The sequence below is a fragment of the Streptomyces sp. NBC_00083 genome, assembly GCF_026343295.1.
Lineage (GTDB): Bacteria > Actinomycetota > Actinomycetes > Streptomycetales > Streptomycetaceae > Streptomyces.
This window is the reverse complement of the sequence record NZ_JAPELY010000005.1, coordinates 171,131-228,208: the sequence shown is the minus strand read 5'-3', so window position 1 is coordinate 228,208 and position 57,078 is coordinate 171,131. Positions and strand designations below refer to the sequence as shown.

Below are 57,078 nucleotides of genomic sequence, written 5' to 3'. Positions count from 1 at the left end.
TTCACTCGCGTGGCGGAACCCCTGGGCCTCACTTAGCGTGAGGGAGGGGCGCTCGCGAACGGGAGATCACCGAGGGACCGAGGGAGACGCGCACATGGGCCGTCACACCAAGGACGCCGCCGAGGAGGGCCGCGCCGCGCGCATCGCGGCCGCGACCGAACACCTTTCCGCAGCCGGAGCGCCACCCCGCGCGCCGACGGGTGCCACGCTCGATTCCGCGGCCGGGCAGCGGCCGGCCGGGGAGTCGATCGAGGAATCGTCGTCCGGGCCCTCGTCCGGGCCGCCGTCGTCCGGGCGGTTCGCCCCGCCCCCGTCGGCCGCGTACGCCGGTGACGGCGCGGCACCGCCGCGGGCGCCGCACACCGGGGCCCGGCACGAACACCGCTGGCTGGTGCTCGGCGTCATCGCGCTGGCCCAGCTCATGGTCGTGCTCGACGCGACCATCGTGAACATCGCGCTGCCCTCCGCGCAGCGCGATCTCGGCTTCACCGACGGAAACCGCCAGTGGATCGTGACGGCGTACGCCCTCGCCTTCGGCTCGCTGCTGCTGCTCGGCGGCCGCATCGCCGACCTCGTAGGACGCAAGGTCGTCTTCCTGACCGGCCTCGTCGGCTTCGCCCTCGCCTCCGCGATCGGCGGCGCCGCGCCCAACTTCGAGGTCCTGGTCACCGCCCGCGCCCTCCAGGGCGTGTTCGGCGCACTGCTCGCACCGGCGGCCCTCTCGCTGCTGACCACGACCTTCACCGACCCGAAGGAACGCGCGAAGGCGTTCGGCATCTACGGTGCGGTCGCCGGTACCGGCGGCGCGGTCGGACTGCTGCTCGGCGGCGTCCTCACCGAGTACCTCGACTGGCGGTGGTGCCTGTACGTCAACCTCCTGTTCGCCGCGCTCGCCTTCTTCGGGGCCCTGCGGCTGCTGCACCCGGGCGCGCCGACCGACCGGCCCAAGCTCGACATCCCCGGCACGGTCCTGGTCTCGGCGGGCCTGTTCTGCATCGTGTACGGGTTCTCCAACGCCGAGACGCACGCCTGGAGTTCGGTGCAGACGTGGGGCTTCCTCGCCGTCGGCGGCATCCTCCTGCTGGCGTTCGCCGGGTGGCAGACACGGGCGAAGCATCCGCTGCTGCCGCTGCGCGTCGTCCTGGACCGCGACCGGGGCGCGTCCTACCTCGCCATGTTCGTCTCCGGCGCGGGCATGTTCGGCGTGTTCCTCTTCCTGACGTACTACCTCCAGCAGATCCTGCGGTACTCCCCGGTCAGCACCGGGCTCGCGTTCCTGCCGATGGTCTTCGCGATGATCGTCAGCTCGGTCGTCGCGCAGAACAAGCTGGTGCCGAGGCTCGGCGCGAAGCCGATCGTGCCGCTGGGCATGGGGCTCGGCGCGGCCGGCCTCGCCTGGATGACGGCCCTGGACGCGACCAGCGGATACGCGGGCCACGTGCTGCCGCCGCTGCTCGTGCTGGGCGTCGGCATGGGCCTGATCTTCGCCCCGGCGATGAGCATGGCCACGGCGGGGGTCGCCGCGCACGACGCGGGTGTCGCGTCGGCGATGGTCAACACCAGCCAGCAGGTGGGCGGTTCGATCGGCACGGCCCTGTTGAACACCCTCGCCACGAGCGCGGCCACCAGCTATCTGGTGGGCCGCCGCCCCACCCCCGCGACCCAGGTCCAGGCCCAGCTGCACAGCTACTCGACGGCGTACTGGTGGTCGGCGGCCTTCTTCGCGCTGGGCCTGCTGGTATCGGTCGTCCTGTACCGCAAGGGCCCGCCGCGGCCGGCGGTGGGGCCGTCGGAGGGACCGGTCCATATGTGAGGCGGCCGTATGTGAGGCGGCCATATGTGAGCCGGGGCCATATGTGAGGCGGGTCCATAGGTGGGGTGGCGCCGGGTGCGGGACCCTCACTCCCCGCGGAACCAGCCTTCCAGCACGGCCTCGCGCTCGCGTGAGCGCAGCACCTGACCTGGCCGGATCTCGTCCCACCACTGGGAGAGGACCGAGGGCGACAACTCGCCCCGTACGAAGCGGGCGAGCAGCCCGAGCGAGAGGTCGACCTCGCGCTGGGAGTAGGCGACCGCGGCGCCGGAGAGCACGGGGGCGGTGGCCCGCTCCCCCTCCTTGGTGGTGAGCGCGACGGTCATCTGCCCAGGCCCGTCCGGAGCCCACATGTCGAAGGCGGCGGCGGCCACGGTCAACGCGTGGGTGGCCCACCGCACGGACGTGGAGCGGACCGGCACGTCGTCCACCTGGACGTCGAGCAACTCGGCCCACCGCCACCCGCGCGGCTCGTCGCCGACGACACGCACCCCTACCGGGGAGAGCAGTACGCCCGGGGCGGTGTCGCCGGGCGGCGTGCCCACGTACACCCTTCCCCCGGTGACCCAGAAGAGGCCGACCATGCACCCGTCCCCGGGGTTCGCGGCGGGGGAGGACGAGGACGACGCGGGCACAGGCCAACTCCTTGTGTTCGAGGGGGTGGGGAGCGGTGTGCGGCCCCCGCCCGAAGAACCGAACATAAGGGCGCACGGACCCCGCGCCGACACATTCACGCCAGCATCCGTCGTGCGCGGGGCCGATGACATTTGTCCTGGGGGAGTGGGGACGGTTCGTTCTGTCGTGGGGGTGGGGTGGGGCGGGAGTATCGGTGGTGTCGGCGAGGGCCGGCGGACGCTGGGACAACGTGAGGGGAACGCCATGAGTGCCACGGTCGCGATGGGGATGCCGGTTCAGGTGGAAGCTCGGGCGGACGTGGCGGGGAAGGTGGCCGGGGATGTGGCGGAGGCCGTGACGCTGAAGGGTCTGCCGAACTGGTACTTCCCGTTGGTGGGTCTGTTTGCGGGGATCTTCGATATCGCTCGGGCGTATCCGGTGTTGTATGCGTTGGTTCCGGTGGTGGCGGTGGTGCAGATCGTGTTGGCGTTCACGGTGTTGAGGGCGCGGATCCGGTACATGAAGTCGCTGTGGAAGAACAAGCGGACGCGGTTTCTGGCGTTGGGTCTGCTGGTGGTGCGGTTCGTGATCCGGTGGGGTCTGGGTGTGGCGGGTCTGGCGTTGGGTGCGGTGGCGGGTCAGCTGACGCTGGGCATCGTGATGGCGGTCATCGGCACGGCGATGGCGTGGGGCGACCAGTGGCTGATCCTGCGCACCCTCAAGCACGCCCAGGCAGCGCAGCCCGCTGCCGCAGCCTGACCACGGCGCCGGCGGGCGCTCGCCGCCCCCTGCCTCCGACCTCTGCGAGAAGGGTCCTCCCCGGAGCCCTCGCCACAGTGCACCGAGCGAGATATCATCGATATCACTCTTGATATCTGGGGAGGTACCGCTGATGAGCCGCACCGTGATCGATCTCGACGACGAGCTCTTGGCCGAGGTGACCAAGGCGCTTGGCACCAGCACCAAGAAGGACACCGTCAACACCGCCCTGCGCGAGGTTCTGGAGAACCGACGCCGCGCACTCGCGCTCACGCGCCTGCGTGCCGCGGCCGGCGAGGGCGCGTTCGACCTGGAGATCTTCGAGGACAAGGCGAAATACCGCCGGTGAACGGGGCCCAATTCCTGATCGACACCAGCGCCCTCGCCCGGTTCCTGCACGCTGAAGCCGAGCAGTACGGGTGGGACCAGGCCGCTGCCGCCGGACTGATCGCCACGTGCCCGATCACCGAGCTGGAGTTCTTCTACAGCGCCCGTTCCGCCGACGACCGGGCGCGCGGCGTGGAGAACCTGCGGACGATCTTCAGCTGGGTCCCCGTCGACGACCGCGCCTACACGCGCGCCTGGCAGGTCCAGGAGATCCTCACCCAACGGGGACAGCACCGCAGCGCGGGAGCCGTCGACCTGGTCGTGGCCGCGACGGCCGAGCTCCAGGGACTCACCCTGCTCCACCGCGACCGGGACTTCGCCTGCATCGCCGCGGTCACCGGCCAGCCCGTCCAGTGGTACGGCCCCGGCTGAGCGTAGGGGCCAAGTGATGGGCGCAGCGCATCAGTCGAGCCAAGCCAGCGGGTCGGTTGCATCCTCTCCGTCGGCGCGGAGCACCGTGCATCTCACCGGAAGCGCCATGACCGCTAGATCGTGCTGGGCGGCAGGAGAGAGAATCAGAGTGTCACCTGTGTCTGCGACGCGAACCAACAAGAGCGTCGTTTTCGATGTGCCCGTCCGCCATGTCGACCATGGCTAGATTGATACTGGAGAGCCCGTCCTTGATGACTCTGGCCGACTTGTCGATCCGAGCTATGAGCGGCCCATACAGGTCATGAAACGCCTTGCCCGGATTGTCGTCTCCCCACGCCGCTCCCGCCGTTGCCAATGAAGTCGCCAGCGCGCTCAGCGCGAGTTCCACCGCCACGCTTTGCTCATGGAACGTCGGTGCGGTCGCTTTCAAGTCAGCGGTTTTGATATCGAGGATCTCCCCGTCACTGCCCACTGGACATCCTTCCCCAAGGTCTTCGCGAATGTATGGCCGCGGCGCTAGGGCCTCAGCCGAGGGCCGATGACCCACGGGTCGACAGAACGGAGCACGTCCGCGGGTCTGGCGCCAGGGGCGCCGGGTCAGTTGATGTGATGGCGTCATTGGTATGGCGATGGTGTGGGGCGGATCAGTGGCCGATCCCTGCGCACCCCCGAAGCACGCCCAGGCCGCGTAGGCCATGGCCGCCTGATCCCAGGGCTACTTGCCGCGGCGCAGGATGCCCCGGTCCGTCAGGAAGGTGAGGACGTGGCCGCAGTTGACACAAGCCACGGATGCCAGCGCACTCTTACTGGCGAACGCCTTGCCCGGCCGGTAGAACTTGGCTGAGACGTAGCCGCCGTTCAGGCCCGTACCTGCGACGTGGAGAGTCATGGACTCAAGTTCTCCGCTGCACAGGGGACATGACTGCGGGTACACCGGGGGGAGGGGGGCGGGTAGGGCCATGAGCCGGATCCTATGCGGGGCCTGCGGGCCCGAACGGTTCGGGTCGGCCATGCCCCTGTCGCGCCGCCGGTCGTGGCATGAGGGACGAGCCGGAACCGCCAGTGATGTTAGGCGTGTTGAGGCGTGAAGCGCGCACGTGATCCATGCTGGATCTGGACGCGGGGGGTGGCCGCCGGTACGTTCGGGCGATGCTGCTTTCCGGGGGGTTCACAGCCGTACGTGACGTGCGGAGATCTCATCGGCCGCGCGCGGGACGCGGGGCATCGCGGGTCGCGGGGCGGACGGTCGTGGTGCTGCTCGCGGGCGGGCTCGCCGCCGCGTGTGGCAGCGGCGGGCCGACCGTCGGCGACAGTGACGCCTCGTGTGCCATCTCCGCGCAGCCGACGGTGACGGGCGTCACCACGGCGTACCAGGTGACGTTGAGCGCCGCGACCAACGAGGTGGGGTACTTCGAGAAGAAGGCCTCGGTGACGGTGAGTGGGGGGTTGAGCGCCACGTCGACGACCAGCGAGGCCCTGGGCACTCCGATCTCGGTGCCGTCGGCTCCGGGTACGTACTTCGTGCAGGCGTCGGTGCCGCTGGCGTCTGGCGCGCCGAGCAACTACCGGGGCGTCCAGTGCCGCCTGACCCTCACGGTCAACCCGGGCTGACCCCACCCCGTGGAGCTCCGCTCCGGGCCCGGGTGCGCTGCGGGGATGGCTCGGTGCCGGGTGCCCTACGTCTTTAGGGGCGCGGGGAACTGCGCGGGTGCCCCAGCACGGTCTGCAGACGAAGGGCGGGTTGCTGGGGCTCCGCCCCAGGCCCCGGGGGATGCCCCACCCCACCCCTTCCCGAAACCCTCCGGGGGTTGTGGACGGCTGAGGTTCAGGATCCTGGGGCTCCGCCCCAGACCCCGTTCGCGCCTGAAGGGCGCTCGTCCTCAAACGCCGGACGGGCTGAAGATGCCGATGTCAGGCACCCTGCCAAGGGGGAGGGATGCCAGCGCCAAGCACCCTGCCAAGGGCAACCCACCCAGGGGCGCGGGGAACTGCGCGACCGGCCACGCTCTGTCCGCACGCGACAGTGGGGCGGGCGGCGCCCCGACCCGAGAGGCCGGGGACTTGCGTGCCGCCCGGCACCGCGTAGCCGAAGCCCGCCCGCCCCGCAGGGCCACGCCCCGCAGGGCCACGCCCCGCAGGGTCAGCCGCGGCGCCGGCGCAGCAGGAGGAAGCCGCCGCCCAGCACGCTCGCCGTGGAGACCGCCGCCAGCGCCTGGGGCGCCTTCGAGTCGGACGGGGCCGCGGTGGCGGCCGGGACCGCGGGCGGGGTCGCCGGGTCGCCGCCGTGGCCGTGGTGGCTCACCGTCGACCGCGCCGCACCCGCCAGGATCTTCTGCTCCGTCGGCGCCGCGGCCGACTTCGCCGCCGCGCCCGCGGCTCCGTACACCACGTCCGAGCAGCTGTAGAACGCCTCCGGGCTGTCGTTGCGCTGCCAGACCTTGTAGATGATGTGGCGCCCGGTGCGGGCCGGCAGGGTGCCGGTGAAGTTGTAGTAGCCGTCCGTCGCCGTCCTCGGCGTCTGGTACGTCGCGACGGGCGTCGCGTCCAGGTCGGACCACTTCAGCGGCTTCGTCGGGTCGAAGCCCTCCTTCGTGATGTACACCGTCATCGTGCCCGAATGGGCCGCCGTCACCCGGAACTTGAACGGGAACTGGCCCGCCGAGACGCTCGTGGACGGCCAGTCGGTACGGGCCCAGTCCAGCGCCCGGTACTTGTCCCGGTTGGCCGAGCACAGCTTGCCGTCGGGGATGAGCTGGCGGGACTGGCCGTTGGCGTTGGCGATGTTCACCTCGTTCCAGTCGTACAGCGGCTGGGTGCCGGAGTCGGCCACGAGGTCCTTGCACACCTGCGATACCGGGTGCTCCGGCCCCTCGGCGTAGCAGGCGGCGACGCGGCTGACCGGGTTGAACATGGTTCCGTGCGCGGAAGCGGGGGCGGGGGCCAGGGCGAGGAACGTCAGGGAGGTCGCCCCGAGGACCCCCAGGGAGGCTGCGGTACGCCGAGCGGACATGCGAGTGCTCCTTGATCGTGGGGTGGTGGTGAGCAGGTGGGGGCGGTCGGATCCCGAGCACGCATAGCGGACGCGCCAACTCGCCCTCCGGTGACGGCACTTGAGAGACTGGCATTGGTCTGGACCAGGAGGCAAGAGGTCGGCGCCACCAACCTGTCCGGCCGGTCCCGGCCTACGTCCCCCTCCGTGCGGCCGATGCCCCGCTCCGCCCGGCCCGACCTCTCGGGGAGGTCCCGTCCCGCGCGCCCCGACCGTCCGGCGAGGTCCCACCCCGCCCGCGTACCCCCGCCCCCACACCCGCCACACCCCGCCCCGCGGCACCCCGTCCCCCACACCCGCCACACCCCGCCCACCAGGGCGGACAGTAGAGTGCGGCCGTCCCCTCCCGGCCCGTCCTCCGGGCCGCGTCCCGGCCCCGCGCCCACCCGAGGTGTCCCACCGTGAACCCCGCAGCCACGACGCCGCCACCGTCGCCGCCCCGCCCCGACGTCACCGTCGTCGGTATCGGGGCCGACGGCTGGGGCGGGCTCGTGGACGGGGCGCGCGGGGTGCTCGCCGGGGCCGAGGTGATCGTCGGCGGGGCCCGGCAGCTCGCGTTGCTGCCCGCGGAGTGCGGCGGCGAGCGGGTCGCCTGGCCGACCCCGCTGCGTCCCGCGGTGCCGGGGCTCATCGACGCCCACCGCGGCCGCCGCATCGCCGTGCTGGCCAGCGGCGACCCCATGTTCTACGGGATCGGGCGCACCCTCACCGAGGTGCTGGGCGCCCCGCCCCGCGTCCTGCCGCACCCCTCCTCGCTCTCGTACGCCTGCGCCCGGCTCGGCTGGCCCGTCGAGGAGACCGAGGTCGTCACGCTCGTCGGCCGGCCGGCCGCCCGGCTCGCGTCCGTGCTGCACGACGGGCGCCGGATCCTGGTGCTGAGCGCCGACGCCCGCACCCCGGGCGAGATCGCGGCCCTGCTGTGCGACCGCGGGTTCGGGCCCAGCCGGATGCGGGTGCTCGAACAGCTCGGCTCTGAGCGCGAGACCGTTGTCGAGGGGAGCGCCGAGGGGTGGGACGCGGCTCCCGGTGACGCGCTCAACGTCGTCGCCGTCGAGTGCCGCCGCGCCCCCGGCGCCCTCCGGCTCGGCGCGGTGCCGGGGCTGCCCGACGCCGCGTACGAGCACGACGGCCAGCTCACCAAGCGGCACGTACGCGCCGCCACGCTCGGCGCGCTCGCGCCCGCGCCCGGCGAGACGCTCTGGGACGTCGGCGGCGGCTCCGGCTCGATCGCGGTGGAGTGGATGCGTACGCACCCGTCCTGCCGGGCCTTCAGCGTCGAGCGGGACCCGGTACGGGCCGCGCGGATCGGCCGCAACGCGGCGCGGCTCGGCGTACCGGGGCTGACCGTCGTCACCGGCGCCGCCCCGGCCGCGCTCGGCCAACTACCCTCCCCCGACGCCGTGTTCATCGGTGGCGGGCTCACCGTGCCGGGGCTGCTCGACGCGTGCTGGGCGGCGCTCCCGCCCGGCGGACGCCTCGTCGCCAACACCGTCACGCTCGAATCCGAGGCGCTGCTCGCCGAGTGGTACCGGCGGCACGGCGGCGACCTCGTGCGGCTCGCCGTCGCGCAGGCCGTGCCGGTCGGCGGCTTCACGGGCTGGCGTCAGGCCATGCCGGTCACCCAGTGGGCCGTCGTCAGGCAGGACCCGTCCGCGTCCCCATCGGCAACGCCCCCGCCGTCGTCCTCATCGTCACCCTCATCCTCGTCCTCGTCGTCGTCCGCAACCGTCAACACCCCTTCAGGAGCAGCCACATGACCGTGTACTTCATCGGCGCGGGGCCCGGCGCCGCCGACCTGATCACGGTGCGCGGTGCCCGTACGCTCGCCTCCTGCCAGGTGTGTCTGTACGCGGGCAGCCTCGTGCCGCGCGAACTCCTCGCGGAGTGCCCCGAGGGCGCCCGCCTCGTGGACACCGCGCGGCTCAACCTGGATGAGATCACCGGGGAGTTGGTGCGGGCGCACGAGGCAGGGCTCGACGTGGCCCGGCTGCACTCCGGCGACCCGTCGGTGTTCAGCGCCGTCGCCGAGCAGATGCGGCGGCTCGACGCGGCGGGGGTGCCGTACGAGATGGTGCCGGGGGTGCCGGCGTTCGCGGCGGCGGCAGCCGCGCTCAAGCGGGAGCTGACGGTGCCCACGGTCGGCCAGACCGTCATCCTGACCCGCGTCGCGCAGCGCGCCACGGCGATGCCGGAGGGCGAGGACCTCGCGACGCTGGGGCGCAGCGGGGCGCTCCTGGTCCTGCACCTGGCGGCGGGCTACGTCGACCGGGTCGTGGCGGAGCTGGTGCCGCACTACGGCGCGGAGTGCCCCGCGGCGGTGGTGGCCTTCGCGTCCCGGCCGGAGGAGCTGGTGCTGCGCGGGACGCTCGCGGACATCGCGGAGCAGGTGAAGGCGGCGGGTGTGGTGCGGACGGCGGTGATTCTGGTGGGGCGGGTGCTGGGGGCGTCCGGGTTCCGCGACAGCCACCTGTACTCGACGACCCGCTGCCGCGACTGACGACCCCGGGGGGTACGAGCCGCCCCCGGGTGCCCCCCGACCCTGCGTGGCTGCGCAGTTCCCCGCGCCCCTGGGTGGGCTGCCCTTGGCGGGGTGCTTGGCGCTGGCATCCCTCTCCCTTGGCAGGGCGCCAAGTCTCGGCTCCTCTGGGTGGGCTGCCCTTGGCAGGGTGCCCATCCGGACCTCCTCAGCCTGTCCGGCGTTTGAGGACGAGCGCCTTTCGGGCGCGAACGGGGTCTGGGGCGGAGCCCCAGTTCCTGAACCCCAGCCCCCCTTTCCCGCCCCCGGAGGGTTTAGGGAAGGGGCGGGGTGGGGCATCCTCCCGGCCCCCGGACCTCGGGTGCGGACCGTGCTGGGTCACCCGCGCAGTTCCCCGCGCCCCTGTAGGTGACCCGGAGTCGACAGGTCGCGCGCACCGCAGCGGAGCCGCGCCAAAGACGCAGCCCCGCGCCCCTGTAGGGCACCCGGAGTCGCGCCAAAGACGCAGCCCCGCGCCCCCCCGGGCTACTGGGTGCCGAGCGCTCTCGGAGGGGCAGGGCCCCGTGGGGATCAGGGGGCGGGGGCGCTGCGGCCCACTACGCGGCCCGCTCGGTCGATGCACAGGACGTCGACCCGCACCGGCGCCCCCCGCAGCACCGCGAGCGCCTCGTCGCGGGCGCGGGACGCGACCAGGTCGCCGAGCGGGACGGCCGCCGCCTCGCACAACTGGAGCGCGGCGAGACCCGTGTTGGCCGCCGCCACCTCCGCCGCCAGCGCGGCGCTCGCGCCGCCCTCGCGGGCCAGGTCCGCGAGGAAGGCCTTGTCCACCTGGGAGCGGGCCGAGTGGAGGTCGAGGTGGCCCGCGGCCAGCTTGGACAGTTTGGCGAAGCCCCCGCAGATCGTGAGGCGGTCCACGGGATGACGGCGTACGTACTTGAGGACCGCGCCCGCGAAGTCCCCCATGTCGAGCAGCGCGTCCTCCGGCAGCCCGTGCTCCGCGACGACCGTCCGCTCCGACGTCGAGCCCGTGCAGCCCGCCACGTGCGTACGGCCCGCCGCCCGCGCCACGTCCACCCCGCGCCGGATGGAGTCGATCCACGCCGAGCACGAGTACGGCACCACGATGCCCGTAGTGCCCAGGATGGACAGGCCGCCCAGGATGCCGAGGCGCGGGTTCCACGTGGAGCGGGCGATCTCCGCGCCGTGGTCCACGGAGATGGTGATCTCCACGTCGGCCGTGGCGCCGTGCCGCCCCGCCACCAGCGTCACGTGATCCGTCATCATCCGGCGCGGCACCGGGTTGATCGCCGGTTCGCCCACCGGCAGCGGAAGGCCGGGCCGGGTGATCGTGCCCACGCCGTCGCCCGCCCGGAACACCACGCCCGATCCTGCCGGGAGCAGCCGTACCGTCGAGCGGATCAGCGCGCCGTGCGTCACGTCGGGGTCGTCGCCCGCGTCCTTCACCACCGCCGCCGTCGCGTGCCCGGGGGCCAGTTCCTCGGCGGCGAGCGCGAACGCGGGCGTCTGGCCGCGCGGCAGCGTGATCGTCACCGGGTCGGGGAAGTCGCCGGTCAGGAGCGCGGTGTACGCGGCCGTCGTGGCCGCCGTCGCACAGGCACCGGTCGTCCAGCCGGGGCGCAGACCGGTGTGCTTGAGTTGAGCGCCGCGCCCGCCCTCGGGCTCGCGCCCGCCCGTCGCCTCCTCACGCCCGCCGCGCGCCTCACTCATGGTCTTCGGCCTCACTCACGAACGGAACCGGATCCTGTGCACATCTTGATTCTGGGGGGTACGGGCGAGGCCCGTCGGCTGGCGGGGCTGCTCCACGACGACGGCCCCGCCGGGGTGCGCGTGACCAGTTCGCTCGCGGGGCGGGTCGCCGCGCCCCGGCTGCCGCCCGGCGAGGTCCGGATCGGCGGGTTCGGCGGCGCGGACGGGCTCGCCGCGTGGCTGCGTACGCACGCGGTGGACGTGCTCATCGACGCCACGCACCCCTTCGCCGGGACGATCAGTTTCAACGCGGCGGCGGCCGCCGCCGAGGCCCATGTTCCCCTGCTCGCGCTGCGCCGGCCCGGCTGGGTCCCCGGCGACGGCGACCGCTGGCACCCGGCCGGCTCCCTCGACGAGGCAGCGGCGCTGCTGCCGGGGCTCGGCCGCCGCGTCTTCCTCACCACCGGACGCATGGGCCTCGCCGCCTTCGCCCACCTCGACGACCTGTGGTTCCTCATGCGCTCCGTGGACGCGCCCGAGCCGCCGTGCCCCGCCCGCATGGAGGTGCTCCTGGACCGCGGGCCGTTCACGCTGGACGGGGAGCGCGAGGTGCTGCGCACGCACCGCGTCGACGTGCTCGTCACCAAGGACAGCGGAGGCGCGGCGACCGCGCCCAAGCTGGCCGCCGCCCGCGAGGCCGGCATCCCCGTCGTCGTGGTGCGGCGCCCGCCCGTGCCGCACGGGGTGGCCGTGGCGGCCACCCCCGAGGAGGCGGCCGCCCGGGTGCGTCAGCTCTCCGGGTAGCGGCGCGGCGTCCAGACGATCTCCTCGCCGTCACCGCGCCGTACCGTACGGGTCTGCGAGGAACCGATCAGCAGGATCGTGCGCATGTCGACCTCGGCCGGGTCCAGGTCGGTCAGGCGCACGATGCGGACGCGCTCGGCGGGACCGCCCACGTCCCGGGCGACCACGACCGGGGTGTCCGGCGCCCGGTGTTCCAGGAGCAGCTCGCGCGCCTTCGCCACCTGCCAGGTCCGGCTCGCGGAACCGGGGTTGTAGAGCGCGAGGACGAGATCGGCCGAGGCCGCGGCGTGCAGCCGCTCGGCGATGACCTCCCACGGCTTGAGCCGGTCGGAGAGCGAGATCGTCGCGTAGTCGTGGCCGAGCGGGGCGCCCGCGCGTGCGGCGGCCGCGTTGGCGGCGGTCACCCCCGGCAGGACCCGCACGGGCACGTCCGCGTATGCGGGCTGCGACGCCACTTCGAGGACGGCGGTCGCCATCGCGAAGATGCCCGGGTCGCCGCCCGACACCACGGCGACCCGCCTGCCCCGCAGGGCCAGTTGGAGGGCGAACTCGGCGCGCTCCGACTCCACCTTGTTGTCCGAACCGTGCCGCAGCTGCCCGGGGCGCTCGGGCACCCGGTCCACGTACGTGGTGTAGCCGACGATGTCGTCGGCGGCGGCGAGCGCGCCCCGCGACTCGGGGGTCAGCCACAGCGGCCCCGCCGGTCCGGTGCCGACGACCACGACCTCGCCGCGCGCACGCTCCGGCGCGGCGGCGTCGATCCGGCTGGGCAGCACCGCGACGGAGAAGTACGGCACCGAATCGGCCTCGATGTCGGCGAGCCGGCCGGTGCGCTCGCCCGCCATCGTGGCCCGCTCCACATAGCGCGCCTCGTCGAGCCGCCCCGAACGCTCCAGCGCCCGGCGCACCTTGGTGAACGTGCGCCCCAGCTTCATCACGACCGCCGAGTCGGTGGCGGCCAGACGCGCGGTCAGCTCCTCCTCCGGCAGCGTGCCGGGCAGGATGGTGAGCACCTCCTCGGCCTCCACGAGCGGCTCACCGAGCCGGGCGGCCGCCGCGCTCACCGACGTCACCCCGGGGATCACCTCGGTGGGGTAGCGGTGCGCGAGCCGCTTGTGCATGTGCTGGTACGAGCCGTAGAACAGCGGGTCGCCCTCGGCGAGCACGGCGACCGTGCGGCCCGCGTCGAGGTGCGCGGCGAGCCGGGCCGACGCCTCCTCGTAGAAGTCGTTGAGCGCGCCCCGGTAACCGCCGGGGTGGTCGGTGGTCTCCACGGTCAGCGGATAGACCAGCTTCTCCTCGATGTGGTCGGCGCGGATGTGCTGCGCCGCGATCGAGCGCGCTATGGAACGGCCGTGCCGCGCCGAGTGGTACGCCACGACGTCCGCCCCGGCGATCGCCTCCACCGCGCGCACCGTCATCAGGGACGGGTCGCCGGGGCCGAGCCCGACCCCGTAGAGGCGGCCGGTGGTGCTGCTGTTCTCGTTCATTCCGCCTCGCTCGCGATCGCGTTGAGTGCGGCGGCGGCGATCGCGCTGCCGCCGCGCCGGCCCCGTACCACCAGGTGCTCCAGGCCCGAGGGGTGCGCGGCGAGCGCGTCCTTCGACTCGGCGGCGCCGATGAACCCGACGGGTACGCCGATGACGGCCGCCGGGCGCGGGGTGCCCTCCTCGACCATTTCGAGCAGCCGGAACAGGGCGGTGGGCGCGTTGCCGACGGCCACCACCGCGCCGTCGAGCCGGTCGCGCCACAGTTCGAGAGCGGCGGCGCTGCGCGTGGTGCCGAGCTTCGCGGCGAGATCGGGCACGGACGGGTCGTTCAGGGTGCAGATGACCTCGTTGTCGGCGGGCAGCCGCTTGCGGGTGACCCCGCTCGCGACCATCCGCGCGTCGCACAGGATCGGCGCGCCGGCGCGCAGCGCCTCGCGGGCGCGGGCCACGACGCCCGGCGTGAAACCGAGGTCGCGGGTCAGGTCCGTCATGCCACAGGCGTGGATCATGCGGACCGCGACCTGGCTCACGTCGGCGGGCAGCCCGGCGAGGTCCGCCTCGGCGCGGATCGTGGCAAAGGACTGGCGGTATATCTCCGCGCCGTCCTTCTCGTAGTCGAACACTGTGCTCTCGCTCATCTCGTGGTTGTCCCTGTCCCTGTCCCGTACGCTCCCGGCCGGCCGCCCCGCGCACGGGCCACCGTCGCCGCCAACTCGCCCTCGTCCAGCGGCACTTGCTGTTCCTCCGGCGCATCGCCCCGCACCGTCACCGTGTACCGGCCCTCGGCGGTGGCCGTCACGTCCACCCAGTCGCCGTGCGGATGCCCGCAGCGCCGCTCGCACCCCGACCAGTGGACCGGCAGGCCGCCCGCGCCCGGCAGGGCGTCCCGGCGCACATCGGCCAGCGCCTTGGCGCAGCCCGGCCGTCCGGTGCACGCTCCCACCCCGGCCCACGGGGCGTCGGGGCGGGTGGTGAACCCGGCGTCGTCGAGTGCGCGCAGCCGTGCGCGGGCGCCGGGCCCGTCGAAGCCGGGGACGACGAAGCCGCGCCACGGGGTGATCCTGACCTCGCCGCCGGGGCCGGGCAGCGCCCGCAGCTGCCCGGCGGTCACCCGGCCGAGCGCGGGCGCGACGACGAGGGCGTACGAGCCGTCGGGGCTCGCGACGATGCCCGGGGGCGGCGGGGCGGGGGCGGACTGCCGCGGGTCCGGGTCCGGGGCCGTGGTGGCCGGGATGCCCGCGCGGGCCAGGGCCGGGGCGAGGCCGACGTCGTGGCCCGGGGGGAGGTCGCGCACCCGCCAGGCACCGGTGCCGGCGGCGCTCTCCAGGAACGCGCGGGCGGCCTCCAGGGCCGCGCGGGGGGCGTCGGGCCCATCCACGCGCAGGGCGCTCGCCCCGACCCGTACGACCACGGTGTCCCGCTCCTGTGCGAGCAACGTCACATCGGCGCCGAGGCTCGCGACGTCGCCGCGGCCGTCGTCGACGGCGAACAGGAAGCGGCCGGAGAGCGCGGTCGTCCACTCCTCGGCACACAGCAGGGCGTCGAGGGCGCGGAGGCGGGCGGTGGTGCGGGCGCCGCCGTGGCCCCGGCCGTCCAGACCGGCCAGCGGCGACGCGACGATGTTGCGCACGCGCTCATGGCTCTCGGAGGGCATCAGGCCGGTGTGGCGCAGGAGTTCGGCCAGTGCGGTGGCGTGGGTGGCCGCGATGCCGCGCAGCTCCGTGTTGCCGCGGGACGTGAGGGTGAGGTGGCCGTCCGCGTACCGCTCGGTGGCGGTGGCCAGCGCGTGCACCTGACGATCCGTCAAGAGGCCGCCGGGAAGCCGGAGTCGGGCGAGGTTGCCGTCGTCGGCGGTGTGCAGCCGCAGGGCCCCGGGGCAGGCGTCGCCGCGGTCCCGTACGACGGGGCCGCGCGGCACTGCTCCCGGACTGCACCCTATGAGGGGTTCGCCCTGGTTGGGGGGTGTTACGGAGGGGGGCGGCATGGCGGCGAGCATACCCAGCCCCCCACCCAGGGGGCCCCTCCCCACCCCGCCCCTTGCAGGCGGGCCCCCTGGGGCTCCGCCCCAGACCCCGGTTCGCGCCTTGAGGGCGCTCGTCCTCAATCGCCGGACGGGCTGAGGTTGCCGATGCTGGGCATGCCGCCGAGTTCAGCCCACTTGGGGGCGCGGGGCTGTGACCGTGCGCGGCTCCGCCGCGGTGGGCGCGAGCTGCGGGCTCGGTGCCGGGTGCCCTACCAGGGGCGCGGTGAACTGCGCGAGACGCGGGCACGGTCCGCAGATGCAGGCGGGGTTGCTGGGGCTCCGCCCCAGACCCCGTTCGCGCCTGAAGGGAGCTCGTCCTCAATCGCCGGACGGGCTGAGGTGGCCTCGACGGGCCGGGGTCGGAGAGCCGGACGGGCTGAGGTGGCCGATGCTGGGCATGCCGCCAAGGTCAGCCCACCTGGGGGCGCGGGGAACTGCGCGAGACGCGGGCACGGTCCGCAGACGAAAGCGGGGTTGCTGGGGCTCCGCCCCAGGCCCCGTTCGCGCCCTGAGGGCGCTCGTCCTCAAACGCCGGACGGGCTGAGGCGGCCTCGATGGGCCGGGGTCGAAGAGCCGGACAGGCTGAGGTGGCCTCCACCAGGCACCCTGCCAAAGCCACCCGGGGCGCAGCCCCAAGGATGCCGAGACCAGGCACCCTGCTGAGGGATGCAAACCCCGCGAGCGCCCCCCGCGGTCGGTGGGCGGGCTCCCCGGGGCGGGCCCAGGGGACGGGACCCCAAGGCGACCGGGCGGGTCGCTACTATGCAGGCGGCGGGGCCAACCGACCCCGCCGGCGTCGCCGGCCACGGCGACAGGGGAGGAAGCCCGGTGCGATTCCGGCGCGGTCCCGCCACTGTGAGCCCGGACCGAGGCACCTCGGCCGCCGGGCGAGTCAGGAACTCCCGCTCCCCCGCAGGGGGAGAACCATCCGACACCACCCGGGGCGCGGACACCCCGAGGAAGGCCTGACGCCGCATGCTGCACTCGTCCGGGGAGCCCGCGGAGGAACCCCGCCCCATCCTGCTCCTGTCGACGTCCGACACCGACCTCCTCAGCGCCCGCGCCGCGAACGGCCCGGTCCCGTACCGGTTCGCCAACCCCTCCCGGCTCGCCCTCGACGCCCTGCCCGCACTCCTCGACGGCGTCGGCCTCGTCGTCGTACGGCTCCTCGGCGGAGTACGCGCCTGGCAGGACGGGCTCGACCAGCTCACCGCGAGCGGCCTCCCCGTCGTCGTGCTCAGCGGCGAACAGGCCCCGGACGCCCAGCTGATGGCCGCCTCCACCGTCCCCGTCGGCATCGCCGCCGAGGCGCACGCCTACCTCGCGCACGGCGGCCCCGCCAACCTCGACCAGCTCGCCCGGTTCCTCTGCGACACCGTGCTGCTCACCGGCCACGGCTTCGAACCGCCCGCGCCCGCCCCGTCCTGGGGCCCCCTGGAGCGCACGGCCCGCCCCGTCGAGGGCCCGACCGTCGCCGTGCTCTACTACCGCGCCCACCACATGAGCGGCAACACCGCCTTCGTGGACACCCTGTGCGGCGCGATCGAGGACGCCGGCGCCCGGCCGCTCCCGCTGTACGTCTCCTCGCTGCGCGACCCCGAGCCCGCGCTCATCGACGCCCTGCGCGCCGCCGACGCCATCGTCACCACCGTCCTCGCGGCCGGCGGCACCAAGCCCGCCACCGCCTCCGCCGGCGGCGACGACGAGTCCTGGGACGCCGGCGCGCTCAGCGGCCTCGACGTACCGATCCTCCAGGCGCTCTGCCTCACCGGCTCCCGCAGCGCCTGGGAGGAGAACGACGAGGGCGTCTCCCCGCTCGACGCGGCCAGCCAGATCGCCGTCCCCGAGTTCGACGGCCGCCTCATCACCGTGCCGTTCTCCTTCAAGGAGATAGACGAGGACGGACTGCCCGCCTACGTCGCCGACGGCGAGCGCGCCGCCCGCGTCGCCGGGATCGCCGTGCGCCACGCCCGCCTGAAGCACATCCCCGCCGCCGACAAGCGCCTCGCGCTCGTCCTCTCCGCCTACCCCACCAAGCACTCCCGCATCGGCAACGCCGTCGGCCTCGACACCCCCGCCAGCGCCGTCGCCCTCCTGCGCCGGCTGCGCGCCGAGGGCTACGACTTCGGGCCCGAGGAAGAGATCCCGGGCCTCGTCTCCGGCGACGGCGACGAACTGATCCGCGCCCTCATCGACGCGGGCGGCCACGACCAGGAATGGCTCACCGAGGAACAGCTCGCCGCCAACCCGGTCCGCATCCCCGCCGCCGACTACAAACGCTGGTACGCCACCCTCCCCGAGGAACTGCGCACCAACGTCGAGCAGCACTGGGGCCCGCCGCCCGGCGAGATGTTCCTCGACCGCTCCCGCGTGGGCCACGGCGGCGACCCCGAGGGCGACATCGTGCTCGCCGCCCTGCGCCGCGGCAACCTGCTCATCCTCATCCAGCCGCCGCGCGGCTTCGGCGAGAACCCCATCGCGATCTACCACGACCCCGATCTGCCGCCCTCGCACCACTACTTGGCCGCCTACCGCTGGATCGCGGCGCACACCGCCGACGGCGGATTCGGCGCCGACGCGATGATCCACCTCGGCAAGCACGGCAACCTGGAGTGGCTGCCCGGCAAGAACGCCGGACTCTCCGCCGCCTGCGGCCCCGACGCCGCGCTCGGCGACATCCCGCTGGTCTACCCGTTCCTCGTCAACGACCCCGGCGAGGGCACCCAGGCCAAGCGCCGCGTGCACGCCACCCTCATCGACCACCTCGTACCGCCGATGGCCCGCGCCGACTCCTACGGCGACATCGCGCGCCTGGAGCAACTCCTCGACGAGCACGCCCAGATCGCCGCGATGGACCCGGCGAAACTCCCCGCGATCCGCGCCCAGATCTGGACGCTCATCCAGGCCGCCAAGCTCGACCACGACCTCGGGCTCGAAGACCGCCCCGAGGACGAGGGCTTCGACGAGTTCATCATGCATCTCGACGGCTGGCTCTGCGAGATCAAGGACGTCCAGATCCGCGACGGCCTGCACGTCCTCGGCAACGCCCCGGCCGGCGCCGACCGCGTCAACCTCGTCCTCGCCATCCTGCGCGCCCGTCAGATCTGGGGCGGCACCACCGCCCTGCCCGGCCTGCGCGAAGCCCTCGGCCTCGACGAGTCCGCCGCCACCCGCACCTCCGCCGACGAAGCGGAGGAACAGGCCCGCGCCCTCGTGCAGTCGATGGACGACGCCGGCTGGGACCTCACCGCGATCCCCGCCGAACAGACCCAACAGGTGCGCTCCATCCTGGAGTTCGCGGCCCGCGAGGTCGTCCCGCGCCTCGCCGCCACCACCGCCGAACTCGACCACACCGTCCACGCCCTGAACGGCGGCTTCGTCCCGGCGGGCCCCTCGGGATCCCCGCTGCGCGGCCTCGTCAACGTCCTGCCGACCGGCCGCAACTTCTACTCCGTCGACCCCAAGGCCGTCCCCTCCCGGCTCGCCTGGGAGACCGGCCAGGCCCTCGCCGAATCCCTCGCCGAGCGCTACCGCACCGACAACGGCGAGTGGCCGACCTCCGTCGGCCTCTCCCTGTGGGGCACCAGCGCGATGCGCACCGCGGGCGACGACGTCGCCGAGGCGATGGCCCTGCTCGGCGTCCGCCCCGTCTGGGACGACGCCTCACGCCGCGTCACCGGCCTCGAACCCATCCCGCTCGACGAGCTGGGCCGCCCCCGCATCGACGTCACCCTGCGCATCTCGGGCTTCTTCCGCGACGCCTTCCCGCACACCATCGGCCTCCTCGACGACGCCGTCCGCCTCGCCGCCTCCCTCGACGAGGGCCCCGACGTCAACTACGTCCGCGCCCACACCCAGGCCGACCTCGCCGAACACGGCGACGAACGCCGCGCCACCACCCGCATCTTCGGCTCCCGCCCCGGCACCTACGGCGCGGGCCTGCTCCAGCTCATCGACTCCCGAGACTGGCGCACCGACGCCGACCTCGCCGAGGTCTACACCCTCTGGGGCGGCTACGCCTACGGCCGCGAACTCGACGGGCGCCCCGCGCGGGACGAGATGGAGACCGCGTACAAGCGCATCGCGGTCGCCGCGAAGAACACCGACACCCGCGAACACGACATCGCCGACTCCGACGACTACTTCCAGTACCACGGCGGCATGGTCGCCACCGTCCGCGCCCTGCGCGGCACCGCGCCCGAGGCCTACATCGGCGACTCGACGCGCCCCGAGACCGTCAAGACCCGCACCCTGGTCGAGGAGACCAGCCGGGTCTTCCGCGCCCGCGTCGTCAACCCCAAGTGGATCGAGGCGATGCGCCGCCACGGCTACAAGGGCGCCTTCGAACTCGCCGCCACCGTGGACTACTTGTTCGGCTACGACGCCACCACCGGCGTGGTCGCCGACTGGATGTACGACAAGCTCACCGAGACGTACGTCCTCGACCCCGACAACCGCGCGTTCCTCCAGAACGCCAACCCCTGGGCCCTGCACGGCATCGCCGAACGCCTCCTGGAGGCCGAGTCCCGCGGCATGTGGGCCAAGCCCGACCCGGCGGTCCTCGAAGCGCTGCGCCAGGTCTACCTGGAGACCGAGGGCGACCTGGAGGACGAGGGCTGAGCCCCGGCCGCACGCGACGGCGGGCCCGGGTCCCACGACCCGGGCCCGCCCCCGTCCCGCGCGCGCACGGCGCCGGCTAGCTCCGCGTACCGAAGTCCTGCGTCCACCACGGGCCGCCCGACCCGTAGTGCACGCCTATGCCGATCTCCTTGAACCCGCAGTTCAGGATGTTGGCGCGGTGACCGGGGCTGTTCATCCAGGAGTCCATGACGGAAGCCGCGTCGGCCTGGCCCCGCGCGATGTTCTCGCCGTACGCGCTCCACTGGTACCCGGCGGCCGTGATGCGCTCGCCGGGGCCCGCGCCGCTCGGGTCGGTGTGGTCGAAGAAGTTCTGCGCGGCCATGTTCTCGGAGTGCTTCAGCGCCGCGTCGTAGAGCTTGGAATTGCTGGTCAGTGCCGAGCAACCCGCCTTGCTCCGCTCGGAGTTGACCAGGTCGAGCACCTGCTGCACCGCCGCCGGCATGCTCGTGTCCGTGCTGCTCGGCGCCGCGCGCCTCGTGCTCGGCGCCGGCTTCGGCGGTGCCGGGCGCGGCGACGGCTTGGCGGGCGGCGCGGAGTGCTTCGAGGGACTCGGCGTCGGTGAACTGCTGTGCTGCGCAGGCGACTTGGCAGCAGAAGGAGACGGCGGAAGCGGCTTGGTGCTGATGCCGTCGGCCGCCGCGTCGGTGGTGGTGGCGGGGGCGTCCGCGACGGAACGGGACGCGTCGTCACCGGAGTCCGTCAGGAAGTGGTACGCGCCGCCGAGCGCGGTCACGACCGCGAGGGCGGCGATGACGGCGCCGGCCCTGCGCCGCCGCCGTGCCCGCCGGTCCCGCAGGTCCCGCCGGGACGCGGGGGCCCGCCGCCTGCCGGCGGCGTGGGCGCCGTGCGAGGCGCGGGACGCCTCCGGCGCGGGCTGCGTGCCGGCCTGCGCGAGGGGCTGCGTGGTGGCGTGCGCGGCCGTCTGGAGGTCCGGGGTGCGAAGTCCCGGGAGGTGCCCGTGGAGCGCGGCGAGCAGTCCCGCGGTGGTCGCGGCGACCGGGACGAGGGCGAGCCCGACGAGCAGGCCCTCGGCGGGTATGAGCCCGCTCCAGTGCCCGGAGCAGACCGCGCACGTCCGGGCGTGCCGGGCTATGCGCTTGCGCCACAGGGCGGACGGCACACCGTCCCAGGCGAACGTGAGACCGGACAGCTCGCCGCAGTGCTGGCTGGTGGCGAGGGCACGCACCACGACCCGGGCGGTCTCCAGCTGGCCCTTCATGCGCTGGACGCGCACGGCGGCGTGCTCGGCCGACAGGTCGAGCGCGGAGGCGACCTCGCCCCGGGTGAGTACACCGGCCGCCTCCAGCCACCACAGCGACAGCAGCGCCCGGTCGTCGGTCTCCAGCCAGCGGGTGGCCTCGGTGACCTCCTTGCGCTGTCCGGAGAGACCGAGCCGCACGATGGTGAGGTCGACGAAGTCCGCGCCGGGGTCGGCGATGTCGTAGGCGTCCTGGAGCCCCCCGTCGACGGGGGCGCGGCGGTGGCCCTGCCAGTAGCGGCGCACCTCGTTCATGGTGACGGCGACCAGCCACGAGCGGAACGCCGCGGGGTCGCGCAACGAGCCGAGCCCGTCGAGCATCCGCAGCAGGCTCTCCTGCACCACGTCGTCCACGTCGGCGTGCCCGTTCAGCGCCCTGCCGACGATGTTGTAGACGAGCGGCAGATACCCGGCGACCAGCTCGTCCCGTGCCCGCTGGTCCCCGCTTCTGGCCGCGACGACCACCGCGGCTTCCTGTTCACTGATCACGCCTCGTCCACTCTCCCGGAGCACCGAACCTAACTGACCCGACACAGTGGAGACACTCGACAAGTGGTCGGATAACAGAAAACGGATGACAGATATCGGCCGCCCTCCGTCAGATGCTGCATGGTGCCAGCCGGAGGGGAGGTAACACGTGGCACGGTGACGAAGCCCATATCCCGATGGGACGGATGGGCCGGACGGGATGGGCCGGACGGGGTGGGCGGGGCGGGGTGGGCGGGGCGGGGGTGCCGGGCGCCTCCGGATCGGGCGGCGCGCAGCCGCGGAGACGGGGGCGCGAGGCCCCGCGGGTGTATCGTGCCGAGCACCTCTCTCCTGAAATGTACTGTTTTGTACGACCACTTGAGTGACTCCGGGTTCCGGCGCCGCACCCTTCTCGCCACCCTCCCCGTGGCCTTCGCGGTGAGCGGCTGCGACGCCGCCGTGCCGCGCCGCCCGCGCGCGGAGCGGCCCGTCCAGGGGCCCCCGCCGGGACCGGTGCGGCAGGCCGGGGTGGTCGAGCCTCCGCAGCGGCATCTGCTCTTCGTCTCCTACGACCTCACCCCGGGCACCCGGGGGGCGCCGGGCCGGGACGCGGTGCGCCGGCTGCTCGCGCGGTGGAGCGAGCTGCTCGCGGGGGCGGCTCCGGGGCCCACCGCGACCGTCGGCATCGGACCCGCCCTGCCGGGGCGCATCGGCATCGGAGCGCCCGAGGCCCTCCTCGACCTGCCCGCGCTCGCGGGGGAGCACCTGGACGCGGGCCTGGGCGGCGGCGAGATCGGCGTACAGATCTGTGCGCGCGATCCCCAGGGCTGTGAGCGGCTGGCCGGTCTGCTCGCGGCCGCGGGGGCCGGTGTGCTGCGGCCCCGCTGGCGCCAGGGCGCGTTCCTGCCGCCGGAGGGGGCCGGCCCGGGTGCCGGTTCCGGCGGCGGTTCCGGCGGCGGCGCGTTCGCGCCCCCGCGGGACGGGGAGACCCCGCGCGACCTCCTCGGCTTCCGGCACGGCTCGGCGAATCCCACGGCGGCGGAGAGCGAACGCTGGGTCTGGCTGGCGGGCCCGGGGCCCTACGCCGACGGGACGTTCCTGGTCGTGCGACGGGTGCGGCTGCGCGTGGCGGAGTTCGGGCGGCTGCCCGTGGCCCGGCAGGAGCAGATCATCGGGCGCCGCAAACGGGGCGGCGAGCCGCTCGGCGGAGGCCGCGAGCACGACCCGGCCGACGTGAACGTCCGTACCCCGGACGGCGGTTACGTGCTGCCCGCCGACGCTCACGTACGTCTCGCGGATCACCGGCTCGACGGGGGTGCGCGGATGCTGCGGCGCGCCTACTCCTACGAGAACAGCGCCGCCGACCGGGGGCTGTTCCTCCTGGCGTACCTGAGGGATCCGGCGCTCTTCGTGCGGGTGCGGCAGCGGCTCGCCGCCGGGGACGCGCTCAACGCCTATGCGGAGCAGTACGGTTCGGCGCTCTTCTACGTGCTGCCGGGGGCGACGGAGGGGCGCCCGCTCGGCAGCACGGTCCTCTGAGCGCGTACCCGGTGGGTGCGTACCCGGGGACGTACCCGGGGAGCGCGTACCCGGCCGGGTACGCCCCTTGGCAGCGACGGTGCCATGTGAAATATTACTGACGTGCCCATGAGATCCATGAGAAACACCGCGGATGTCATCGTGGTGGGCGCGGGGGTCGTGGGGGCCGCCTGCGCCTACTACGCGACCCGCGCCGGTCTGCGGGTCACCGTGCTCGACCGGGGCCCGGTGGCCGGCGGAACCACGGGGTCGGGGGAGGGGAACCTCCTGGTCTCCGACAAGGAGCCCGGCCCCGAGCTCGAACTCGCCCTGCTCTCCACCCAGTTGTGGCAGGAGCTTGTTGGGCTGCTCCCGTCGCGGATCGAGTACGAGCCCAAGGGCGGTCTCGTCGTCGCCCGTGACGGGGCGGGGATGGCCGCGCTGCGGGAGTTCGCGGCGGGCCAGACCAAGGCGGGCGTCACCACGCACGAGGTCGCGGGCGACCGGCTGCACGACCTGGAGCCGCATCTGGCGCCGGGTCTCGCGGGGGGCTTCCACTATCCGCAGGACGCCCAGGTCATGCCCGCGCTCGCCGCCGCCCATCTGCTGCGCGCCTCGGGCGCCGAGGTCCGGCTCGGCCACGAGGTCACCGCCCTGCTCACCGGCGCCGACGGCGCGGTGCGCGGGGTGCGGACCTCCACCGAGGTGCTGTACGCGCCGAACGTGGTCAACGCGGCCGGCACCTGGGGCGGCGAACTGGCCCGGCTGGCGGGCGCGTTCCTGCCGGTGCTGCCCCGGCGCGGCTTCGTGCTCGTCACCGAGCCGCTGCCGCGCGTGGTGCGGCACAAGGTGTACGCGGCGGACTACGTGGCCGACGTGGCCAGCGACTCCGCCGCGCTCCAGACCTCCCCCGTGGTCGAGGGCACCCCGGCCGGGCCCGTCCTCATCGGGGCGAGCCGCGAGCGGGTCGGCTTCGACCGCACCCTGTCCGTCGACGCGGTGAGCCGCCTCGCGGCGGGCGCGAGCGCGCTCTTCCCGGTCCTGGCCGGGGTACGGGTGCTGCGTACGTATGCGGGGTTCCGCCCCTATCTGCCGGACCACCTTCCGGCGATCGGCGCCGATCCGCGGGTGCCGGGCCTGTCGCACGCGTGCGGCCACGAGGGGGCGGGGATCGGGCTGGCCCCGGCGACGGGGTGGCTCGTCGCGGAGAGCCTGTTCGGCGCGCAACTGCCCGCATACGCGGGGGCGTTCGACCCGGGACGCTTCGATGCGCGGCGCTGACGCAGCCCGCCCGGCCTTCGAGCACAGCGCAGGCCCACCCGCGCACTTCCCCGCGCCCCTGACTCCTCGATGCCGGGCGGCATCTTCAGCCCGTCATGGGGGTCCCCCGTGGCCCTCAAGGCCTTGGGGGAGATCGAGGACGAACGCCCTTCAGGCGCGAACGGGGTCTGGGGCGGAGCCCCAGGGGTCTCTACCTCAGCCCGTCTCCCACCCCCGGAGGGTTTCGGGAAGGGGCGGGGTGGGGCCTCCCGGGGTCTGGGGCGGAGCCCCCGGGGGTCGATGGGTCGGTGGGGGTCGAGGGAAGGAGAGGTCTGTGCGGCGAAGTCCTAGGGAGCTGGCCGGGGCCCGGCCGGGGCCGGCGCTGGAGATCACGGTCGACGGCCGTGCCGTGCCCGCGCTGCCCGGCCAGTCCGTCGCCGCGGCGCTGTGGGCGGCGGGGATCCTCTCCTGGCGCACCACGCGCGTCGGGGGCCGCCCCCGGGGAGCCTTCTGCGGGATCGGCCAGTGCTACGACTGCCTCGCGACAGTCAACGGCACGCCCAACCGCCGGGCCTGCCTGGTGCCCGTGGCGGCCGGCGACGAGATCACCACACAGGAGGGGGACGGGCGTGCGGGACATGGCGTCTGAGACGGGGGCGGCAGGCTCCGCCGAGCCGGAGGCGTACGACCTCGTCGTGATCGGGGGCGGTCCCGCCGGCCTCGCGGGAGCAGTCACCGCGTCCGAACTCGGTCTGCGAGTCGCCCTGTTGGACCTTGCCGAACGGGTCGGCGGGCAGTTCTACCGGCAGCCCGCCGCCGCCCTCCGCGCCGGCCGGCCCGAGGCGCTGCACCACGACTGGGACGCCTTCGCCGTGCTGCGCGAGCGGCTGGCGGCCGGCGGTGTCACCCACCTCGCGCGCCACCACGTATGGGCCGTCGAGCGCCACGACGCCACCGCGTGGACCGTGCACGCCGTCACCGGTGCCGATGGCGACGAGGAGCGGCCGGTACGGGTGCGGGCGCGCGCCGTGCTGCTGGCGACCGGCGCGTACGAACGCCAACTCCCCTTCCCCGGCTGGACGTTGCCGGGGGTCGTCGGGGCCGGTGGCGCGCAGGCCATGCTCAAGGCGGGGCTCGTGCTGCCCGGCAAGCGGGTCGTCGTCGCGGGCAGCGGGCCGCTGCTCCTGGCCGTCGCCTCCTCGCTCGTCACGGCCGGCGCGGACGTCCCGGCCGTGATCGAGGCGGCCGGCTACCTCGGCTACGCCCGCCGGCCCGGCGCGCTCGTCGCCAACCCGCACAAGCTCGCCGAGGCCGCGGTGCACGGCGCGGCGCTCCTGCGCCACCGGGTGGCGCTGCGCACGCGCAGCGCGGTGACCGCGGTGCACGGCGCCGAGCGCGTCGAGGCGGTCACCGTGGCCCGGCTCGACCCGCGCTGGCGCCCGGTGCCGGGCACGGAACGCGAGATCGCCTGCGACGCGCTGGCCGTCGGCCACGGCCTGGTCCCGGCGATCGACCTGGGCACCACCCTCGGCTGTGCGACCCGCCGCACGCCCGACGGCACGCTCGCGCTGGCCCTCGACCGCCGTCAGGAGACGTCCGTACGGGGCGTGTGGGCTGCGGGCGAGCCCGGCGGGGTCGGTGGGGCACAACTGGCGTGTGTGGAAGGCGAGTTGGCGGCCATGGCCATCGCGGCGCGGCTCGGGCGGCATCCCGGGCCGGGAGGCCGCGTACGGCAGTTGCGGAACCGCCGGGGCCGTCTTCGCCGGTTCGGCGAGGCCATGGCGGCCGCGCACGCGCCCGGACCCGGCTGGCCGGACTGGCTGCGCGACGACACCGAGGTGTGCCGCTGCGAGGAGGTGAGCGCGGGCGGGATCCGCGAGGCCGTCGAGGAGTACGGCGCCCGTGACGCCCGTACGGTGAAGCTGCTCACCCGGGCCGGCATGGGATGGTGCCAGGGGCGGACGTGCGGCACGGCCGTGTCCTGCCTCGCGGGCGGGGCCAAACCTCCGGCCGAGCGACGGCCGTTGGGGGCGCCGGTACCGCTCGGGGCGCTGGCCGCCCTCGCACCGGCGGACGGGGCGGCCCGGGGAGGCGCGGCGGGGGGTGACGGCGCCGGTGGGAGCGCCGGTGGGAGCGCGTAACCGTGCGCATCGCGGCCGGTCGGAAAAGCAACGTGACATTGTACTCTGGTGCTCCGCTCGGTACGGAGGAACACCATGGGGCACCTGAAGCAGAGCAAGGTCATCACCACCACCGAGCGGCTGCGCGACCAGGTGGCCCATGCCCTGCGCGCGGCGTTGATCTCCGGTGAACTGCGCCCCGGCCAGGTCTACTCGGCGCCCGGCCTCGCCGAGGACTTCGGCATCTCCGCGACCCCCGTGCGCGAGGCGATGCTCGACCTCGCGCGGGAGGGCCTGGTGGAGCCCGTACGCAACAAGGGGTTCCGGGTCACCGAGGTCAACGAGCGCGACCTCGACCAGTACACCGAGATCCGGGCGCTGATCGAGGTCCCCATGATCGGCCGGATCACCCGCAGCGCGGACCGCGCCGACCTGGAGGCGCTGCGGCCGGTCGCCGAGGAGATCGTGCGCGCCGCCCGCGACCACGACCTCATCGGCTACCTGGAGGCCGACCGCCGCTTCCACCTCTCGCTGCTCGCGCTGTCCGGGAACGAGCGTCTGGTGGAGACCGTGGGTGACCTGCGCAAGCGCTCGCGCCTGTACGGTCTGACCGCGCTCGACCAGCGCGACGAGCTGATCCCCTCCGCGGAGGAGCACATCGAGCTGCTCGACCTCATGCTCGCGGGGGAGGCCAGGGCGGCCGAGAAGTGCATGACGCGGCATCTCGGCCACGTCCGCTCCCTCTGGGCCCGAAGCGAGGCCGCATCCCCCCACCTCCGCTGACACCGGACGGGCTGAGGATGTGCCGCAGCCGAAGGCGGGGTTGCCTGGGGCTCTGCCCCAGACCCCGTGTCGCGCCTTAAGGGCGCTCGTCCTCAATCGCCGGACGGGCTGGGGTGGCCTGCACTGGGCATGCCGCCAAGGCCGGCCCACCCAGGGGCGCGGGGAACTGCGCGAGACGCGGGCACGGTCCGCACCCGAAAGCGGGGTTGCCTGGGGCTCCGCCCCAGACCCCGTTCGCGCCTTAAGGGCGCTCGTCCTCAATCGCCGGACGGGCTGAGGTGGCCTCTGCTGGGCATGCCGCCCAGGTCGCCCCACCTGGGGGCGCGGGGAACTGCGCGAGAAGCGGGCACGGTCCGCACCCGAGGGCGGGGTTGCCTGGGGCTCCGCCCCAGACCCCGGTTCGCGCCTGAACGGCGCTCGTCCTCAATCGCCGGACGGGCTGAGGTGGCCTCTGCTGGGCATGCCGCCCAGGCCGGCCCACCCAGGGGCGCGGGGAACTGCGCGGGACGCGAGCACGGTCCGCAGACGAAGGCGGGGTGTCCTGGGGTGGGCATGCTGCCAAAGGCCGACCCACCTGGGGGCGCGGGGAACTGCGCGGGACGCGGGCACGGTCCGTAGCCGAAGGCGGGGTGGCTGGGGATGCTGATGCCGGGCGCCCTGCCAAGGGGGCCTACTCCGGGTGGGGGGATTCCGCGCGGTACTGGGCGTTGAGCCGCTGCGCCTCCTCCAGCTGGTCCTCCAGGATCACGATGCGGCACGCCGCCTCGACCGGCGTGCCCTGGTCGACGAGCTCCCGGGCCCGCGCCGCGATCCGCAACTGGTAGCGCGAGTACCGCCGGTGGCCCCCCTCCGACCGCAGCGGCGCGATCAGCCGCGCCTCACCCAGCGCCCGCAGGAACGCCGGGCTCGCGCCGATCAGTTCGGCGGCCCGGCCCATCGTGTAGGCGGGGTAGTCGTCGTCGTCCAGTCGGCCGCTCAGGGGGCTGTCCGCTGTCATGTCACCTCTTTGTGCAACGCGTCGAGAGGCCCGGACACCGCACGGCACCGCGCACCGAGACCCCGGGGAATTCAACACCATCGCGCGGGCACGGCGGGGCGGCACATGGCGAAGGGCCCCGCCGGTGTGTCGGCGGGGCCCTGGGCGCGGTGCGGTGCGGTGTGGCCGGGCGCTAGGCCAGCGCGGACACGCCGAGCAGCGCGGACGCCGTCTCCAGCGGGGTCATCGCGCGCGCCGGCTCCGCCTCGGGCAGCGCCTGGCAGGTGAAGCCGAGGCGGGTCATCGCCCGGGTCACCTCCTGCGCGCTGAAGTCGCGGCGGTCCTGGCGGGTCACGACCTCGCCCACCTGCTTCACCGGGTAGTGACGGCGGCCGATGAGGACGGACTCACCCACGATGGGCTCGGGCTTGATGCCCTTCATGGAGGCCACCACCCCGCTCTTGGTGAGATCGAACGGGAAGCGGGCGATGACGCAGCGCATGATGCCTCACAGGGAGCGAAAGGAATGGAATTCCCGGGGAAAGGGGCGCGGGGCGGAGAAAGCCTCGAATGCGGGTGAGCCGATGGATGTACCGCGACGGGACGTATCCGATATCGAGATATGCGGTACGCGGCGAAGGGCAAGCGGTGGGCGCATCGGGCTTCCCGGTGGCGTATTCCGGAGCGTAATGCTTGCGGCGCGCGGCGCCGGAAATGCGACGAGCCGGGGCTCGCACCCCAAGGTGCGGGCCCCGGCTCGGAAGTGCGCGTCGCGTCAGGCGGGAACGATGTTCTCGGCCGTCGGGCCCTTCTGGCCCTGCGCGATGTCGAAGTTCACCTTCTGGCCTTCCAGAAGCTCGCGGAAGCCCTGGGCGGCAATGTTCGAGTAGTGGGCGAACACGTCCGGGCCGCCACCCTCCTGCTCGATGAAGCCGAAGCCCTTTTCTGCGTTGAACCACTTCACGGTACCGGCAGCCATGTCAATCTCCTTCGGGGCATTTCCCGGAACCCACACCGTGCGGGCTCCGCGTCACTGCGATGATTACCCCGCCCGGAGAACAAATGCTCGGGACATACAAAAGAGCATCCGGCGGCACGGAGGCCGACACGGTCGCCCGAAGTTTTGGGAACCACAACTGCAACTGATATCGACCCTAGCACGACGTACCGTGAGCGCACGGTAAATAATTCCTTTCCGCCGGTCGCACAAGAAATCCTTCCAGGGCGTCGCTTCGATTTCTCTCACGGCGGAGACAGATATTTTTGACCACCCGGGTCCGCGGGGCGCCGCGCTGACTACGCTGCACGGGTGACCACCGAGTTGACCTTGCTGACGCGCGTCGCCTACCGGGGCCAGGAAGTGACCGCGCCGCGCCTGCGCGGCCTCCTCGCGCTGCTCGCCGAAGACCTGCGGGCCGGATGCAGTACCGGCCGGCTCGTGGAGGGGCTGTGGACCGGGGAGTTGCCGGAGCGGCCCGGCAAGGCGGTGCAGGTGCTGGTGTCGCGGGTGCGGGCGCAGCTCGGCCCCGACGTCATCGCCAGCACCCCGGCCGGCTACCGCCTCGCCCTCGCCGACCACGAAGTCGACAGCTCCGCACTGCTGTTGCACGCGGCGGCGAGCGAGGCGCGGGCCGTGGCCGGTGAGCACGAGGAGGCGCTCGCCGAGGCGGAGGCCGGGCTCGCGCTGTGGGACGGGGCCGTGGACGCCGCCGCCGGCGAGGACCTGCACGATCCGGTCGCGGCGCTGCGCCTGGCGCGCACCGCGGCGCACGCCGCCCTCGACCGGTCGAGGGCGCTCGCGCTGGCCCGGCTCGGGCGACGCGCCGACGCGCTGCGCCCCCTGGTCCGCCTCGCCCGCGAGCTGCCCCGGGACGAGGAGGTGCTCGCGGAGCTGCTGCGCTGCGAGGCGGCCACCACCGGCCCCGCCGCCGCGCTCACCCGGTTCGACACCTACCGGCGTGCCCTGCGCGACGATCTCGGCGCCGACCCCGGCGGCGAACTCACCTCCGTACACCAGGAGTTGCTGCGCGGGGAGGCGCCGCTGGTGCGGCACGGTGTGCTGCACGAGCCCAATCCGCTGCTCGGCCGGGACGCCGATGTCGCCGCCCTGACCCGGCTGTTGCGGACCGCGCGGGTCGCCACGGTCGTCGGGCCCGGCGGGCTCGGCAAGACGCGGCTCGCCCACGCCGTGGGCCGCGAGGCGGAGCAGCGGGTGGTGCACTTCGTCCCGCTGGCCGGTGTCACCGCCGACGACGACGTGGCCGCGGAGGTGGCCTCGGTGCTCGGCGCGGGTCCCGCCCGCGGGCTGCCGGGGCACGCCGGGATCGTCGCGGGCATCGTCGGCGCGCTCGGCACGGGTCCCGCGCTGCTCGTCCTCGACAACTGCGAGCACGTCATCCGCGGCGCCGCCGAACTCGTACGGGCCCTGGTGTCGCGCTCCAGGGAGCTGCGGGTGCTCGCCACCAGCCGGGCGCCGCTGGGTCTCACCTCGGAGTCGGTGTACGCGCTGCCGGAGCTCGGCCTCGCCTCGACCACCGAACTGTTCCGCCAGCGCGCCAGGGCCGCGCGTCCCGACGCCGAGCTCGACGAGCGGGCCGTGCAGGAGCTGTGCCGTCAGCTCGACGGTCTTCCGCTCGCGGTGGAGCTGGCCGCGGCGCGCGTACGGGTGCTGTCCGTGCCGGAGATCGCCCGGCGCCTGGGCGACCGGTTCGCGCTGCTGCGCGGCGGCGGCCGCGATGTGCCGGAGCGCCACCGCACCCTGCGCGCGGTCGTCGAGTGGAGCTGGAACCTGCTCGAACCCGAGGCGCAGGCGGCGCTGCGCGTCCTGTCGGTGTTCCCCGGCGGCTTCCGGGAGCAGGCCGCCGAGCGCGTACTCGGCGACGACGCGCTGTTCCTCCTCGAACAGCTCGCCGACCAGTCGCTGATCAAGGCGGCCGACACGACGACCGGGGTGCGTTTCCACATGCTGGAGACGGTCCGCGAGTTCAGCGCGGCCCGCCGCGCGGAGGCCGGGCAGGAGGAGGCCGTCGTCGACGCCTTCCTCGCCTGGGCGCGGGACTTCGGCCGGGCCCACCACGACACCCTGTTCAGCCCCGACTCGCTGCGGTCCTGGGAACTGACCCGCGCGGAGCAGGACAACCTCTCCCTCGCGCTGCGCCACGCCCTCACCCGCGACGACGGCCCCACCCTCGCCGGCCTGACCGCGGTCCTCGCCTCGCTGTGGGCCACCGACTCCAACTACAGCCGGCTGACCGGCCTCGCCGCCGACACCGCGGGACCGCTCTCGCACTTCCGGCCGGGCCCCGACGACGTCGAGCCCGCCCGCAGTGCCGCCGTGGTGTGCACGCTCAGCCTCTTCATGGGCTACGGGCCGCACGCCGTACGGCAGTTGGTGACCCTGCGCCGGCTTCCGCCCGCCGAGCCGGACACCCTGATGCGGGCCCTCGACGCGGTGCTGCGCGCCCTGCCCGAGGTGCATCCGCCGCACTACGCGCGGCTGCACGAGCTGTGCGCGTCGCCGACGCCGCTGCTCGCGGGGGTCGCGGAGTGCTTCGCGAGCTATGTGTGGGAGTACGAGCGTGACGTGGACCGCGCCCTGGAATCGGCCCGCCGGGGCCTGGACGCCCTGACCGGGCTGGGCAATCCGGCCACCGCGATGCTCGGCCACGGCCGGATCAGCGAGCTGTGCCTGCAGACCGAGCGGGGCGAGGAGGCGTACCGCCATCTGATGGCTGCGCTGAACGTCCTGGAGCGGAGCGGCGACTGGTCGGACGCGGCGGGCTGGTACGACTCGGCGGGGCTGCGGTGGGCGCTGGTCCTGGCCTGTCTGCAACGCGGCGAGATCGACGAGGCGGAGCGCTGGCTGGAGCTGGCCGCGCTCGAACAGGCACCGGAGCCGGCCCAGGTGTTCAGCGCGGAGCTCGGCTCGCGCGCGGAGATCGCGTTGCTGCGGGGGCTGACCGAGGTGGGGCTCGGGCTGTGGCGCAAGGCGGTGGCGCAGCTGCGGGACGCCGACGCGCTCTACCCCGACGATCCGTTCGTGGGCACCTGGTCGATGCAGATCCAGGCGACGGCCGTGGCCGCGCACGCCCGCCACGGGCGCCTGGAGCTGGTGGCGGAGCTGTCCGCCGAACTCCTCTGCAGCGCACAGGAGTTGCTGGTCCGTTCGCCCGGCGAGGGCAGCCCCGCGGAGCTTCCGGTCTCCGGCACCATGCTGCTCGCCCTCGGTCTCGCCGAGCTGGCGCGGGGCGGGCGTGCGGGCGTACGGCTGCTCGCGCTCGCGGAGCGGATGCGGGTGCACCGGGACTTCCCGACGATGTCCGCGGCCGGGGCCCGGCAGTGCGCCGAGGACGCCGACGGGGCGGCGTACGCCGACGCGGTGTCGGAGTACGCCGCCCTGGGGCGCGACGAGCTGGAGGGGGCCGCGGCGCTGGTGCTGCGCGGCATCAGCGCTGCGGGTCGCGGTTGAACTTGGCCTTCGACCAGAAGTAGCCGAGGAGGGTGAGGCCGACGGCCCAGCCGATGGCGAGCCAGCCGTTGTCGCCGATCTCCGTGCCGAGCAGCAGCCCGCGCAGGGTCTCGATGGCCGGGGTGAACGGCTGGTACTGGGCGATCGGCTGGAACCAGCCCGGCATGGAGTGCAGCGGCACGAACGCGCTGGACAGCAGCGGCAGCAGGATCAGCGGCATCGCGTTGTTGCTGGCGGCCTCGGCGTTCGGGCTGATCAGGCCCATGCCGACGGCGATCCAGGTGAGGGAGAGGGCGAAGAGCACGAGCAGTCCGAACGCCGCGAACCATTCGACGACGGTGGCGTCGGTGGAGCGGAAGCCGATGGCCACGCCGACGGCGCCGACGAGGACCACGCTCAGGATCGACTGGAGGACGCTGCCGATGACATGCCCGATGATCACTGAGCCGCGGTGGATCGCCATGGTGCGGAACCGGGCGATGATGCCCTCGGTCATGTCGTTGGAGACGGAGATCGCGGTGCCGACCACGGTGGAGCCGATGGTCATCAGGAGCAGGCCGGGCACGATGTAGGCGATGTACTTGGCCCGGTCGGGGCCGCCCGCGCCGATGCCCATGCTCATGGTGGAGCCGAAGATGTAGACGAAGAGCAGCAGCAGCATGATCGGCGTGAGCAGCAGGTTCAGGGTGAGCGAGGGGTAGCGCCGGGCGTGCAGCAGGTTGCGGCGCAGCATGGTCGAGGAGTCGCGCAGGGCGAGGGAGAGGGAACTCATCGGACGGTCTCCTTCTGGGTGGCGTCGGCCGGGGCGGCGGTGGTGAGGGGGTGGGCGGTGAGGGCGAAGAAGACGTCGTCGAGGTCGGGGGTGTGCACGGTCAGCTCGTCGGCCTCGATACCGGCGGCGTCCAGCCAGTCGAGGATGGCGCGCAGCTCGCGCTGGCTGCCGCCGCTCGGGATCTGCAGGGAGAGCGACTCGTCGTCGCGGGTCGCCTCGCGCAGCCCGGACGCCGCGTTCTCGTACGTCGCCGGGTCGGTGAAGCGGAGCCGGACGTGGCCGCCGGGCACGAGCCGCTTCAGTTCGCTCGCGGTGCCCTGGGCCACGAGCTTGCCGCCGTTCAACACGGCGATGCGGTCGGCGAGTTCATCGGCCTCGTCGAGGTACTGGGTGGTGAGGAAGACGGTGACGCCGCCCGCGACGAGGCCGCGGATGATGTTCCACATGGTGTGCCGGCTGCGCGGGTCGAGGCCGGTGGTGGGCTCGTCGAGGAAGATGATCCGGGGGCTGCCGACCAGGGTCATCGCGATGTCGAGGCGTCGGCGCATGCCGCCGGAGTAGGTGGAGGCGGGCTTCTTCGCGGCCTCCGTCAGGTCGAAGCGTTCGAGGAGTTCGGCGGCGATCCGGCGGCCCTCGCGCCGGGGCAGGTGGTGCAGGTCCGCCATGAGGAGCATGTTCTCCTCGCCGGTGATCAGGTTGTCGACGGCCGAGAACTGCCCGGTGACGCCGATCGCGGCGCGGACCGCCTGGCCGTCGGTGGCCAGGTCGTGCCCGGCGACCCTGAGGTCACCGGCGTCGGCGCCGATCAGGGTGGAGAGGATCTGCACGGCGGTGGTCTTGCCCGCGCCGTTGGGTCCGAGGAGCGAGAAGACGGTGCCGGCCGGTACGTGCAGGTCGATCCCGTCGAGGACGGTCTTGTCGCCGTAGGCCTTGCGCAGCCCGGTGGCTGAGATCGCGAGTTCCGAGGTCGTTGTCGTCATGCCGCAGAGCGTGCGGCCAAGCGAATTCAGCCCGGTTTCAGCCCGGTTTCACCCGGCCCTCGGCAGGGCGGCCGGCAGTGGCATCTTCAGCCTGTCCGCCCGTTCGGCCCCGGCCCACGGGGGCCGCCTCCGCCCGTCCGGCCTGTGCGGACGACCGCCTTTCGGGCGCGAACAGGGCCTGGGGCGGAGCCCCAGGGACCCTGTCGTGATGTGACGCGCCGGCGCGGCGTCGCCCAGGACTATCCCGACGTCCCACCGGGTGTCGGGATGGCGCCCAGCTGCTGAAGGAAGCCGAAGAGGTCCCTGTCCGACCACTTTTCGGCGAGCTTGCCGTTCTCGATGCGGTGAATCACCGTCGCCGTCATCGTGACCGGCCTGCCAGTGGCGGGGATGCCCGGGAGGTCCCCCTCGTGCACACCACGGGCCGTCAGCCGCGTCACGACTTTGTCGCCCTCCGCGACCTGGTCCTCGATCGTATGGGTCCCGCCGGGCGCGGCTTCCGAGAACAGGTGGAACACCTGCTTGAGTCCCTCGCGGCCGGGTGCGAGCCCCGGAAAGGCCGGCGGTGAGTGATCCTGGTAGCTCTCGGCCACGAGATCGGCCATCGCCTCCACGTCGCCCTCGTCGATCTCCCGGTAGAACCGGCGAATCAGCCTCTTGTTCTCCTCGGTGGACAATGGCACCCCTCTGCGTCGTCATCCGCGTCGCCGGAGCGACACATACGGCCCGCATCGTCACCCAGCGGCTCCCCTCGCCACGTCCTCGGCACACCACACCGCCGTGGACGTTCACCCGGAAGCACCGTCCTCAGATCGCGAGGGAGATTTCCGTGGACTTGATCAGCGCGACGACGGACGTGCCGGCCGTCAGGGAGAGGTCGGCCACCGCGTCCTTGGTGATCGCGGCCGTCAGCTCCCCGCCCTCGACATCGACCTTGACCGAAGCCATCGCGCCGCCGGTGGCGACGTCGGCGACGGTGCCGGGGATCTGGTTGCGGATGGACAGGCCCTCGACCGGCCCGGTGGCCAGGGACACCTCGGTCGACTTGATGAGCGTCCTGACCGCGGAGCCCTCGGCGAGACCCAGCTCCTTGACGGCCTCAAGGGTGATCGCGGCGGTGATGTCCTGGCCGCCGTCGAGGCGCACCTTGACGGTCGCCATGACCTCGCCCGCGGTGACGGAGGTGACGGTGCCGGCGATCTGGTTGCGGATGCTCAGGCTCATGGGAAAACGCCTCACGTAGATGGTTCCGGTTTGTCAGGCTTTGGCCTGCAACACGGTCCACGCTAGCGGTCCTGGGCGCGCCCGCTCGGCAAGGCGTCGCATACGCCATCCTCATGCGGCGATGCGGCTCGCAGCCACGGGGCGGACGGCGGCGCCCGCCCCCGCGGCAGGTGTCACAGGGCGAGCCACTCCGTCGACGTGGTGACCTCCTTGAGGAGGTCGGGGAGCGGCTCGACACCGAGGCCCGGCCCCGTCGGGACGGTGAGGTGGCCGTCGACCAGGACGAACGGCTCGGTGATGTCGGTGGCGAAGTAGCGGCGCGAGCCCGAGGTGTCGCCGGGCAGCGTGAACCCGGGCAGCGCGGCGAGCGCGACGTTGGCGGCGCGCCCGATGCCGGTCTCCAGCATGCCGCCGCACCAGACGGGGATGCCGTGGGCGCGGGCGAGGTCGTGGATGCGGCGGGCCTCCAGGTACCCGCCGACACGGGCCGGCTTGATGTTGATGACCGAGCACGAGCCGAGGGAGATGGCCGCCGCGGCGTGCGCCGCCGACTCGATGGACTCGTCCAGGCAGATCGGCGTCCGCAGCAGCCGCGCGAGCTGGGCGTGCTGCACGAAGTCGTCGTTGGCCAGGGGCTGTTCGATGAGCAGGAGGCCGAAGTCGTCGAGCTTGGCGAGGTGCTGGGCGTCCACCAGGGTGTAGGCGGCGTTGGCGTCGACCTGGAGCAGCAGGTCGTCGCCGAAGCGCTCGCGTACCGCGCGGACGGGCTCGACGTCCCAGCCGGGCTCGATCTTCAGCTTGATGCGGACGTAGCCCTCGGCGACATAGCCCTCAACGGCGTCGAGGAGCTCGGGGATGGAGTCCATGATGCCGACGGACACCCCGCACGGCACCCGGTCGCGCGCCGCGCCCAGGTAGGAGCCGAACGAGTCGCCCGTGGCGCGGAGCTGGGCATCGAGGACGGCGCTCTCCAGGGCGGACTTGGCCATGTGGTGCCCGGTGAAGGGTTCGAGCGCGCGGCCCACGGAGGCGGCGTCCACCCCGTTCTTGGGCAGCGCCGGGACGAGGAACTTGCGCAGCACGTCCTGGGCGCCGTCGACGTACTCGGAGCAGTAGCGCGGCTCGGACATGGCGGCGCACTCGGCCCACCCCTCGCCGTCCTCGGTGACGACGCGGACGAGCAGGACGTCGCGGCTGGTCTCCACGCCGAAGGAGGTACGGAACGGGGCGACGAGCGGCATCGCGATCCGGCGCAGTTCGACACCGGAGATCTTCAACGTGGTCACGGGGTGCTCCTGGTGGGCGCGGGGGTGGTCGGCGCGGGGGTGGGTGCGGGTGTGGTGCGGGGGCGGCGGCGGATCACATAGCTGCGCCGGTCGTGCAGGCCGACGACCCGGCCGCCCTCGGCGAGCAGGTCGCCGAGGCCCGCGCGCACGGCGTGCCGCCAGGCCTGGGCGGCGGCGGGGTCGGTGCGGCGCAGCGCCTCGATGTCGTCGGGCAGGTCGATGAGGACGAACTCGGCGTCGGTGGCGGCGAGTTCGGGCCGTCCCGCGCCGCCGCGGACCGCGTGGGCGGCACCGGCGGGGCGGGGGATGCCCCGGTCGCCGGGGGCGGGCGGTGGCGCGGACAGGTCCCAGGCCGCGAGGACCCGGTCGGACTCGTCGCCGCCGTTGATGGCGTCGTCCATCGCGCCGTAGAAGGAGCGCAGGTACTCCTCGGGGCGGGCGCCGAGCTTGGTGAGGTTGAAGTGGGCGTTGCGGCGGATGAGCGGGTCGTAGGTCCAGGTGATGCGCTTCAGGCCGCGGATCAGGGCCCACTGCCGCTGGTGGAGCTTGAGGGCGAGGCCCGCGCCGTGGCCGGGCAGCGCGCCCGTGATGTGGGAGTGCAGGGTGGTGCCGAGGGGCTCGCCGAAGAACGCGACGGACGCCCCCACGAGCCGCCCGTCGGCATAGGCGCCCGCCACATAGTTCCCGGCGTGGGACAGCGCGCGCATGACCTCCGCGGACATCGGCCCCTGGTCCGCCGGGGTGCCCCAGATGTCGGCGTACAGCCGGCTGACGGCCTCGAACTCCTCGGTGCTGTGCAGTTCGCGCACCTCGGGCGCGTTCACAGGAGCGCTCCGACCAGATCGGCCAGGAACCGGGTGCGGGGCACCATGTGCGCGGTCACCACATGTTCGTGGTCGGCGTGGGCGCCGTCGCCGACGGCGCCGAGCCCGTCGAGGGTGGGGCATCCCACGCCCGCGGTGTAGTTGCCGTCGGACGCGCCCCCGACGGAGGCCTCCTGGAGCGGGCCGAGCCCGGAGCGGACGGCCACCTCGCAGGCGAGCGCGAACAGGTCCTTGGAGCTCCCGGCGTCCAGGGGCGGCCGGTTGGGCCCGCCGTCGACCTCGATCCGGGCCTCCGGATGGCGGGGCGTGAGGGCGCGCATCAGCTCGTCGACCGTCCGCTGCGCCGCCGGTGTGGGGACCCGTACGTCGACGCTCAGCTCCGCGCGGGCCGGCACGGTGTTGGTGGTGGTGCCGGCCGACATGACGGTCGGGGTGATCGTGGTGCCCGGCCCCGTGCGGTCGGCGACGGTCGCGCTCATCTCCCCCAACGCCAGGAGCTGATGGGCGAGTTCGGTGGCGGCGTTGACGCCCTTCTCGGGTTCGAGCCCGGAGTGTGCGGCGCGCCCATGGACGGTGAGCTCGTAGTGGGAGACGCCCTTGCGGACGGTCTTGAGGGCGCCCCCGGTGGCCGACGCCTCCAGGACGAGCGCGGCGCCGCACCCGCGGGCCGCCTCCTCGATGAGTTCGCGCGAGGTGTCCGAGCCGACCTCCTCGTCGCCGGTGACCAGGACGCAGACGCCGTCGAGGGACGGCAGCAGGGCCAGTGCGTGGAACATCTGGACCAGACCGGCCTTCATGTCGAAGACGCCGGGCCCGCGGGCCACGCCCCGCTCCACCGAGAACGGGTGCGTGGTGAGGGTGCCCGTCGGCCAGACCGTGTCGTGGTGGCCGAGGAGCAGGACGCGCGGGGTGCCGAAGCTCCACCGCAGATGGGTCACGCCGTCCCGCACCAGGGTCTCCGGCCGGGCGCCGAGCAGCCGGCCGCCGAGGTCGGCCACGACCTGGGCGCTGCGGGCCACGGCCGCGAGGTCGGCGGAGTAGGACTCGCACGTCACGAGGGTTTCGAGGTCGGCGAGCATGGCGTCGAGGGACGGCGGCGCGGGGCGGGATGCGGGGTCGGCCTGCACGGGGGGATCCTCCAGAGGTGGGATGGCGCCACGCTAAACAGGCCGCCGCGAGCGGAGTTGGTGCGTGGGGCACAACATCGGGAGCGGATTCGTACCGCGGAACGAAGAAGTCCGGATCAGCCCCGGTGGCTGCCGAGGGGACGGCCCATGTGACGGTCCATCACTCGCCGCAGGTTGCCGCCGAGGACCTTGAGGACATCGTCCTCGCCGAAACCGCGCTCCACCAGAGCGCCGGTGACCAGCGGCATGCCCGCCGGGCCTTCGAGGCCGGGGAAGGTGAACAGGGGGTCCTCGTCGTCGAGGTTCTCGCAGCACGGCGGGGTGAGGTCGGTCATGACCTCCTGGACGAAGTCGGAGCCGAGCCCGACGTGGTCGATGCCGGTGACGGAGGCGATGTGCTCGATGTGGTCGGCGATCCGCTCGACGCCCACCGAGTCCTGGGTGTCGGTGAGGAAGTCCGGTACGAAGTTGACGCAGACCACGCCGCCCGTCGCGGCCACGCCCCGCAGGTGCTCGTCGGGCAGGTTGCGGTGGTGGTCGCGCAGCGCGCGGGCGCAGGAGTGGGTGGCGAGCACCGGGCGCCGGGCGATCTCCAGGACGTGATCGACGCCGCTCGCGCCCAGGTGGGAGAGGTCGAAGAGCATGCCGAGGCGTTCCATCTCGGCGAGCGCCGCCACCCCGGGCACGGTCAGGCGGCTGCCGGTGGCGTCCTCGCGGCTGCCGTCGGCGAGCGGGGTGCGGCCCCAGTGCGCGATCGAGGCGATCCGGACGCCGAGCCGGAACAGCGTCGAGAACAGCTCGACGTTCGCGTCCACGCCGGGGGCGCTCTCCAGGGCGAGGACGAGGGCGATCCGGCCCTGGGCGAGCGCCGCGTCGATCTCGTCGCCGTCCCGGCACAGGGCGACCTGGCCGGCGTTGCCCTCGGCCAGGACATGGGCGCACTCGATCATGCGAAGGGTCTGCCGGAGGGCGCCCTCGGGGCGGTGCTGGTCGTCGATGAAGACGGGCAGCACCTGGATGTCGATGCCGCCGGCGCGCAGCTGCGGCAGCCAGCGCTCGCGGAAGAAGCCGGCCCAGCGCCGGTGCGGCCGGGCGGCGACCGCCATGAGGAGGTCGTTGTGGGCGTCGGCGACGACGGCCCGGGTGTGGAGGTCGGGGGTCATGGGGGTGTCCTTCAACAGGGGTGCGGTGCAGGTGAGTTGAGGGTCAGGTCCGCGCCAGTGACGGGACCGCTTCGAGCAGCGTGCGGGTGTACGGGTGGCTCGGCGCGCCGATGACGTCCCCGACGGGCCCCGCCTCCACCAGGTGGCCGTGGCGCATCACGGCGACCGCGTCGCACACGTACCGCACGACGGCCAGGTTGTGCGAGATGAACAGCATCGTCAGGCCCAGCTCGGCGCGCAGGTCGCGGATGAGGTTGAGGACGGCGCCCTGCACCGAGACGTCGAGCGCGGAGGTGATCTCGTCGGCGATCAGGACGTCCGGGCCGGCGGCGAGGGCGCGGGCGATGGCGACGCGCTGGCGCTGACCGCCGGAGAGTTCGCGCGGGTAGCGGCGGGCGTGCGCGGCGGGCAGCGATACGAGGTCGAGCAGCCGGGCCACCTCCGCGTCGCGCCGGGCCCGGGGCACGCGGGAGCCCTCGGCGATGGCGTCGCCGATCCGCATCCGGGGGTTGAGGGAGGAGTACGGGTCCTGGAAGACCATCTGGACGCGGCCGCGCTCCACCCCCGTCACCGTGCCGCGGTACGGGGTGAGGCCGGCCACCGCGCGGGCCAGCGTCGACTTGCCCGAGCCGGACTCGCCCACCAGGCCGGTGACCGTGCCCGGCGCGACATCGAGGCTGACGCCGCCCACGGCGGTGAACGCGCCGAACCGTACGGTGAGTTCGCTGATCCGCATCATGCCTCCCAGCACGCGACGTGGTGCCCGGCGGCGCGGGCGGTGAGCGGCGGCGGCGCCGAGCAGCGGGCGCCCGCGAGGGCGCAGCGGTCGGCGAACGCGCAGCCGTCGCCGACGTCGGCGGGCGAGGGCTGGCGGCCGGGGATGGTGGCGAGCGGCAGCGCCCGGTCGGTGTCCATGTCGGGCAGCGAGCCGATGAGCGCCCGGGTGTAGGGGTGGCGGGCGCGGCGCAGCGCGTCGGCCGGCAGCTCCTCGACGACGCGCCCCGCGTACATGACGGCGACGCGGTCGCACACGTCGCTGACGACGGCGATGTCGTGCGAGATGAACAGGGCGCCCGCGCCGGTGGAGTCGACGACCTCGCGCAGCACGCGCAGCACCTCGCGTTGCACGGTCACGTCGAGGGCGGTGGTCGGCTCGTCGGCGATGATCAGACGGGGTGTGCCCATGAGCCCCATGGCGATGACGGCGCGCTGGCGCATGCCGCCGGACAGCTCGTGCGGGTACTGGCGGACCACGGCGGCCGGTTCCTTGATGTGGACGCTCCCCAGGCGTTCCACCGCGCGCGCCCGCGCCTCGGCCGGGGTGGCGCCGTCGTGCAGGGTGGCCACCTCGGTGAGCTGCCCGCCGACGCGCAGCGCCGGGTTGAGGGAGGCCGTCGGGTCCTGGAAGACCATGGCGAGCGAGGCGCCGAGCAGCGCGCGGCGCTCGGCGGGGGCGAGGCCGTCGAGTTCGGTGCCGCACAGCGCGGTGCGGGCGGCGGCGACGATGCCGGGGTAGGGCACGATCTGGCCGATGGCGGCGGCCGTCATGCTCTTGCCGCTGCCCGACTCCCCGACCAGGCCGACGATCTCGCCGGACCGTACGGTCAGCGACACCGCGCGCACCGGGGTGATCCCGCCGGGGAAGGCCACGGTGAGGTCGCGCACGTCGAGCACGGCGTCCGGGTCGGGGGCGTCGGCGGCGGGCGCGACGACCGGGGCGACGGGAGCGCCGGCCGGTTCGGCGGCACCGGCGGCGGCCTTGGCGAAGGCGTCGCCGAGCAGCATGAAGGCGAGCCCGGCCAGGGCGACGGCGAGCGCGGGCGCGGCGACGACGGCGGGGGTGACGTAGACGTGCCCGAACGCCTCGTTGAGCAGCCGCCCCCAGTCGAACGACGGCGCCTGGACGCCCATGCCGAGGAACGACATCGCGGACAGGCCGAGCAGCGAACTGCCCATCGCCTGAGCGGTGTTGAGGATCAGCGGTTCCGCGATGTTGGGCAGCAGATGCCGGGTGAGCACCCGGTGCGGCGGCACGCCCAGCATGCGGGCGGCGGCGATGTAGTCGGCGCCCGCGACGGACGCCGTCAGGGTGTGGGTGAGGCGCGCGAACGCGGGGGCGAGCGCCACCCCGATGCCGAGGACCGCGCCGCGGGCGCCGAGCCCGGTCACCACCGCCGTGAACATCGCGAGGAGCAGCGCGGGGAACGCGACGAGCAGGTCCACGGCGGCGACGACGAGCCGGCCGGCCCGGCGCGGCAGCAGCGAGGGCAGCGCCCCGAGCAGGACACCGCCGACCGTGCCGATCAGCGTGGCGAGGAAGGCGAGGCCCAGGGTGAGGCGGGTGGCGACGAGGGTGCGCGCGAGCAGATCGCGGCCGAGCGCGTCGGTGCCGAGCCAGTGCGCGGCGCCCGCACCCTGGTTGATCCGGTCGGGGTGGATGGCCGCGGCCCGGTCCCCGAGCAGCGGCGGCGCGACGAGGGCGAGCACGATCAGGGCGGCGACGAGGACGGCGGCGGCCAGGCCTGCGGGGTGTCTCATCAGGCGGCGCATCAGCCCTCCTGGCGGGTGGCGGCGGACGGGGAGGGTGCGCCCGAAGTGGGGTGCGGGGCAGCCGACTTGGGGTCGAGGACGCCGAGGGCGAGGTCGACGAGGAAATTGACGACCAGGACGAGCGCGCCGTAGACGAGGATCATGGCCTGGGCGACGGGATAGTCCTTCTGCGTGATCGCCTCGACGGTCCGCCGGCCGAGCCCCGGCCACGCGAAGACGTTCTCGACGAGGACGCTTCCCGTGATCAGCCCGCCGAGCAGCAGACCGCCCATGGTCAGGGTCGCGGTCAGCGTGTTGGGCAGCAGATGGCGGCCGTACAGGCGCAGCGGCGGGAGGCGTTTGGCGTGCGCGAGCCGCATGTAGTCGGTGTCGAGTTCGCGCAGGGTCTCCACCCGGGCGAGACGGGCGATCATCGCGGCGGGCGCGATGGCGAGGGCGGTGACGGGCAGTACGTAGGAGGCGGGGCCGGTGAGTCCGGCGGGCGGCAGCAGGCCGAGCCCGAGGGCGAAGACGAGCAGCAGGGCCAGACCGTAGAGGTACTCGGGGATGGCCACGGCGGCGCCGGTCAGCGTGGTGAACGCGGCTTCGGTGGCGGGCCCGCGTCCCCGGTGGGTGCGCACGGCGCCCCACATGCCGAGCGGGATCGCCACGGCCAGCGCGACGAGGGTGGCGAGCACCGCGAGGGAGAGCGTGTTGGGCAGCCCCTGGGCGACGATGTCGCCGACCGGCTGCGAGGAGAAGAACGACGTACCGAGATCGCCGGTCGCCAACTGGTGCACGTAGTGGGCAAATTGGGCGGGCAGCGAGGCGTCGAGGCCCATCGCGGCGCGCCGCTGGTCGACGAGTTCCTTGGGCGCGGTCGGGCCGAGCATCTGCCGCAGCGGGTCGCCGGGGATGAGGTGGATCATCGCGAACGAGGCGACGACCAGCACCGCGAGGCTGACCGCGAGGCGCAGCAGGTGCCGGGCGAGGAAGAGCGGGGTGAGCCGGCGGGCGCGCCGCACGCGCGGGGCCCGTCCGGGCAGGGGCGCGCGGGTCGCCGAGGGGGCCGGGCGGTCCGAGGGGGCGGGGCGGGGGGTCACTTCGTGGCTCCCGTCATACGGATCGACGTCGGGTCGAACAGCCCGGCGGTGATGCGGAAGGTGGCGTCGTACGCGGCGGTGGCCAGCGTCTTGTCCACGACGGGCACCAGGTCGCGGCTGTCGAGCAGGGCGCTCTCGGCACGCGCCCACGTCGCGCACCCGGTGGTGCCCGGCAGCTTGTCGGCCCGAGCGGTGAGGTCGTCGTACGCCTTGTTCGTCAGGTGCGCGAAGTTGCCGCCGTCGGGCGTGAACGGCCCCGAGAGGGAGCCGGTGAGCTGGGTGGGCAGGGTGACGCCGAGCGGCGCCCAGTCCACGTCCCAGTCCTGCGTGACGGACTCGACCTCGCCGTACGCGGCGTCGGACAGGGCCCGCAGCCGCACGTCGGCGCCGGCCTTCTGCCACGCCTGGGCGAGGTACTCGGCGGCGGCCGCCATCGTCTCCCCGCCGGACGTCCCGTAGATCATGCGCAGGGTGAGCTTCCTGCCGTCCTTGCGGCGTACGCCGTCGCCGGAGCGGCGCCAGCCGGCGGAGTCCAGCGCGGCCCCGGCGGCCCGGGTGTCGAAGGCGGGCAGGTGTCCGGTGACGGTGTCCTCGGAGCACGGCCGGGGCTGCATCACAAGGCCGGTGGGGCGGCGTCCGGTGCCGCCGGTGGCGATGGCGCCGAGGTCGGTGAGGTCGACCGCCTGGAGCAGCGCGGTACGGACCGCCGGGTCCTGCCCGGGGTGGCCCGCGCCCTGGTGGAAGAAGAACTCGTGGGTGCCGTTGGGTGCGACGGTGGTGTCGATGCCGGGCACCCGGGTCACCCGGGACCGGTCGGGGCCGGCGAACTGGGCGCCGTTGAGCTGGTGCGAGAGGAGCAGGTTGGCGGCGGTCGCCTCGCTGCCCACGACCTTGAGGACGACCCGGCCCGGCGCGTCGGCGGGGACGCCCGCGCCGCCGGGCCCCCACGCGTAGCCCGCGCGGCGGGCGAAGGCGTAGCTCTGGCCGGGCCGCGCGGACGTCAGGCGGAAGGGGCCGGAGCCGGAGGTGGCGCGCGCGAGCAGCGAGCGGTCCTTGAGACCGGCGCCGCACACCACGAACAGATAGCGCGTGGACTGCAGGATGAACGCGAACGGCTGGGGCGTGGAGAGGGTGACCGTGCCGGCGGCGTCGTCGGCCTTCGCGGTCAGGCCCTGCGGGACCACGACGCCGAGCGCCGGAGACTTGGTGGCCGGGTCGGTGAGGTGGGCGACGTTGGCGGCGACGGTGCGGGCGGTCACGGGGCTGCCGTCGGCGCAGGTGACGCCGGGGCGCAGGGTGAACGTGACCGACGAGGGGGCGACGGCCCAGCGGTCGGCGAGCCCGGAGACCACTCGGCCGTCGGGGCCGATGTTCACCAGGGTGTCGTAGGCGAGCGACAGGGCCGTGTAGGTGGTGGTGTTCTGCACCTGGGCGGGGTCGAGCAGTCCGGGATCGCTCTTGATCGCGTAACTGAAGGTGTCGCCACCGGCCGATCCGGCTCGGCCGGTACCGCAGCCGGCCGCCAGCAGCGACACCGCGAGACAGGCGGCGAGCGCTGTGGCTTTCGTCTTGGGGGGCATGGGGGCTCCTCGGGGCGGATGGGTGGCCTCACCCTGACGACTCCTGGCCGGAATTGATTCAGCCCCGCCGACAAACCCCCCCGCCCAACTTGGGACCCGGGCCCCAATCCGGCGATGCCGGGTGCGCTACGCGGGGCTGTGCCGTTGGCGCGGCTCCGCCGCGGTGGGCGCGGGCGGGGGTTGCGGCTCCGGGTGCCCTACCAGGGGCGCGGGGCTGTGCCGTTGGCGCGGCTCCGCCGCGGTGGGCGCGGGCTGCGGGCGTCGACGCCGGGTGCCCTACTTCTAGGGGCGCGGGGAACTGCGCGGGTGCCCCAGCACGGTCTGCTGACGAAGGCCGGGGTTGCTGGGGCTCCGCCCCAGGCCCCGGGATGGCCCCACCCCGCCCCTTCCCGAAACCCTCCGGGGGCGGGATGAGGGGGCTGAGGTACAGACCCCTGGGGCTCTGCCCCAGACCCCGTTCGCGCCCGAAAGGCGCTCGTCCTCAAACGCCGGACGGGCTGAAAGCGCGCCCGTGCTCAAGCGCCGGACGGGCTGAAAGCGCGCTCGTGCTCAAGCGCCGGACGGGCTGAGGATGTGCATGCTGCCCGGCATCGAGTGGCGACCCTCGCCTGAGGGTCAGCCGCGGAGGTGGTCGACCGCCAGCTTCGCCGCCTCGCCGATCACCCGGTCCGCCCGCGGCTGGCGTACGTCGGGGACCGGGGTGCGCAGGAAGACCCCGACCGCGTACCGCCCGCCGTCGGGGTACTCCACGACCCCCGCCTCGTTGCGGATCGCGAAGTCCGTGCCGGTCTTGCCCGCCGTCCGGACGGTGCCGGGGAACCCCGAGACCAGGCGGTGCTGCCAGACCTGCCGGCTCATCAGGGAGCGCACCTCGGCGCACGCGCCCGACGGGCCCGCCTCGTCCCGCCAGATCGCGGCGAGCAGCGCGGTGACCCCGCTCGGGGTGCTCGAAGGAGCGACGCCGGGATCGTTGACGCTCAGCGCCATCAGGCGCTCCGGCGCGATGCCGGCCAGCTGCTCGTCGAGCCCGCGCGCCGGGTCGAGACCCAGCTCCCGGCGGATGCCGTCGTCGAGGGCGGCGCAGGACGCCACGCCGAAGTCGGGGTGGCCCAGGGCGTCCAGGGTGGCGCGGACCCGCTCGGGCCCGACGACGTCGAGGAGCAGATCGGTGGCGGCGTTGTCGCTGATCGTCATCATCAGGAAGGCCAGGTCGCGCGTGCTCGCCTCCACGTCGTGGCGGCAGCCGTCGGTGGCCGCGCCGCTGCCGGAGCGGTACGCGGCGCTCACCGTGTGCCGGGCCGCCGGGTCGAGGGTGCCCGCCGCGACCTGGCGGGCGTACTCCAGGGCGATGGGAATCTTGAACACCGAGGCCAGCACGGTGCGTTCGTCGGCACGGTGGCCGAACTCGGCCCCGGAGTCGATGTCGCGCACGTGGACGAAACCCTCGACCCCGGCGCGCTCGAAGAGGGAGGTGAGCGTCGGGCGGACGCGGTCCTCGGTGTCGTTCGCGGCGTTGGTCATCGGGGGGTTTCCTTCCGGGAGGAGGAGGAGGAGGAGGAGGAGGAGGCAGGGGCGGGGCGGGCGCGGCGCAGGTGGTCGACCGCGGTGCGGGCCGCGCGCCCGATCGCGTCGTCGGCGGCCGGGTCCCGCCCGCCGAGCGTGCGGGTGCGCAGGAACACGGCCACCGCGTATCGGCCCCCGTCGGGGTACTCCACGACGGCGGCCTCGTTGAGGACCCCCCACAGGGAGCCGTTCTTCGCCGCGATCCGTACCGCGTCGCCGAGGTCCCCGAACCCGGCGACGAGCCGGTGCTGAGACAGTTGACGGCTCATCAGGTCGCGTACTTCGGCGCAGGCCTCGGCAGGTCCGGCGCGGTCCTGCCAGATCGCGGCGAGCAGGCCGGTGATCTCGCGCGGGGTGGCCGAGGCGGAGCGGCGGGGGTCGAGCATGGCGAGGTTCCTGATGCGGTCCTCGCCGACGGCGTCGAGCTGCGCGTCGAGATCGCCGTCGGCGTCCAGCCCGAGCTCCGCCCACACCGGGTCCCACAGCTCGCGATAGCGCCCGACAGGGATGCGCGGGCAGCCCAACTCCTGTGCCACCGTGCGTACGTGCTCCGTCCCCAGGATCTCCATGAGCTTGTCCGTGGCGGCGTTGTCGCTCATCGACATCATGAAGAACGCCAAGTCGCGGACGCTCATCGTGACGTCGTGCAGACAGCTGTCGGTGCCGATGCCGCCGCCCTCGCGGTTGACGGCGGTGACGGTGTGCCGCGCCGCGCGGTCCAGGACGCCGGCGGCGGCCTGGCGGGCGTACGCCACGGCGGCCGGGATCTTGCGGATCGACGCGACGGTCACCGGCTCGTCGGCCCCGACGCCGATCTCCTCGCCCGTGCCGAGGTCGACGGCGTGCAGGAACCCGGTCACGCCGGCCTCGCGGAACACGGCGGCCAGCGCCTCGCCGACGGGCTCGGGGTGCGTGCCGGAAGTCCCGTACACCGTAGGCGACTTGGGTGTGGCGCGGCCGCTGTAGTGCAGGTACGAGGGGCCGTCCGCGCGGTGCTCGAAGACGACGGCCCGCCACATCGGGTCGTCCTCGTCGCGCCCCACGAAGGTGGTGGCGTTCACCGGGGTGAGGGTGAGGGTCCTGGTGGGGGCGAGGCCCACGAGGATCCCGGTGGGCTCGGTCCGCATCCGCAGCAGGCCCTCACCGCCCTCGTCCCGCGTGACGTGGATGCGGCTGCCGGCCCGCTCGTAGACGCCCGTGAACGCCGCGGTGTCCACCCGGACCGGACGGGCGGGCGGCGCGATCGGCTCCGAGACCGTCAACTCGTGCAATTCCGCGAGGAGTTCGGTGATGACCCGGTGCTGGAACTCGGCGTCACGCCCGCCGTCGACCAGTAGCGCGACGACCGTGCCGAGGTCGGGCAGCAGCCACAGGGCGGCGTGCTGGCCGATGGTGTCACCGGTGTGCGAGGCCACCTGGTGGCCGTCCCATTCATCCAGGCACCAGCCGATGCCCCACTGGCTGCCGCCGTCGTGCGGGTTGGGCAGGTCGACCTGGGGCCGGCGCATCGCGGCCGGGTCGGCGAGGAGCGCGCCGGGCGTCAGATGGGCGCGCCCGAAGGCGACCACGTCGGCGGCGGTGGCGCAGATCAGCCCCGCCGGGCCGACCGACCGGGGCAGCCCCCAGGCCGGCGCCGGCGCGCCCGACGCGCCGTGGCCCATCGCCGCGCCGAAGCGCAGCACGTCCTCGGGGAGCGTCCAGGTGTGCGTGAGGCCGAGCGGTTCGCAGATCTGCTCGCGCAGCGCCCGGTCCCACACCGTGCCGGTGAGCCGCTCGATCACCCGGCCCGCGATGACGAAGCCGGAGTTGCAGTACGAGTGAGAGTCCCCGACGGGGAAGGTCTGGTCGAGCTCCGCGCACGCGGCGACGTACCGCTCCAGGCAGTCGTCGCCGCGCCCGGTGTCGAGGAAGAGGTCGCCGTCGATGCCGGAGGTGTGGGTGAGCAGGTGGCGCAGGGTGATGCGGGCGGTCGCGTCGGGGTCGCCGACCGCGAACCCGGGCAGGACGTCCACGACGCGGGTGTCCAGCGCGACAGCCCCCCGCTCGACCAGGAGCATGAGCTGGGTGGCCGTCCACACCTTGGTGACGGACCCGATCTGGAACAGCGAATCGGGGCGGACCGGGGCGCCGGTCGCCGTGTTGAGGACGCCGGTCACGTAAGTGTGCACCCGGCCGCCGTGGGCGAAGGCGAGGCTCGCGCCGGGCACCTCGCACGCGGCGGCGAGCTCCGCCAGGCGCGTGGCCCAGCGGTCGGTGTCGGGTCGGGGTGCGGGCCGGGATGCGGCCGGGCCCCGTCGTTCCAGGTCCGGGTTCACCGGCGTCCTCCCTCGGCTCCAGCGGTCAGGGCGCCAGCGTGGCACGGACGCCCGCGCCGTTCTTGGTCCGCGCCGACGAAGGAGCGGGGCGCGGCTTGGTCGGGCGGACGACTTGCCGGGGCGGCTCCGTTTCTAGGGTGGCGGCACCGCGACGTACGAGGAGACGGACATGCCCCTGCTGGACCGCGACGACTGCACCCTGGTGATCATCGACGTGCAGAGCGACTTCTATCCGCCGGGCCGCGTCGACGTGGACCGCGAGCGCTTCGACGCGATGGTGCGGCGCGTCGCGTGGCTGACCGCCGTCGCGGACCGCCTCGCCGTCCCGGTCGTGGTCACCGAGGAGGACCCCGCCACCAGCGGGCACACCGTGGCGCCGATCCGCGAGGCGCTGCCCGCCGGAGCCGTGACGCTGCCGAAGAACGCCTTCGCCGTCTGGGACAACCCTGCCATCGCCGCCGCCCTCGACGCCACCGGCCGCTCCACCATGGTCCTCGTCGGCATCGAGACGGACATCTGCGTGGCCCACTCCGCGATCCAGCTGCACCACGCGGGCAAGCGGGTCGCCGTCGTGGACGACGCCACGTACTCGCCGGGACCGGCCCACGAGCGCGGGCTGCGGCGGCTCGCCGGCCGGGGCATCGAGACGCTCTCGGCCAAGGAGGTGTTCTACGACTGGGTGCGCACCATCGAGCGGGCGAACACCTTCCACGACGCCCACGGGGAGCTGACGGTGCCGCCGGGCGTACGGCTGTGAACGCGGCCGGGATGTGAGCCGGTGGTGTCCGGGCGGGGCGGGGGACCGCCCGGACATCGGGGCGGGCCGGGGGCCCGTCAGGCCTCGGGGTCGTACAGGCCCATCAGCCGCAGCTCCAGCATCGCGGCGAACCGTGCGGCGGGGTCGCCGAGGTCGATCCGGCCGACCTCGGCGACCCGGCGGATGCGGTAGCGGAACGTGTTGGGATGGACGAAGACGCTCGCCGACGCGGTGATCACATCCCCGAACGCGTCGAGCCAGGCCCGCAGCGTCTCGACGAGGTGGGCGTTGTGGCGGCGGTCGTACGCCACCAACTCGGCGATGGATCCGGAGAGTTCGTCCCGGTTGGCGACCGCGAGGTCCCGCATCTCGATGAGGAGCGCGTCGATGTAGACGTCCCCGATCGCGGCGACCCGGCGGGTGGCGGTGGCGCCGCCGGACAGGACGCGCAGCGCGCGGTCGGCGTTGGCACGGGAGCGGGCGAGGGCGGCGGGTTCGGGGGCGAGGGAGCCGATCCCGATCACCGCGCCCGCGCGGTTGCCGGTGCGCTCCAGGAAGTTCGAGGCCACCTTCAGGGCCCGCTCGCGCGCGGTCGCCGGGTCGCCCGCGACGGGGAAGAGGGCGTACGCCACGTCGCCGAGCAGCGCGACGGCGGAGCGCGGCTGCACCGCGGTCAGATGGACGGCGAGCGCGCCGGCGAGGCGCTGGCGTTCGGCGGTGACCTGGGCGTGGTCGGCGTCCGCGAGCGGTGCGAGGCCGAGCGCCATGACGAGGAGGGGCCCGTCGGCGAGCCCGAGCCGGCCGAGCGCCTCGACGGCGCCCGAGCCGCCTTCGAGCGCGGTGGTCACGAGATCCGCGCGGAGCCGGTTCTCGGCGTCGGTGCCGGCGCGGAAGCGCAGCATGTGCAGGGCGACCAGCTTGGCGGCCTCCTGGAACGCCTCCTCCCGCTCGGGGGTGAGGGGGGTGCGCACCGCGGCCCAGACGGAGCCGAGGATCTCGTCGCCGGCGCGCACCGCGATCGCGACGCGGGGCAGCGCGACCTCGTCGCCGAGCGTGGGCGGCGGGATGTGCACCGGCTTGTCGCTGCGGTACAGCTCCTTGAAGACGCCGTGTTCCTCGTGGATGCGCAGATAGCGCTCGGGCACGCGGCGGGCGAGGATGCTGGCGACGCGGGGGGCGTCGGCCTCGTCCTGGCGGCCGGAGAAGGCCAGGATGCGCGAGCGGCGGTCCTCGATGGTGATGGGTGCGTCGAGGAGCGTGGCGATGGCGTTGGCCAGCGCGAACAGGTCGCCCGACGGGACCCCGCCGAGGGTCTGCTCGCCGGCCTCTCCCACGTCGCCCTCCGCGAGCAACGTCCGCAGCATGGCGGCGATTTGGGCCCAGGAGGCGCCCCGGGTCAGGGCGAGCAGGGCGGTGCCTGACTCCTCGGCGGCGGCGCCGAGGGTGCCGTCGTCCTCGACTGGCCCGCGCACCACGAGCGCGGCGGCGCCCAGGCGGCCGAGGTCGCGCAGGAGCCGGCGGATCTCGTCGCCGCCGTGCACCCCGACGCCGAGCACGATGGCCCGCTCCGGGTAGTGCTGCTCGTCGTGCGGATCGTGGATGCCGACACCGCCGAGCTCGCCCTCGGCTCCGGGATCGCCGTGCAGCAGATCGAGGAGGGTGGGGCCGAGATCTTCGAGCACCCGGCTCAGGCTCCGGGCGGGGTGCGTCGACATGTGCCTGATCATCTCCGCAGGTTAGGACCGGCGCGGCGGTACGCGTCCGTAGCTGCGAACGAGATTACGCCGTCGCCCCCGTACCCCGGAACGAATCCTTCCGCGGGCGGCCGCCACAGGCGTTCGAGGGCCCGCTCGACGAGTGCGTCGGCGGAGTCGACGACGGGGAGCAGCCGGGCGGCGGCGCCCGCGATCAGCGGGATCTCGGTGCAGGCGGCGACGGCCACCTGCGCGCCGCGCTCCCTGAGCGCCTCGGCGGCGGTGCCGATCCAGCGCTCGGGCCCGTCGTCGCCGTGCGCGGTCGTCGCCCCTGCCTTGACGGCTCGGATGGCCGGGTCGACGTAGGCCCGTTGGACGTCGTCCGGCACCTGGACGATGTTCAGCCCGAGCCGCTCGCCGGCCTGCTCGTAGAGGCGGGCCGTGCGGGTGCCGCGGGTGGCCAGGACGCCTACGCGGCGTACGTCCGGCCCGCTGCGGGCGGCTCGGCGCAGGGCCGCGCCGATCATGTCGAGGACTTCGGCGCCGGTCGCCCTCGCCACCTGCTCGACGTAGGCGTGGGCGGTGTTGCACGGCACGGCGATGCAGGTGGCGCCGGCCTGCTGGAGCCAGCGGGCGCCCTCCACGAGGGCGGGCAGCGGGGAGGGGCCCTCGCCGAGGAGGGCGGTGGTGCGGTCGGGGACGGCGGGGTCGGCCCAGATGAGCACGGGGAGGTGGGCCTGGTCGGCGTGGGCGGGGGTGCGTTCGACGAGGGTGCGGTAGAACGCGGCGGTGGCCAGGGGGCCCATGCCGCCCAGGATCCCCAACGTGGGCCGTCCTCGCCGCACACCCATGTCCCCGCCCTCCCTTTCGACCTCGTCCCCGCGCATCCTCCGGCACGGGGGCCCGCCGCGGGTCGTAGCGCCCACCCAATCCCCCCCTCCCCCTTCGGCCCCCACCACCAGCCGCGTGGGGCTCCGCCCCAGACCCCGTTCGCGCCTAAAGGGCGCTCGTCCTCAAACGCCGGACGGGCTGAGGATGCTCGGGCTGGGCGCCCCGCCGAGGTCGGCCCCGCCAGGGGCGCGGGGAACTGCGCGACCAGCCGCGCACGGTCCGCAGGTGAAGGCGGGGTTGCCGGGCTGAGGCGGACCGGCGTCGAGGAGGGGAGCGGGTGGCCGGCCGGGGCTGAGTAGCTTGGGTGCACAACCCGTTTCAGCTGCGGTTCCGTAGAAAGACACAAACAACGGAACCCAGGAAGATCACGGCTTCATGGTTTCAACGCCTGGCCGGAATACGCCGGTTGGCGATGTACTCCTGGGACAGCAAGCCGCACCAACGAACGGGGAACGCCTTGTCCGAGAAGTACGAAAAGCTGTCGGATCGTCAGATCGAGATCTCCTGGCCCGACCTGGGCATCACGGTCACCGCCGACCTGGACGACCGCAACCCGGCGCTCGCGGACGCCCTGTGGGAGTCGCTGCCCTACCAGAGCCTCCAGGGCCACGCGCTCATCGCGGGCGAGCACCTCTACCACGTGTCCCCGATACCCGCCCTGCTGCACACCCCGCACGACCTGCGCATCCCCGACCGGCGCGAAGCCCCCGACGGCACGGTGTTCTGTTCGGGGCTGCAGCACCTCGGCATCAAGTACGGCACGCTGACCGAGCCGATGCCCGCCACGCCCGTCGGGCAGGTCCGCGCGGCCGACATGCCCGCGCTGCTCGAAGCCGGCGCCGCGATCTGGGAGGCCGTCTACTCCACGAAGAAGCAGATCGTCGCCGAGGTCCGCCGCGCGGGCGAGCAGGGTGGCCACAGCATCCCGGAGCTGCCCGCCGCCCACGCCGGCGCCGCGCGCCTGATCGCCGACGTCCACGCCGAGACCGAGAAGATCTGGCTGGATCCGCCCGTAGAGCTGGACGGCCTGCACCGCGGCGTCATCCCCTCGCAGGCCGGCAACTTCGGCACCGTCCTGCCCACGCTGCTCTTCGTCAACGGCGAGACCCGGCCGCTGGGTTACGCGGCGTACGGCGGCATCGTGCGCGGCGCCGTGCAGGGCATGCCGCTGGACTCGCTCAAGCACATGACGCGCCTCCTGGTGGGCGTGCCCGCCGAGTTCCTCGGCTACTGCGGCCTGGAGAAGCTGTGGGCGTTCACCCAGCGCTTCCTCGACGTCCTCGACGACCTGGACCGCGACGACTTCTACGCCGTCGCCAGCCAGATGGCCCTCTACATCAACTGCCTTGGCGGCTGGAACCTCCAGCTCTACCCGTGGGAGACCGGCGACCACCTGCGTCAGCAGGCGGCCTGAGACGGTGCCGGCCACCCCGCGCCGACCGTCCCGACCCGTGAATCCATCCCACAGGAGGAGAAGTTGAGCGCCCTGCCCGCCCGCGCCGATGCCGTCGTCATCGGTGGGGGAGTCATCGGAACCTCGGCCGCGTACCACCTCGCCGAAGCCGGCGTGGACACCGTGCTGCTCGAACGCGGAGGCCTCGGCGGCGGAGCCTCCGCCCACACCGCGGGCATGGTCCGCACGTACTTCCCGGGCGACCCCCGCACCGGCGCGATGGCCGTACGGAGCCTGAACGCCTACCACGAGTTCGCCCGCCGCACCGAGGCCCCGCTCGCCATGAAGCGGCTCGGATTCCTGGCGCTGTTCACCGAGGAACAGCAGATCGCCGACTTCGAGGCCGGCCTCCAGGCCCAGCGCGCCGCCGGCGTCGAGGTCGGCCTGATCAGCGCCCGCGAGGCGGCCGAACGCAACCCGCTGGTCAACGAGCGGGCCGTGCTGGCCGCCGCCTGGTCGCCCCAGGCGTACGACGTGCAGGGCCTCGACATCGTCCGCGGCTACGCGGCCGGCGCCCGCAACCACGGCGCCCGGCTGTTCACCCACACGCCCGTCCTGCGCATCGACGACGACAACACCCTGCACACCCCGCGGGGCGCCATCAAGGCGTCGACCGTGGTGTGCACCGCCGGGCCGTGGTCCGGCGAGGTGGCCTCCATGGCCTCCATCGACCTGCCCCTGACGCCACGTTCGATGGAGATGCTCTTCACCGACGAACTGCCGTTCCAGCAGGCCGAGTTGCCGATGGCGATGCACGCCTCTTCCGGGCTGCGGATCCGGTCGTGGAAGGACCGCGTCCTGCTCGCGATGGGCGCGCCGAGGCCCGGCGAGGAGCGCGCGGCCTGGCTCGGCCGGATCTCCGGCCACCTCGGCACCCTGTTCCCCTCGCTGGACGGCATCGGCCTGCACCGCGCCTGGTCGGGCGATTTCGACGCCAGCCCCAACAACACCGCCTTCATCGGCGCCGACCCCACCCGCCGCTTCCTGTACGCGGCCGGATTCACCGGCGCGGGCCTGTGCCAGGCGCCCGCGGCCGGGGAACGCCTCCGCGACCTGCTGGTCGTCACGTAGAGCCCCCAACAGGCCGCAACAGGAAGGAATGCAGTGATCGTTCTGGGATGTAATGGTTTCAGCCGGGTCTCGGAGTTCTTCTCCGAGCGCTTCGGCGCGACCGGCATCAACAAGCACTACCTCTTGGGCCACGACGCCGCCGCCGCGCTCCTCGTGGACGGCCGCCTGGTCGCCGCGGTGGAGGAGGAGCGCCTCAACCGGGTGAAGAAGACCACCGACTTCCCCGAGCACGCGGTGGAGTGGTGCCTGAAGGAGGCCGGCCTCACCTTCGACGACGTCGACCTGTTCGCCTTCCCCTGGAACTGGTCCGCGCAGGTGCTCGACGAGATCGTCGACGGCATCGGCTCCGCACCGCTTCCCGAGGACGACAAGGCCCGACTCGTCGGCGACATGCGGGACTTGTTCGAGCAGGTCGTCAGCCACGAGGCGATCCTCGCCGACTTCGAGGCCCGCACCGGGTACCGTCCCGACCCGGCCAAGGTCCGTTTCGTACCGCACCACTTGGCGCACGCGACGACCGGCTACTACCTCGCCGGCATGAAGGACGCCGCGTTCCTCGTGAGCGACGGCCGCGCCGAGCGCTTCTCGACCCTGACGGGCGAGATCCGCGACGGCCGGATCACCGTCTTCGAGTCCACCGTGACGGGCTCCGAGAACTCCATGGGCACCCTGTTCTCCGCCATCACCCGTTTCCTCGGCTTCGTCCCCAACAACGACGAGTACAAGGTGATGGGCCTGGCCGGATACACCGGCCCGCCGTCGCCCAACCCGTTCGTCGAGCACCTGCTGCGCCTGCACGACGACGGCACGTACTCCTTCAGCAAGCCGCTCCGGACGGACGACGTGCACAGCCACGACGCCCTGTTCGAGGAGTACTTCGGGCCCTTCGAGGACACCCTCGCCTACACGGCGCGGGTCTCGGCGGCGGCGCAGGAGATGCTCAACGTGGCCACCGCCCACCAGGTCCGCCACCTGGAGCGGCGCTCCGACCTCGACCTGCTCCTGTTCGAGGGCGGTGTCGCCCTGAACTGCCTCAACAACACGCCGCTCTTCGAGGGTTCCCGCTTCGAGGACATGCAGGTCAGCTTCGGCGCGTCCGACACCGGCATCACCATCGGCGCCGCCGCCCACGCCTGGCTGGGCGACCCCGGCACCGGGCGCGCGGAGATCGACGCCGCCGCCTCGTCCGTCAGCCCCTATGTGGGGCCCTCGTTCGGCGAGGCCGAGATCGAGGAGGCCCTCGAAGGGTTCGCGGGCCGGGTGAGCGTGACCCGGCTCGCCGACGACGAGGTCGTCGGCCGGGTGGCTCAGCTCCTGACGGAGAAGGTCGTCATCGGCTGGTTCGACGGGCGCGTCGAGCACGGGCCGCGGGCACTGGGGCACCGGAGCATCCTCGCCAACCCCGGGTTCACCGACATCAAGGACATCATCAACACGCGGGTCAAGCACCGGGAGCCGTTCCGCCCGTTCGCCCCGCTGGTCCTCGAAGAGCAGGCGCCGAAGATCTTCGACATGGGGCGCAAGACCAGTTCCCCGTACATGACGTTCGTCTTCCCGGTCCGCGAGGAGTACCGGGACCGCATCCCGGGCGCCGTGCACGTGGACGGCACCTCCCGCATCCAGACACTGACGGACGAGGGCACCCCGCGGCTCACGGCGCTGCTGCGGAGGTTCATCGAGCTGACCGATGTGCCCTGCCTGATCAACACCTCGTTCAACGTCGCGGGCGAGCCCATCGTGTGCACGCCGACCGACGCCC

Annotated in this window: 47 protein-coding genes and 1 riboswitch (1 of these 48 running past the window's edge); of the genes, 19 read left to right on the top strand and 28 right to left on the bottom strand. The window is 73.7% G+C overall.

The window, feature by feature from the left end:
• Positions 1-94: 94 nt before the first annotated feature.
• Positions 95-1,813 carry an MFS transporter gene (locus OOJ98_RS33665; RefSeq protein WP_267058929.1) on the top strand — a complete coding sequence of 573 codons (1,719 nt, stop codon included), beginning with the start codon at positions 95-97 and terminating at the stop codon, positions 1,811-1,813.
• Between the two features lie 86 nt (positions 1,814-1,899).
• On the opposite strand, the gene OOJ98_RS33660 is transcribed toward OOJ98_RS33665, so the two are convergent.
• Entirely contained in the window at positions 1,900-2,448 is a 549-nt protein-coding gene (locus tag OOJ98_RS33660; protein ID WP_267058928.1) for a hypothetical protein, read from the bottom strand.
• Between the two features lie 244 nt (positions 2,449-2,692).
• Here OOJ98_RS33660 and OOJ98_RS33655 point away from each other — a divergent pair, with 244 nt between their 5' ends.
• The 3 genes from OOJ98_RS33655 to OOJ98_RS33645 all read left to right on the top strand — a co-directional run bounded on the left by OOJ98_RS33655 (position 2,693) and on the right by OOJ98_RS33645 (position 3,946).
• The gene (locus tag OOJ98_RS33655; protein WP_267058927.1) at positions 2,693-3,187 is read left to right on the top strand and encodes a hypothetical protein; all 495 of its coding nucleotides are present in this window, start codon (positions 2,693-2,695) and stop codon (positions 3,185-3,187) included.
• A 133-nt stretch (positions 3,188-3,320) separates the two neighbouring features.
• The gene (locus tag OOJ98_RS33650; RefSeq protein ID WP_267058926.1) at positions 3,321-3,536 is read left to right on the top strand and encodes a type II toxin-antitoxin system VapB family antitoxin; all 216 of its coding nucleotides are present in this window, start codon (positions 3,321-3,323) and stop codon (positions 3,534-3,536) included.
• Positions 3,533-3,946: a PIN domain nuclease gene (locus OOJ98_RS33645; protein ID WP_267058925.1), complete on the top strand. Its 414-nt coding sequence runs from the start codon at positions 3,533-3,535 to the stop codon at positions 3,944-3,946. Before OOJ98_RS33650 ends, OOJ98_RS33645 begins: the two co-directional genes overlap by 4 nt.
• A gap of 151 nt (positions 3,947-4,097) precedes the next feature.
• Here OOJ98_RS33645 and OOJ98_RS33640 read toward each other — a convergent pair whose 3' ends face one another.
• Both OOJ98_RS33640 and OOJ98_RS33635 read right to left on the bottom strand, forming a co-directional pair.
• The gene (locus OOJ98_RS33640; RefSeq protein WP_267058924.1) at positions 4,098-4,418 is read right to left on the bottom strand and encodes a hypothetical protein; all 321 of its coding nucleotides are present in this window, start codon (positions 4,416-4,418) and stop codon (positions 4,098-4,100) included.
• Positions 4,419-4,661: 243 nt separating this feature from the next.
• Entirely contained in the window at positions 4,662-4,835 is a 174-nt protein-coding gene (locus OOJ98_RS33635) for a hypothetical protein (protein ID WP_267058923.1), read from the bottom strand.
• 359 nt (positions 4,836-5,194) lie between these two features.
• Between OOJ98_RS33635 and OOJ98_RS33630 the strand changes: the two genes are divergently transcribed.
• Positions 5,195-5,557 carry a hypothetical protein gene (locus tag OOJ98_RS33630; protein ID WP_267058922.1) on the top strand — a complete coding sequence of 121 codons (363 nt, stop codon included), beginning with the start codon at positions 5,195-5,197 and terminating at the stop codon, positions 5,555-5,557.
• 529 nt (positions 5,558-6,086) lie between these two features.
• Here the strand turns inward: OOJ98_RS33630 and OOJ98_RS33625 are convergent.
• Positions 6,087-6,956 (bottom strand): lytic polysaccharide monooxygenase, encoded by an 870-nt coding sequence (locus OOJ98_RS33625; RefSeq protein WP_323177963.1) that lies wholly within the window; start codon positions 6,954-6,956, stop codon positions 6,087-6,089.
• A 440-nt stretch (positions 6,957-7,396) separates the two neighbouring features.
• On the opposite strand from OOJ98_RS33625, the gene cbiE reads away from it, so the two are divergent.
• Together cbiE and cobM are read left to right on the top strand one after the other, a co-directional pair.
• A complete protein-coding gene (gene cbiE / locus OOJ98_RS33620) occupies positions 7,397-8,752 on the top strand; it encodes a precorrin-6y C5,15-methyltransferase (decarboxylating) subunit CbiE (protein WP_267058921.1) in 1,356 nt (451 codons plus the stop codon).
• Positions 8,749-9,492: a precorrin-4 C(11)-methyltransferase gene (gene cobM, locus OOJ98_RS33615; RefSeq protein ID WP_267058920.1), complete on the top strand. Its 744-nt coding sequence runs from the start codon at positions 8,749-8,751 to the stop codon at positions 9,490-9,492. Before cbiE ends, cobM begins: the two co-directional genes overlap by 4 nt.
• Positions 9,493-10,041: 549 nt before the next feature.
• On the opposite strand, the gene OOJ98_RS33610 is transcribed toward cobM, so the two are convergent.
• Complete coding sequence (locus OOJ98_RS33610) at positions 10,042-11,199, bottom strand: cobalt-precorrin-5B (C(1))-methyltransferase (RefSeq protein ID WP_267058919.1); 1,158 nt, start codon at positions 11,197-11,199, stop codon at positions 10,042-10,044.
• Between the two features lie 36 nt (positions 11,200-11,235).
• On the opposite strand from OOJ98_RS33610, the gene OOJ98_RS33605 reads away from it, so the two are divergent.
• A complete protein-coding gene (locus OOJ98_RS33605; RefSeq protein WP_267058918.1) occupies positions 11,236-11,982 on the top strand; it encodes a cobalt-precorrin-6A reductase in 747 nt (248 codons plus the stop codon).
• On the opposite strand, the gene OOJ98_RS33600 is transcribed toward OOJ98_RS33605, so the two are convergent.
• From OOJ98_RS33600 to OOJ98_RS33590, 3 genes are read right to left on the bottom strand one after another with little or no spacing between them, the layout of a single operon-like run.
• The gene (locus OOJ98_RS33600; RefSeq protein ID WP_267058917.1) at positions 11,967-13,472 is read right to left on the bottom strand and encodes a precorrin-2 C(20)-methyltransferase; all 1,506 of its coding nucleotides are present in this window, start codon (positions 13,470-13,472) and stop codon (positions 11,967-11,969) included. The two genes, OOJ98_RS33605 and OOJ98_RS33600, sit on opposite strands and share 16 nt — an antisense overlap.
• Positions 13,469-14,110, bottom strand: coding sequence for a precorrin-8X methylmutase (locus OOJ98_RS33595; RefSeq protein WP_267058916.1), 642 nt, complete (start codon positions 14,108-14,110; stop codon positions 13,469-13,471). Before OOJ98_RS33595 ends, OOJ98_RS33600 begins: the two co-directional genes overlap by 4 nt.
• Positions 14,107-15,390: a cobalamin biosynthesis protein CobG gene (locus OOJ98_RS33590; protein ID WP_267058915.1), complete on the bottom strand. Its 1,284-nt coding sequence runs from the start codon at positions 15,388-15,390 to the stop codon at positions 14,107-14,109. Before OOJ98_RS33590 ends, OOJ98_RS33595 begins: the two co-directional genes overlap by 4 nt.
• 922 nt (positions 15,391-16,312) lie before the next feature.
• Positions 16,313-16,397, top strand: a riboswitch (cobalamin riboswitch).
• Between the two features lie 73 nt (positions 16,398-16,470).
• Here OOJ98_RS33590 and cobN point away from each other — a divergent pair.
• Positions 16,471-20,115: a cobaltochelatase subunit CobN gene (gene cobN, locus OOJ98_RS33585; protein ID WP_267058914.1), complete on the top strand. Its 3,645-nt coding sequence runs from the start codon at positions 16,471-16,473 to the stop codon at positions 20,113-20,115.
• Positions 20,116-20,191: 76 nt separating this feature from the next.
• Here cobN and OOJ98_RS33580 read toward each other — a convergent pair whose 3' ends face one another.
• Entirely contained in the window at positions 20,192-21,883 is a 1,692-nt protein-coding gene (locus OOJ98_RS33580) for a sigma-70 family RNA polymerase sigma factor (RefSeq protein WP_267058913.1), read from the bottom strand.
• 357 nt (positions 21,884-22,240) lie between these two features.
• On the opposite strand from OOJ98_RS33580, the gene OOJ98_RS33575 reads away from it, so the two are divergent.
• The 5 genes from OOJ98_RS33575 (at position 22,241) to OOJ98_RS33555 (ending at position 27,543) form a co-directional block, all read left to right on the top strand.
• On the top strand, positions 22,241-23,401 hold the full coding sequence (locus tag OOJ98_RS33575) for a Dyp-type peroxidase (protein ID WP_267058912.1): 1,161 nt from the start codon (positions 22,241-22,243) through the stop codon (positions 23,399-23,401).
• Between the two features lie 108 nt (positions 23,402-23,509).
• A complete protein-coding gene (locus tag OOJ98_RS33570) occupies positions 23,510-24,661 on the top strand; it encodes an FAD-binding oxidoreductase (RefSeq protein ID WP_267058911.1) in 1,152 nt (383 codons plus the stop codon).
• 313 nt (positions 24,662-24,974) lie between these two features.
• On the top strand, positions 24,975-25,289 hold the full coding sequence (locus tag OOJ98_RS33565) for a (2Fe-2S)-binding protein (RefSeq protein WP_267058910.1): 315 nt from the start codon (positions 24,975-24,977) through the stop codon (positions 25,287-25,289).
• Positions 25,279-26,781: an NAD(P)/FAD-dependent oxidoreductase gene (locus tag OOJ98_RS33560; RefSeq protein WP_267058909.1), complete on the top strand. Its 1,503-nt coding sequence runs from the start codon at positions 25,279-25,281 to the stop codon at positions 26,779-26,781. The genes OOJ98_RS33565 and OOJ98_RS33560 overlap by 11 nt, the downstream gene beginning before the upstream one ends.
• Positions 26,782-26,856: 75 nt before the next feature.
• Entirely contained in the window at positions 26,857-27,543 is a 687-nt protein-coding gene (locus OOJ98_RS33555) for a GntR family transcriptional regulator (protein WP_267058908.1), read from the top strand.
• A gap of 670 nt (positions 27,544-28,213) precedes the next feature.
• Here the strand turns inward: OOJ98_RS33555 and OOJ98_RS33550 are convergent.
• The 3 genes from OOJ98_RS33550 to OOJ98_RS33540 all read right to left on the bottom strand — a co-directional run bounded on the left by OOJ98_RS33550 (position 28,214) and on the right by OOJ98_RS33540 (position 29,498).
• Positions 28,214-28,540: a MerR family transcriptional regulator gene (locus tag OOJ98_RS33550; RefSeq protein ID WP_267058907.1), complete on the bottom strand. Its 327-nt coding sequence runs from the start codon at positions 28,538-28,540 to the stop codon at positions 28,214-28,216.
• Between the two features lie 172 nt (positions 28,541-28,712).
• On the bottom strand, positions 28,713-29,021 hold the full coding sequence (locus tag OOJ98_RS33545; RefSeq protein ID WP_267058906.1) for an SCO5918 family protein: 309 nt from the start codon (positions 29,019-29,021) through the stop codon (positions 28,713-28,715).
• A gap of 273 nt (positions 29,022-29,294) precedes the next feature.
• The gene (locus tag OOJ98_RS33540; RefSeq protein WP_267058905.1) at positions 29,295-29,498 is read right to left on the bottom strand and encodes a cold-shock protein; all 204 of its coding nucleotides are present in this window, start codon (positions 29,496-29,498) and stop codon (positions 29,295-29,297) included.
• Between the two features lie 330 nt (positions 29,499-29,828).
• Here OOJ98_RS33540 and OOJ98_RS33535 point away from each other — a divergent pair, with 330 nt between their 5' ends.
• A complete protein-coding gene (locus OOJ98_RS33535; protein ID WP_267058904.1) occupies positions 29,829-32,987 on the top strand; it encodes a BTAD domain-containing putative transcriptional regulator in 3,159 nt (1,052 codons plus the stop codon).
• Here the strand turns inward: OOJ98_RS33535 and OOJ98_RS33530 are convergent.
• The 14 genes from OOJ98_RS33530 to OOJ98_RS34880 all read right to left on the bottom strand — a co-directional run bounded on the left by OOJ98_RS33530 (position 32,965) and on the right by OOJ98_RS34880 (position 49,453).
• Positions 32,965-33,759, bottom strand: coding sequence for an ABC transporter permease (locus OOJ98_RS33530; protein ID WP_267058903.1), 795 nt, complete (start codon positions 33,757-33,759; stop codon positions 32,965-32,967). The genes OOJ98_RS33535 and OOJ98_RS33530 overlap by 23 nt on opposite strands.
• Positions 33,756-34,739, bottom strand: a complete 984-nt coding sequence (locus OOJ98_RS33525) for an ATP-binding cassette domain-containing protein (RefSeq protein WP_267058902.1) — start codon at positions 34,737-34,739, stop codon at positions 33,756-33,758. The genes OOJ98_RS33530 and OOJ98_RS33525 overlap by 4 nt, the downstream gene beginning before the upstream one ends.
• 239 nt (positions 34,740-34,978) lie before the next feature.
• Positions 34,979-35,416 (bottom strand): ester cyclase, encoded by a 438-nt coding sequence (locus tag OOJ98_RS33520; RefSeq protein ID WP_267058901.1) that lies wholly within the window; start codon positions 35,414-35,416, stop codon positions 34,979-34,981.
• 130 nt (positions 35,417-35,546) lie between these two features.
• Positions 35,547-35,963: a molybdopterin-binding protein gene (locus OOJ98_RS33515; protein WP_267058900.1), complete on the bottom strand. Its 417-nt coding sequence runs from the start codon at positions 35,961-35,963 to the stop codon at positions 35,547-35,549.
• A 173-nt stretch (positions 35,964-36,136) separates the two neighbouring features.
• Positions 36,137-37,240 (bottom strand): o-succinylbenzoate synthase, encoded by a 1,104-nt coding sequence (gene menC, locus OOJ98_RS33510; protein ID WP_267059094.1) that lies wholly within the window; start codon positions 37,238-37,240, stop codon positions 36,137-36,139.
• A gap of 5 nt (positions 37,241-37,245) precedes the next feature.
• Positions 37,246-38,073, bottom strand: a complete 828-nt coding sequence (locus OOJ98_RS33505) for a GNAT family N-acetyltransferase (RefSeq protein WP_267058899.1) — start codon at positions 38,071-38,073, stop codon at positions 37,246-37,248.
• Positions 38,070-39,152 (bottom strand): M20 family metallopeptidase, encoded by a 1,083-nt coding sequence (locus tag OOJ98_RS33500; protein WP_267059093.1) that lies wholly within the window; start codon positions 39,150-39,152, stop codon positions 38,070-38,072. Before OOJ98_RS33500 ends, OOJ98_RS33505 begins: the two co-directional genes overlap by 4 nt.
• Before the next feature lie 164 nt (positions 39,153-39,316).
• The gene (locus OOJ98_RS33495) at positions 39,317-40,363 is read right to left on the bottom strand and encodes a dipeptidase (protein ID WP_267058898.1); all 1,047 of its coding nucleotides are present in this window, start codon (positions 40,361-40,363) and stop codon (positions 39,317-39,319) included.
• A 43-nt stretch (positions 40,364-40,406) separates the two neighbouring features.
• The gene (locus OOJ98_RS33490; protein ID WP_267058897.1) at positions 40,407-41,102 is read right to left on the bottom strand and encodes an ABC transporter ATP-binding protein; all 696 of its coding nucleotides are present in this window, start codon (positions 41,100-41,102) and stop codon (positions 40,407-40,409) included.
• A complete protein-coding gene (locus OOJ98_RS33485) occupies positions 41,099-42,913 on the bottom strand; it encodes a dipeptide/oligopeptide/nickel ABC transporter permease/ATP-binding protein (protein ID WP_267058896.1) in 1,815 nt (604 codons plus the stop codon). Before OOJ98_RS33485 ends, OOJ98_RS33490 begins: the two co-directional genes overlap by 4 nt.
• Complete coding sequence (locus OOJ98_RS33480) at positions 42,913-43,995, bottom strand: ABC transporter permease (protein ID WP_267058895.1); 1,083 nt, start codon at positions 43,993-43,995, stop codon at positions 42,913-42,915. The genes OOJ98_RS33485 and OOJ98_RS33480 overlap by 1 nt, the downstream gene beginning before the upstream one ends.
• Complete coding sequence (locus OOJ98_RS33475; protein WP_267058894.1) at positions 43,992-45,575, bottom strand: ABC transporter substrate-binding protein; 1,584 nt, start codon at positions 45,573-45,575, stop codon at positions 43,992-43,994. The genes OOJ98_RS33480 and OOJ98_RS33475 overlap by 4 nt, the downstream gene beginning before the upstream one ends.
• Positions 45,576-46,190: 615 nt before the next feature.
• Entirely contained in the window at positions 46,191-47,096 is a 906-nt protein-coding gene (locus tag OOJ98_RS33470) for a serine hydrolase (RefSeq protein WP_267058893.1), read from the bottom strand.
• Positions 47,093-49,453 (bottom strand): serine hydrolase, encoded by a 2,361-nt coding sequence (locus OOJ98_RS34880; protein WP_323177962.1) that lies wholly within the window; start codon positions 49,451-49,453, stop codon positions 47,093-47,095. The genes OOJ98_RS33470 and OOJ98_RS34880 overlap by 4 nt, the downstream gene beginning before the upstream one ends.
• Positions 49,454-49,622: 169 nt before the next feature.
• Between OOJ98_RS34880 and OOJ98_RS33455 the strand changes: the two genes are divergently transcribed.
• Entirely contained in the window at positions 49,623-50,210 is a 588-nt protein-coding gene (locus tag OOJ98_RS33455; RefSeq protein WP_267058892.1) for an isochorismatase family protein, read from the top strand.
• Between the two features lie 77 nt (positions 50,211-50,287).
• Here OOJ98_RS33455 and OOJ98_RS33450 read toward each other — a convergent pair whose 3' ends face one another.
• Together OOJ98_RS33450 and OOJ98_RS33445 are read right to left on the bottom strand one after the other, a co-directional pair.
• Positions 50,288-51,925 (bottom strand): CdaR family transcriptional regulator, encoded by a 1,638-nt coding sequence (locus tag OOJ98_RS33450; protein ID WP_267059091.1) that lies wholly within the window; start codon positions 51,923-51,925, stop codon positions 50,288-50,290.
• A gap of 8 nt (positions 51,926-51,933) precedes the next feature.
• The gene (locus tag OOJ98_RS33445; protein WP_267058891.1) at positions 51,934-52,755 is read right to left on the bottom strand and encodes an aspartate/glutamate racemase family protein; all 822 of its coding nucleotides are present in this window, start codon (positions 52,753-52,755) and stop codon (positions 51,934-51,936) included.
• A gap of 497 nt (positions 52,756-53,252) precedes the next feature.
• Between OOJ98_RS33445 and OOJ98_RS33440 the strand changes: the two genes are divergently transcribed.
• The 3 genes from OOJ98_RS33440 to OOJ98_RS33430 all read left to right on the top strand — a co-directional run.
• A complete protein-coding gene (locus tag OOJ98_RS33440) occupies positions 53,253-54,209 on the top strand; it encodes a hypothetical protein (protein ID WP_267058890.1) in 957 nt (318 codons plus the stop codon).
• A gap of 63 nt (positions 54,210-54,272) precedes the next feature.
• Positions 54,273-55,319: an FAD-binding oxidoreductase gene (locus OOJ98_RS33435; RefSeq protein WP_267058889.1), complete on the top strand. Its 1,047-nt coding sequence runs from the start codon at positions 54,273-54,275 to the stop codon at positions 55,317-55,319.
• A 33-nt stretch (positions 55,320-55,352) separates the two neighbouring features.
• A protein-coding gene (locus OOJ98_RS33430; protein ID WP_267058888.1) for a carbamoyltransferase C-terminal domain-containing protein crosses the window boundary here: on the top strand, positions 55,353-57,078 show its 5' portion. It continues 74 nt past the right edge of the window; the window shows 1,726 of its 1,800 coding nt (coding positions 1-1,726); its start codon is at positions 55,353-55,355; the stop codon falls past the right edge of the window.

Excerpts from the sequence above, each read along its gene's own strand:
- OOJ98_RS33665 (WP_267058929.1), top strand. The coding sequence starts at position 95 with ATGGGCCGTCACACCAAGGACGCCGCCGAGGAGGGCCGCGCCGCGCGC.
- OOJ98_RS33655 (WP_267058927.1), top strand. The coding sequence starts at position 2,693 with ATGAGTGCCACGGTCGCGATGGGGATGCCGGTTCAGGTGGAAGCTCGG.
- OOJ98_RS33650 (WP_267058926.1), top strand. The coding sequence starts at position 3,321 with ATGAGCCGCACCGTGATCGATCTCGACGACGAGCTCTTGGCCGAGGTG.
- OOJ98_RS33635 (WP_267058923.1), bottom strand. The coding sequence starts at position 4,835 with ATGACTCTCCACGTCGCAGGTACGGGCCTGAACGGCGGCTACGTCTCA.
- OOJ98_RS33625 (WP_323177963.1), bottom strand. The coding sequence starts at position 6,956 with ATGTCCGCTCGGCGTACCGCAGCCTCCCTGGGGGTCCTCGGGGCGACC.
- cobM (WP_267058920.1), top strand. The coding sequence starts at position 8,749 with ATGACCGTGTACTTCATCGGCGCGGGGCCCGGCGCCGCCGACCTGATC.
- OOJ98_RS33610 (WP_267058919.1), bottom strand. The coding sequence starts at position 11,199 with ATGAGTGAGGCGCGCGGCGGGCGTGAGGAGGCGACGGGCGGGCGCGAG.
- OOJ98_RS33600 (WP_267058917.1), bottom strand. The coding sequence starts at position 13,472 with ATGAACGAGAACAGCAGCACCACCGGCCGCCTCTACGGGGTCGGGCTC.
- OOJ98_RS33595 (WP_267058916.1), bottom strand. The coding sequence starts at position 14,110 with ATGAGCGAGAGCACAGTGTTCGACTACGAGAAGGACGGCGCGGAGATA.
- cobN (WP_267058914.1), top strand. The coding sequence starts at position 16,471 with ATGCTGCACTCGTCCGGGGAGCCCGCGGAGGAACCCCGCCCCATCCTG.
- OOJ98_RS33570 (WP_267058911.1), top strand. The coding sequence starts at position 23,510 with ATGAGATCCATGAGAAACACCGCGGATGTCATCGTGGTGGGCGCGGGG.
- OOJ98_RS33560 (WP_267058909.1), top strand. The coding sequence starts at position 25,279 with ATGGCGTCTGAGACGGGGGCGGCAGGCTCCGCCGAGCCGGAGGCGTAC.
- OOJ98_RS33555 (WP_267058908.1), top strand. The coding sequence starts at position 26,857 with ATGGGGCACCTGAAGCAGAGCAAGGTCATCACCACCACCGAGCGGCTG.
- OOJ98_RS33550 (WP_267058907.1), bottom strand. The coding sequence starts at position 28,540 with ATGACAGCGGACAGCCCCCTGAGCGGCCGACTGGACGACGACGACTAC.
- OOJ98_RS33545 (WP_267058906.1), bottom strand. The coding sequence starts at position 29,021 with ATGCGCTGCGTCATCGCCCGCTTCCCGTTCGATCTCACCAAGAGCGGG.
- OOJ98_RS33540 (WP_267058905.1), bottom strand. The coding sequence starts at position 29,498 with ATGGCTGCCGGTACCGTGAAGTGGTTCAACGCAGAAAAGGGCTTCGGC.
- OOJ98_RS33530 (WP_267058903.1), bottom strand. The coding sequence starts at position 33,759 with ATGAGTTCCCTCTCCCTCGCCCTGCGCGACTCCTCGACCATGCTGCGC.
- OOJ98_RS33525 (WP_267058902.1), bottom strand. The coding sequence starts at position 34,739 with ATGACGACAACGACCTCGGAACTCGCGATCTCAGCCACCGGGCTGCGC.
- OOJ98_RS33515 (WP_267058900.1), bottom strand. The coding sequence starts at position 35,963 with ATGAGCCTGAGCATCCGCAACCAGATCGCCGGCACCGTCACCTCCGTC.
- OOJ98_RS33500 (WP_267059093.1), bottom strand. The coding sequence starts at position 39,152 with ATGCTCGCCGACCTCGAAACCCTCGTGACGTGCGAGTCCTACTCCGCC.
- OOJ98_RS33495 (WP_267058898.1), bottom strand. The coding sequence starts at position 40,363 with ATGACCCCCGACCTCCACACCCGGGCCGTCGTCGCCGACGCCCACAAC.
- OOJ98_RS33490 (WP_267058897.1), bottom strand. The coding sequence starts at position 41,102 with ATGATGCGGATCAGCGAACTCACCGTACGGTTCGGCGCGTTCACCGCC.
- OOJ98_RS33485 (WP_267058896.1), bottom strand. The coding sequence starts at position 42,913 with ATGCGCCGCCTGATGAGACACCCCGCAGGCCTGGCCGCCGCCGTCCTC.
- OOJ98_RS33475 (WP_267058894.1), bottom strand. The coding sequence starts at position 45,575 with ATGCCCCCCAAGACGAAAGCCACAGCGCTCGCCGCCTGTCTCGCGGTG.
- OOJ98_RS33470 (WP_267058893.1), bottom strand. The coding sequence starts at position 47,096 with ATGACCAACGCCGCGAACGACACCGAGGACCGCGTCCGCCCGACGCTC.
- OOJ98_RS33455 (WP_267058892.1), top strand. The coding sequence starts at position 49,623 with ATGCCCCTGCTGGACCGCGACGACTGCACCCTGGTGATCATCGACGTG.
- OOJ98_RS33450 (WP_267059091.1), bottom strand. The coding sequence starts at position 51,925 with ATGTCGACGCACCCCGCCCGGAGCCTGAGCCGGGTGCTCGAAGATCTC.
- OOJ98_RS33445 (WP_267058891.1), bottom strand. The coding sequence starts at position 52,755 with ATGGGTGTGCGGCGAGGACGGCCCACGTTGGGGATCCTGGGCGGCATG.